This is a genomic window from Grimontia hollisae CIP 101886 (genome assembly GCF_000176515.1).
GTDB lineage: Bacteria > Pseudomonadota > Gammaproteobacteria > Enterobacterales > Vibrionaceae > Enterovibrio > Enterovibrio hollisae.
The window spans coordinates 1,037,616-1,078,387 of record NZ_ADAQ01000011.1 but is presented as its reverse complement, the minus strand read 5'-3'; the positions used below and the strand labels follow the sequence as shown (position 1 = coordinate 1,078,387).

Below are 40,772 nucleotides of genomic sequence, written 5' to 3'. Positions count from 1 at the left end.
ATGCGACACTAGCTCAGCTGGTAGAGCGCAACCTTGCCAAGGTTGAGGTCACGGGTTCGAACCCCGTGTGTCGCTCCAAGTTTCTTACAGAATATCCTCTGTAAGCACCAACACTCCGCAAAGCATGTATCAAGCAGTAATGGATGCAGCGGATCGTTGTCTTTAATGCTGTGAAGCATTATCTCCGGGCATACTCTAGCCCAAACACAATCAGAACATTGTTTGCACTTATTACGTAATTGCAGTAGCTTTATCGCTGTTTTTTGGTGTTTTTCAACAGAGTTATCCACAAAGTATTGCTTGTGGGTAAAGCCGTTGATGAATATCAGAAGATGTGATGTTACTCAGAGTTATTTGTGCGGATGTTGCTCAGTGGAAAACTCATGCTTGTGTATGAATTTGTTCTTAATTGATTGTTTTGAATTGTATTTTTCTTTGTAAAAGTCGTTTTTTCAAACGTTTATCCCCAGCTTTATCACCTTTCGTGATTTCTATCTGAGTTTATTCACAGAGTGTGTTTAACTTTGTGTGTGTGCACCGTTTTATGGCGTACTGAAAAGGTTTTCCACATTTCGCAGCAGAAGTGAATCTAGGTCTTGTTCTTGCATGGATTTAGCCCAGACTAAAAGGTGGTAGCGCACTGTACCTGTTGCTAAGCATCCCGGGGTAACCCTTTTTTCACGATTCTTACCAGCCGTTTTGTCGATGCAGGCAAGACATCTATTGCGTTTTCATTGCGGCGCTTGATTTGTTGTTCCAGTGCCCAGTCAAGATGCTGATCAAGCATAGCAGAGAATCCTTTGGCCGATTCCAGAAGTTCAACAATCTCGGGGTCATAAGGAGCATTTCCCATTGCCACAGATAGGTTCCTGCGCCATTTTTCATGGCCTATGCGGCGAATCGCTGACCCTTCAGTCTCTCGTAAAAAAGTGGCTTCATCCCAACCGAACAGTACTTTTAAAGGTCGCTGGACCAGACTGTTCCGGCTATAGAAATCAGGTTCAGTGGTGAGCTCTGCTTCCCTGTTGTAAGGGCAAACTAACTGGCAGTCATCGCATCCATAGATACGGTTGCCTATGGCTTTGCGAAATGCTTCTGGTATTTCCCCATCCAGCTCTATCGTCAGGTAAGAGATGCAACGTCTTGCGTCGACAACGGTTTCATCCACAATGGCACCTGTCGGGCAGGAGGTCATACAGGCAACACATTTACCGCAATTCCCCTGTGACGGTTCATCTACCGGCAGAGGAAGATCAATCAGTAACTCGCCGAGAAAAAACCAGGAGCCGACGTCTTGACTTAAAAGCAGTGAATGTTTGCCTGTCCAGCCGAGCCCGGCTTTCTCTGCCAATGGACGTTCCAGCACAGGAGCAGAGTCGACAAACGGGCGATAACCAAATTTCCCCACTTCCTCTTCAATGCGCTGCGCCAGCTTTTTCAGCCGGTTGCGGATGAGCTTATGGTAGTCACGCCCCAGGGCGTAACGACTGATATAGGCAAGGGAAGGGTTGTCCAGTGTTTTGGCAAATCCGGCATCTGGCGGCAGGTAATTCATCCGTGCGCTGATCACGCGCACAGTGCCTTCTACCAGTTCTTGAGGACGTGCGCGCATCATACCATGGCGCGCCATCCAATCCATTTCACCGTGATAGCCGTTATCCAGCCAGCGTTGTAATTGTTCTTCGTGCTGACGAAGATCGACATCGGTGATCCCAATATGCTGAAATCCTAGTTCACGTCCCCATTGCCTGATATTTTCAGCAAGTTGGGTTAAATTGATCGACGATAAAGATCGAGATTCAGACATAAGATCACAAGAGAAACCGAAGATGAGCGCAAGTCTACCACACTCGCTTTACCGATCGGATCAGGTCAGAAATGGAGAGCGCAAGATCGCAGCGGATCTTGGTGTTGAAATGTACAGCCTGATGGAGCGGGCGGGTCAGGCTGCGTTTAATGCGTTGCGAACCCGATATCCTGATGTCAAAAATATCCTGGTTTGTTGTGGCAGCGGCAACAACGGCGGTGATGGGTATGTGATCGCAAGGCTGGCAAAAGAAGCTGGGCTTTCCGTTACACTTTGGTCGTTGGCTGATCCGTTAAAACTTCAGGGGGATGCGCTCACTGCACAACAGAAGTTCACGGCTGCCGGTGGTGTAATCCACCAAGGGACAACGCCCTGTGGCGGGTTTGATGTCATCGTTGATGCTCTGTTTGGGACAGGACTCTGCCGCGAGGTATCTGGGAAATACCTGTCGGCCATAGAGTCCATTAACCGGACCCATTGTCCGGTGATCGCTGTCGATCTTCCCAGTGGCCTTAATGCTGATACCGGGCGCATTTGGGGTGATGCGGTTGTGGCAGATCTTACAGTCAGCTTTGTAGCTCTCAAACAGGGGCTTTTCACCGGCAAGGCACGCGATTGTTGTGGTGATATTCACTATGATGGGCTGGGTATTGGTGAAGAATTTGCCGTGCATATCCCATGTTCCGCTAAACTGCTGGATAACCAGCGTGCGGCGAGGCTTGAACCGGTAAGAGGGCGAAGCGCACATAAAGGCAATGCTGGCAGGGTGCTTTGTATTGGCGGCCAGCGTGGTATGGGCGGGGCCATCACCCTTTGTGGGCAGGCAACCCTGCGTGTTGGTGCCGGGTTAGTCGCGGTGTTAACTGACGAGAGCCATGTTCCGGCCTTACTTGTACGCCAGCCCGAATTAATGACCCGCTGGTGGCACGAAAGTGAGGGGCTGGCTCCTTTGAATGCCCACCTGGAATGGGCGGATGTGATTGCTGTCGGACCGGGGTTGGGGTCGTCGAGTTGGGCCAGACAACTCTTTGGGCAAGCGGTGATATCAGGGAAACCCCTGGTGGTTGATGCCGATGCGTTGCATGTATTGGCGGCAAGCCCTGCGTACTCTGACAATTGGATTTTGACGCCGCATCCGGGAGAGGCTGCAAATTTATTGCGTTGTTGTGTAACAGACATTGAACGTGATCGTTTTTCTGCCGTCAAAGAGATACAGAAACGTTATGGTGGCGTGGTGGTGCTTAAAGGTGCGGGTACAATCGTTTATGATGGCAGCGAAGTAAATATCGTGGCAGCAGGCAATCCTGGTATGGCGAGTGGAGGCATGGGGGATGTGTTGACCGGCGTGATTGCAGGGTGCGTGGCACAGACCCGGTCGCTGACACAAGCCGCTATTTTTGGCGCGTATTTACACAGTGCTGCGGCCGACGTTGCCGCACGGCAAGGAGAGCGTGGCCTGTTGGCCAGTGATTTGCTTCCTTGGCTTGGAAAAACAATAAAACAAATACAGCAGTGAAGACTGAGTGCTTCCGCAGATAAAGCAGTGAGAAACATGACACAGACTTTTATGACTGAGCTTGCTGACGAGCAGGCAACAGTCGCCTTTGGCGCGGCTATTGCAGCGGCATGTGCGCAGCAAACCACTATTTATCTTCATGGCGATCTGGGCGCCGGGAAGACCACGTTTTCACGCGGCTTTATTCAATCTTTGGGCCATCGGGGGAACGTAAAAAGCCCCACCTACACCTTGGTCGAACCCTATCAGTTAGAGAGCTGGCAGGTTTACCATTTTGATTTGTATCGACTGGCCGATCCGGAAGAGTTGGAATTTATGGGAATCCGGGATTACTTCACGCCTGACGCGCTTTGTCTGGTGGAATGGCCCGAGAAAGGGAAAGGCCTGTTGCCGCAGCCAGATCTCAATATCACACTGACATACAACGAGAAACAACGATCAGTGCAGGTCAATGCCAACACACCTGTTGGTGAAGCGCTGCTTGCAAAACTGGAGTGGAAATAACCTATGCTTTGGCGAGGCGTGTTATTAGGGGTGATGGGGTGGCTTGGGACGGCGTTTTCTGCATGGGCTAATGTACTGGAGAATATGCGTATCTGGCCAGCGCCGCATGAAACGCGGGTAGTGGTGGATCTGGCTGAAGCGCCTTCTTATACCTATTTCACGCTGACCAAGCCTGATCGTTTGGTGGTGGATTTGAAGAACACCACCATGGCGATAACACTGCCAAAAAATGTCAGTGACAGCAAAATACTGACGAAGATCCGCAACAGTAATCCACCCGACAACAAGACATCCCGTCTGGTATTTGAGCTGAAAGACAAAAGTGTTCCTCGCCTGTTTCCCCTTGCTCCCAGTGAAGAGTATGGCCACCGACTGGTGATTGATATCCCACACAGCGATACTGCTGCGACCATGACACCGGTTAAGCCTGCGGCAGCAGCAGAAGCGCAGGCTGCATTGCCGTTTGGAACCGATGACATCATCATTGCAATCGACCCTGGTCACGGTGGTAATGATCCCGGCGCAGTTGGCCCCCGGCGCAAGTATGAAAAGCATGTGACATTGGCGATTTCCCGTCAGGTTGCCGCCAAGATTAATGCAATACCGGGTATGAAAGCGGTACTGACACGTAACGGTGATTACTTTGTCGACCTTAACAAGCGTTCTGAGATTGCGAGAAAGCAAGGTGCGCATCTGCTGGTGTCTATCCATGCCGATGGTTTCCACAAACCGCAACCACACGGTGCATCAGTTTGGGTGTTGTCCCGCCGTCGTGCCAACAGTGAAATAGGTCGCTGGATTGAGAGACACGAAGAGCAATCCAACCTGCTGGGTGGCGGGGCGCTGCTTAACGATAACCGAGACGAATACCTGAGCCGTGCCGTGCTGGATCTCCAGTTCAGCAACTCCCAGAAAGAAGGTTATGATGTTGCTGTCCGCGTGTTAAAAGAAATCGGCAAAGTCACCAAACTTCATAAATCCAGCCCTGAACATGCCAGTTTGGCGGTGCTGAAATCACCGGATATTCCTTCTCTGTTGGTCGAAGCTGGCTTTATTACCAACCCTCAGGAAGAGAAATTGCTGCTGAGCACCAGCCACCAGAACAAGATTGCTAACGCGGTTTACAAAGGTGTGTTGAGCTATTTTGAAGCGTTTCCGCCGGATGGTACTTTGATGGCCGCCCGTAAAAACGGCATTAAGCACAAGGTGACATCCGGTCAGTCGTTGTCCGTCATCGCGAAAAAATACGGCAGCTCAATCTCCGCCATCAAAGCGGCAAATGGTCTGAAGTCCGACACGTTAAACGTGGGGCAGGTGCTGACTGTACCGAATGTCAATATTAGTGCCCTGGTGTCCACATCACCGGGTAGCAGTTCAATACCTGCCAGTGCAGGCGTGACAGTAACGCACACCGTGAAGCGCGGTGAGTTTCTTGGCAAGATTGCCCAGAAGTATGATGTGTCTGTGTCGAGTATCCGAAGCGCCAACAAACTGCGTTCGGATGAGCTTGCGATTGGCCAGAAACTGAAAATTGTGGGCGTGAAACCCAAGGACAAGCAACACAAAGTGAAACGCGGAGAATATCTGGGTAAAATCGCCAGCAATTATGGCGTCTCTGTCGACAGTATCCGTCGTGCCAATAAATTGCGTTCAGACGAACTGGCTATTGGCCAGACCTTGATCATTCCCGGGAGCTAAGCATGGCAATTCAAATCTTACCTGCCCGTCTGGCAAACCAGATTGCGGCGGGCGAAGTGGTTGAAAGGCCGGCATCTGTGGTCAAAGAGCTTGTTGAAAACAGCATTGATGCGGGGGCGACCCGCATTGATATTGATATCGAAAAAGGTGGCAGCAAGCTTATCCGTATCCGGGATAATGGCTCGGGCATTGCCAAAGAAGAGCTTGAGCTGGCACTCAGCCGGCATGCGACCTCCAAAATTACCTGTCTGGATGACCTGGAAGCGATCATCAGCCTTGGCTTTCGTGGTGAAGCGCTGGCGAGTATCAGCTCGGTCTCGCGCCTGACTCTGACATCCCGCACAGTAACCCAGTCTGAAGCCTGGTCGGCCTATGCTGAAGGGCGAGATATGGCGGTGAAGGTCAAGCCTGCGGCGCATCCGGTTGGTACCACCGTTGAGGTGGTGGACTTATTTTTTAATACACCTGCCCGACGCAAGTTCCTGCGCACGGATAAAACCGAATTTGGCCACATTGATGAGCTGCTCAAACGCATTGCACTCAGCCGTTTTGATGTCGCCATTACCCTTCGCCACAATGGTGCCATTGTCCGCCAGTACCGGGCGGCAACCAACGATGTACAGCGTGAAAAGCGTCTGGCAGCGGTGTGTGGCCCCCAGTTTGTCAAAACCGCGGTGGAAGTCAGCCTTGAGCACCAGGGTTTAACCCTGCAAGGCTGGATCTGTACTCCGGAAGGGGCGCGGGCGCAAAACGATATCCAGCACTGCTTTGTGAACAAGCGGATGATGAAGGATAAGCTCATTAACCATGCCATCCGTCAGGGGTATGAAGCGTCCCTTCGTCCTGATCAGTTTGCAGCTTATGTGCTGTATATTGATATTGACCCACACCAGGTCGATGTGAATGTGCATCCCGCCAAGCACGAAGTCCGTTTTCATCAGGCACGTCTGGTGCATGACTTTATCTATCAGGCGGTAGCTGACGCCCTGATGCAGGTGACAGCGGAACCGGAACCTATTTCCGCTTTGAATTTTGCCGACAACGAAACAGCAGGTCACCCAGCCCAGCAAGCTGTTGAAGGGGACGAAGGCGTCAAAGACACTGCCTATTCCAATTATCCCGGGCAGGCGGAATACTCAGAGTGGCGGCCGCAAGCGTCCGGGCAGCCAGCCCGGGCATCTGGCTTTAGTCAGTCGTCAGCGGGTAGATCAAGTGGTGGCAGTAGTGGTCAGCGTTGTGACTTCCTGAGTGGCAGCGCACCGTCCCGTCGCGAGCAAAACGTGTATCAATCGTTGATGACAACGCCAGTCGTGCCTGATCCTGTCAGAGAGATCGCGGAAGCGTCAGCTGTCTTCACACCTTCCACGCCCCAAGCGCCGGTGTCAACAGGTCATGCTGCACAGGGACTCGGCAAGGCGTTAACGGTCGTAAACGCGAAATACCTGTTGTTGCAACGTGAGGAAGGCATTGCCTTACTGGATCTTGATGCGGCCGCGTATCTGTCGGTTTTGGGGACGTTTCGCCAGGCAGGGCTGGAAGAAGGTTTGAAAGCCCAACCCCTGTTAATCCCTCAGGCATTGCCCGCATCAGCTGAAGAGCTGGAACTGGTTGCCTTGCATGAACCGTTGCTTCAGCAATTTGGGATTTTGCTTCGCAAGAAATCAGCGTCTCAGGTGATGGTGATGGCAGTCTGTCAACCTTTCCGTCATCACAACTTGCAGCAATTCATTCCGGCATTAATGGCTTTTTTAACCCGTTCAGGGAAGAAGCTTGATGTGTCCTCGCTTTCAACATGGCTGACAGGACAGGCAGTGCAAAAAACCGATGTCTACAGCTTGTCGCAATCCGTTACACTGCTCACTGAGTTAGAAAATTGCTGGCAGGGTGCGCTGGCAGAACATTATTCCGTCTTGCTGCGTCCGGTTGACGTGGCGGCGGCTATAGAAGCGTTTAATCATGATTAAGCCATTGCCCAAGGCAATATTTTTAATGGGGCCGACAGCCTCAGGGAAAACCGACTTGGCGATTGCGCTGAGAAAACAATTTCCCGTTGATATAATCAGTGTGGACAGCGCTTTGATCTATCGGGGCATGGATATCGGTACAGCCAAGCCGACAGCGGAAGAGCTGGCGCTGGCGCCACACCGGTTAATTGATATCCGTGATCCGTCAGAAGCCTATTCGGCGGCGGATTTTCGTGCTGATGCGTTACGCGAAATGGAACAGATCGTTGCAAAAGGGAGAATCCCCCTTTTGGTGGGTGGTACCATGCTTTATTTCAAAGCATTATTGGAAGGCCTGTCGCCATTGCCACCCGCAGACCCAGTGATCCGCGCTAAAATTGAGCAGGAAGCAAAGGAGCGTGGTTGGCAGGCGCTGCACGAAGCGTTGTGCAAAGTAGACCCTGTCGCAGGAGCGAGGATTCACCCGAATGATCCTCAACGATTGTCGAGAGCGCTGGAAGTTTTTCGTATTTCGGGTAAAACTCTCACTGAGTTGACCGAAACTAAAGGTGAACCCTTGCCATATGAGGTTCATCAGTTTGCTATAGCCCCTAAGGAAAGGGGAGATCTGCATCGCCGAATCGAGTTACGTTTCCACAAAATGATGGAAGCCGGCTTCGAGAAGGAGGTCCGTGCATTGTTTGATCGTGGCGATCTGAACCCGGATATGCCATCGATACGTTGCGTCGGGTACCGACAGATGTGGGATTATTTGGCGGGTAGCTGCTCGCTTGACGATGCAGTTTATCGCGGTGTGTGCGCAACCCGTCAGTTGGCCAAACGTCAGATCACCTGGCTTCGCAGCTGGGATAATCTGACGTGGCTTGATAGCGACGATGCCGGGCTATCGTTACAAACAGTCACAAAGTGTCTGATCTGATCCGGGAAGAGACAGGTATACTCTGTGCTGTTGTAAGCGGCGTTGTTGATCTTTTTGTTGCTACTACAACTACAAACCAATAAGGAAAATTAAAAATGGCTAAGGGGCAATCTCTACAAGACCCATTTCTGAATGCACTGCGTCGTGAACGAGTACCGGTTTCTATTTATTTGGTAAACGGTATTAAACTTCAGGGCCAGATTGAGTCTTTTGATCAGTTTGTGATCCTGTTGAAAAACACAGTCAACCAAATGGTTTACAAGCACGCGATTTCTACTGTGGTGCCCGCGCGTCCAGTGAACCACCATCACACCAGCTCTGAGCGTTCGCCTACCGAACGTCAGCAAGAAAAAACTGAGGAGTAACAATCCCTTGGTAAGGAGTTGATCGCTTGTTTGACCGTTACGAAGCCGGTGAACAGGCTGTTTTAGTTCATATCAACTTCACCCAGGAAGGCGAATGGGAAGATCTCAGCGAATTTGAAATGCTGGTATCGTCAGCGGGGGTTAGCAGGCTGCAAACTATTACAGGCAGCAGGCAAGCCCCGCATTCCAAATACTTCGTCGGTGAAGGTAAAGCCCTCGAGATTGCAGATGTCGTCCGGATGACTGGGGCAGATATTGTGATCTTCAACCATGCGCTTTCTCCTGCGCAGGAACGAAACCTCGAGCGTTTAGTCAAATGCCGGGTGCTCGATCGCACCGGTCTGATCCTAGATATCTTTGCCCAGCGGGCCCGTACCCATGAAGGTAAATTACAGGTCGAGTTGGCGCAGCTCCGCCACCTTTCAACCCGACTCGTTCGTGGTTGGACGCACTTAGAGCGTCAGAAGGGCGGGATTGGTCTGCGTGGTCCGGGTGAAACCCAGCTGGAAACAGACCGTCGTTTACTGCGTGATCGTGTTAAAGCTATTCTGCGTAGACTTGAGAAAGTCTCCAAACAACGGGAACAGGGCCGACGGGCACGAAGCCGTGCTGAAGTTCCTACTGTGTCATTGGTAGGATACACCAATGCCGGAAAGTCCACGCTCTTCAACCGCATTACCGAGGCAGGGGTGTACGCCGCAGACCAGTTGTTTGCAACACTGGATCCGACGCTGCGCAAGATTGAGGTCGAGGACGTAGGTGACACTATCCTGGCCGATACGGTCGGCTTTATCCGTCATCTGCCACATGACTTGGTTGCTGCATTTAAGGCAACGTTGCAGGAGACGCAGGAAGCAACGTTACTGTTGCATGTGGTGGATGCCAGTGATGACCGTTTCCGTGAGAACATTGACGCGGTCAATGTGGTGCTGGAAGAGATCGACGCGCACGAAGTACCGATGCTGCTGGTGATGAACAAAATCGACAATATGGAAGATACAACGCCACGTATCGAACGTGATGAAGACGGACTTCCTCGTATTGTCTGGGTGTCAGCACTGGCAGATCAGGGCATAGATCTTCTTTTTGAGGCACTGACCGAGAGGCTGGCAGGGACTATGGTAAGCTACCGCTTACGTATTCCGCCTGCGGCTATTGGCAGAATGCACAGTAAATTCTGTCAGTTGCGGTGTATCACGCACGAAGAATACGAGCAGGATGGACATTTGCTGGTCGATGTGCGGCTGCCTCAAACTGACTGGTTGAGGTTGAAAAAACGGGAAGGCAGTGAGTTAGGTGACTTTATCGTCAACTGACAGACTGTTACAGTATAAAAACTATCGTCATATCATACTGATGGAGTGCTCTAATGGCGTGGAATGAGCCAGGAAATAATGGCGGTCAGGACAAAGACCCGTGGGGGAACCGCGGGGGTCGTGACCAAGGGCCGCCAGACCTCGACGAGGTATTTGGCAAGCTGAGCCGCAAACTGAGCGGATTATTTGGCGGCAAAGGGCCGTCTTTTGGTGGCGGCAGTGTCGCTGGTTTGGGCGTCATTGCCGTGGTGGGTGCAGTTATCTGGGGTGTATCAGGCTTTTACACTATCGGTGAAGCGGAGCGTGGTGTTGTATTGCGTTTCGGTGAATACGACCGCATCGTACAACCAGGCCTGAACTGGAAACCGACGTTTATCGATGAGGTGACACCGGTAAACGTGCAGGCAATCCGTTCGTTGCGTGGCTCCGGTGATATGCTGACCAAAGATGAAAACGTCGTGCGCGTTGAAATGGACGTGCAGTATCGTGTGGCTGATCCGGAGAAATATCTGTTCTCGGTCACTAACGCGGATGACAGTCTGCGTCAGGCCACGGACTCCGCATTGCGTGCGGTGATCGGTGATGCAGTGATGGACCAAATCCTGACCTCGGGCCGTCAGGAAATTCGTGAACGCACGGAAGTGGAAATCAACCGCATTGTAGATCGTTATGACATGGGTCTGCTGGTGGTCGACGTAAACTTTGACACTGCCCGTCCGCCAGAGCAGGTGAAAGATGCATTCGATGACGCTATCGCAGCGCGAGAGGATGAAGAGCGTTTTATCCGTGAAGCGGAAGCCTATCGTAATGACATCTTGCCCAAAGCAACCGGTCGTGCTGAGCGTCTGAAAAAAGAAGCCTTGGGTTATAAAGAGAAAACAGTTAATGAGGCACAAGGTGACGTTGCACAGTTTGAGAAACTGTTACCGGAGTATTTAGCTGCGCCGGAAGTTACGCGTAACCGTTTGTATCTTGAGACGATGGAAAAGGTGTTCGGCAATACCAGTAAGGTGTTGATTGATTCTCAGGAAGGGAGCAACAACTTGCTTTACTTGCCTTTGGATAAACTGATGAGCCAGTCTCCAGCACAGCGCAATGTTTCATCGGACAGCAACAGTGCCGCAGGCTATGGCATTGAGTTGGAGCGTGCTACCCAGCCCGCCTTACCGAACGTCAATACCCGTCAGTCGACCACGCGTCAGGGGAGATATTAATTATGCGTAAATTATTAATTCCTCTCATCATCGTATCGATCGTTGTCGGCCTGATGTCAGTCTTCGTGGTGAAAGAAGGTGAGCGTGGTATTGTGATCCGCTTCGGCCGGGTTTTGAAAACCGATGACGATATGGCGCGTATCTACGGGCCGGGCCTGCAATTCAAAGTGCCACTGTTTGATCGTGTTAAGTTACTGGATGCACGTATCCAGACCATGGATGATCAGTCAGATCGCTTCGTCACGTCTGAGAAAAAAGACGTCATCATCGACTCTTACGTGAAATGGCGCATTAAAGACTTCGGACAGTACTACCTCACCACCGGCGGCGGTAACCGTCTAACTGCTGAAGCGCTGTTACAGCGTAAAGTGGCGGATGGCCTGCGTGCAGAAATCGGTTCAAAGACCATCAAAGAGATTGTGTCTGAGAAGCGTGAACAGGTGATGGCTGATGTACTGGCTGAACTTCAGGAAGGTGCGAACGATATTGGTATCGAAGTGATTGACCTTCGTATCAAGAAGATCAACCTGCCGGATGAGATCAGCGAATCGATTTATGCACGTATGCGTGCAGAACGTGAAACTGTCGCTCGTCGTCACCGTTCACAAGGGCGTGAGAAAGCGGAAGTTATTCGCGCCCAGGCTGAGCTGGAAGTGGCTACTGTGCTGGCGGAAGCGGAAAAAACCGCACGTGTGACGCGTGGTGAAGCGGACGCAGAAGTGGCAAAAATCTATGCAGACACCTTTAACAAAGCGCCAGAGTTTTATCACTTCCTGCGCTCGTTGCAAGCGTATGAGAAAAGCTTTAACAATAAGGGTGATATCATGGTGGTTGACCCGAACAGTGAGTTCTTCCAGTACATGAAAGAGCCAAAACTGAAGGTTAACTGATCCTGATTTGATGGCAGAATGGAAAAGACAAGGCATGCTGCCTTGTCTTTTTTTTATCCAAACAGAATGAGAGAAAAAAATGGGTAAGTCGATATGGCTCGCTATCGGGCTGGTATTGGTTGTTGAGGGACTGGGGCCGATGCTGGTGCCACAAAAATGGCGGGAAATGATAAGTGAAATGAGCCTATTACCTGATGCTACCCTACGCCGGATTGGTGGATGTTTAGTCGTTGCAGGCGCAGTGATCGCATATATGATGTGGCCGTCCAAGTAAATCGAAAGAGCAAAAAACTGTGACACCCCATTAGCCATAAACAGGACGGCGCTCAAAAAATGACTGCATCCTTCAAACGATGGTGCTAGAATCCCGTTTTAATCATCAACTGACTGGAAAAGATGAGTAATAACGTAGTCGTTCTTGGCACCCAGTGGGGTGACGAAGGTAAGGGTAAAATTGTCGATTTGTTGACTGAAGACGCTCAGTACGTCGTCCGTTACCAAGGTGGTCACAACGCAGGTCACACCCTTGTCATTGACGGTGAGAAAACCGTTCTGCACTTGATTCCTTCTGGTATTCTTCGCAACAACGTGAAATGTATCATCGGCAACGGTGTCGTGCTTTCCCCTGATGCCCTGATGAAAGAAATGGGTGAACTGGAAGCACGGGGTATTCCTGTTCGTGAGCGCCTGTTCCTGTCAGAAGCTTGTCCGCTAATTCTTCCTTATCATGTCGCACTGGACATGGCGCGTGAGAAAGCACGCGGTGCGAAAGCTATCGGTACTACCGGTCGCGGCATCGGTCCTGCGTATGAAGACAAAGTTGCCCGTCGCGGTCTGCGTGTTGGTGACCTGTTCGATAAAGAAGCGTTTGCCGAGAAGCTTAAAGAAGTGATGGAGCTGCACAACTTCCAGTTGGAGCATTTCTACAAAGCTGAGCCAGTAAGCTATGAAGAGACGCTGGCAAAAGTGATGGAGCAAGCGGACATCTTGACCAGCATGGTTATCGATGTCACCCAGGAGCTGGACGATGCACGTCAGCGTGGTGACAAGATCATGTTTGAAGGCGCGCAGGGCACGCTGCTGGATATCGACCACGGCACTTACCCATACGTGACTTCCTCGAACACCACTGCTGGTGGCGTTGCAGTAGGTTCTGGTTTTGGTCCACGTCATCTGGGTTACATCTTGGGCATTGCGAAAGCTTACTGCACCCGTGTTGGTTCCGGTCCTTTCCCGACTGAGCTGTACGACGGTAAGGACAAGCAGGATCCTGTGGGTAAACACCTTGGTGAGGTGGGCCATGAGTTTGGAGCGACCACTGGACGCTTGCGCCGTACTGGCTGGTTTGATGCCGTGGCGATGCGCCGTGCAATCCAGATCAACTCTATTTCTGGTTTCTGCCTGACCAAGCTGGATGTGCTGGATGGTCTGGAAGAAATCAAGATCTGTACTGGCTATCAGAAAGCAGACGGTACCATCCTGACTGTTTCGCCAATGGCTGCAGACGATTACGAAAACATCACGCCAATCTATGAAACTGTGCCGGGCTGGAGTGAAAACACCTTCGGTGCCAAGTCGATTGAAGAGTTGCCTCAGGCAGCGTTGGACTACATCAAGCGCATCGAAGAGTTGACTGGCGTGCCTGTAGACATCATTTCTACCGGCCCAGATCGTAACGAAACCATCATTAAGGTGCACCCTTTCGCATCTTAACCGGTTATCGTTGAGAAGAAACCAGCCTTCATCAGGGCTGGTTTTTTTTTGCCCGGTTGCACTTATACTGAGAATATCAGGTAAGGGAAATTTTTCGCCGGGAAAAGATAAAGTTCGGCAAATCCTTGCCGATATAAGTTAGGCAAACACACAGTCTCAGATAACCCTTGAATAGTAGGAAGGCATGAAGCTGCGTACTTTATTTATATCCATGATGCTAGCCAGCCCTTTTGCGAAAGCAGAAATTGGCCCGGCTCTTCCTGTGTATGAAGAGTCGCAACTGATCCGTCTGTTTGAGACCAATCGCCATCTTAACAAAGTCAAACAAGATGATTGCCAGCTCCTGCAGGATATCGAAGCCCGAGCTATCCGCGTCGAATCCCCGGCTTATCAGTTTCTTTATGGTGATATGTTGGCATGGGGTGTGTGTGTCGACAGAGATGTCGAGACAGGGGTGTATTATATGCAGGTCGCCGCACAGCAGGGATTACCAGCTGCACTGGAGCAGCTTGGGCGTTACTATGCGAAAGGCACTTTGGTGCAGCAGGATAAAGAACGCGCGATTCCGTATCTCCGAGAGGCTGCTTCATTGGGGAATACCCATGCACGGTTACAGTTGGCAGAGTTGCTGGTGGCAGATCACGGTAGCCCGCTTGACTACGAAGATGCCTACCGCTGGCTATATCACACCATCACCGCAGACCCATCGACCCATAACCGTATTGCTTTATTACGCCAGGCGCTTGAAAACAAAATGCCGCGCAATGTTATTGCACGTGCCAAGCGGCGTGATACTTACTGGTAGTATACTGTTTTCGATAACATCAAAAATGCCCGCATTTCGCGGGCATTTTGCATGAAAGGGAAGGCAATTAAATCACCTTATGTGGGCCAAAGCACTCGTAGAAAATACGGTCTTTGTCTACGCCTGCATCAATCAACTGTTTGGCGACAAACTGCATGAAGCCAACAGGGCCGCACAGGTAGAATTCGCGGGTTGCATCTTCGGTTAGCCCTTCCACTTTGCTCACGTCTAGCAGGCCAGTATGGTCAAACTGTTCACCTGGCAGGTCAGTGCTTGAAGGTTCGCGGTACCATACGTCACGGCGCGCATTGCCATGCGCTTTAAGCAGTGAATCAATGTGCTCACCAAATGCATGGTGGCTGGCGTTTTCTGCTGCATGTAACCAGTTGATCTGTGCACCGTGCTGACCCGACACAGATTCCAGTATTGACAGCATCGGTGTTAAACCGACACCGGCAGAAATCAAGGCTATCGGTGTGTGCTTCTCTGATTTGAAGAAGAAGTCACCGGTTGGTGGTGCCAGTTCGACGGTATCACCCACATTCAGGTGATCGTGCAGGTAGTTGGATACCGTGCCCTGAGGTTCACGTTTCACAGAGATACGGTAAGTGTTGCCATTTGGTGCCGCTGACAGGCTGTATTGGCGGATTTCCTGGTTTGCGAATTGCTCAGGCTTGAGGTAAATACCGATATACTGTCCAGGCTCGAAACCAGTCACTGGTTTACCGTCAACAGGCTCGAAAACAAAACTGGTAATCACCTCGCTTTCGGGGGTTTTGCTGATCAGCTTAAAAGTACGGGTGCCACGCCATCCACCTTCTGATGCTTCATTTTGCTGATAGATTTCTTCTTCACGGTTGATGAAAACCTGAGCCAGTACACCATAGGCTTCAGCCCATGCATCCAGCACTTCCTGGCCTGGTGAAAACAGCTCATCAATCGTCGCCAGTAAGTGGCCACCGACGATGGAGTACATGTCTGCTGTGATATTAAAGCTTGCGTGTTTCTGCGCGATTTTTTCCACAACAGGCAGCAACGCTGGCAAGTTATCAATGTTTGCCGCATAGCCATAAACCGCATTAAACAGTGCTTCACGTTGTGCCCCCGTGAACTGATTGCTCATATTAAAGATGTCTTTCAGTTCGGGGTTGTGGCTGAACATACGAGTATAAAAATGCTCGGTCAGCTTAGTGCCTGTCTCAGCAAGTAATGGTGCCGTCGATTTTACAATTTCAATGGTTTTTTCGTTGAGCATAGTGTGACCTAATTATGATTTTAAAGTGACATCTAAAATACATGTTATAAGTTGTATCTGAAATGAATGTTTAGATCAACCCCTATTTGCCTGATGGAGCGCCTAAAGGGGAATACGCAAAACAGAAATAAAAGAAAATCAGAGAGTACGCGCCTTTTGTCTCAGATAAAGGTACAATACATGCAAGGAGATTTGAAAACGTGCAATTAACCAGCTTTACGGATTATGGCCTTCGGGCGCTCATGTATCTGGCTATGCTGCCTCCCGGAGAATTGACCAGCATTACTGTGGTCACTGAGAAGTATGGGGTTTCCCGCAATCATATGGTCAAAATAATACACCGTATGAGTCAGGCCGGCTTTGTAGAAGCCGTACGGGGAAAGAACGGGGGGATCCGACTCGGCAAGCCAGCGGAATTGATAGTCATTGGCGATGTGATACGTTCACTGGAGCCACTGCAGCTCGTCAACTGCGCACCACAAAACTGCCATATCACGCCTGCCTGTCGACTGAAAACTGCGATTGCGAAAGCGTTGACGGCATTTCTTGCCGAGATGGATAAATACACACTTCATGACATGGTGTCAGGCAATGATGACCTGCAGCACCTTCTCATCCCTGTTCGCCCGCACTGATCCTCACCATGTGAGATAGCTTGCTAATTTTTACTGGCAATGCTTGCGGGCACCCAATTTCTTTATATTTAAGCGATATACTTGATAAGCCAATGTCGCTAACGGGAATCTTATATGTCTCAAGACAAACATCTACACAGCAACGACCCTTTTCTGGGGCGTGAAGCAGAAAAATATGACAATCCTGTGCCGAGCCGTGAACATCTTCTCACTGTGATCAAAGGGTTTACCACACCGGTTAGCCGTGACCAGCTCTTTGAAGTGCTGGGCCTGCGCAGCGATGAAGAATACGAAGGTTTGCGCCGCCGCCTGCGTGCGATGGAGCGCGATGGCCAGCTGATTTTCACCCGTCGTCAGTGCTATGCCCTGCCAGAACGTCTGGATTTGGTGAAAGGCACCGTGATTGGCCACCGTGACGGCTTTGGCTTCCTACGTCCGGAAGGTAAAGGGAACCGGGAAGACTGGCTGCTGCCACACCACCAGATGAAACAGGTCATGCACGGTGACTTCATTCTGGCCCAACCTGCCGGTACCGATAAACGTGGCCGCAAAGAAGCCCGCGTTGTGCGCGTACTGGAAGAGCGCAAAGGGCAGATTGTTGGCCGTTATTTTGTGGAAAATGGCATGGGTTTTGTCGTGCCGGATGACTCCCGCCTTGGCCAGGATATTGTTATCCCGCAGGACGAGCGCAAAGGCGCGCGTATGGGCAATGTGGTGGTGGTTGAGATCCTCCAGCGCCCGACCCGTCAATACAATCCGGTTGGCCGCGTGGTGGAGGTGCTGGGTGAGAACATGGCACCGGGCATGGAAATCGAAATTGCCCTGCGCACCCACAATATCCCACACGTGTGGCCGCAGGACGTAGAAAAGCAAGTCAAAAGCTTTACCGAACAGGTGCCGGAAGAAGCCAAAAAAGGCCGGGTCGATTTGCGTGACCTGCCATTGGTCACCATTGACGGCGAAGATGCCCGCGACTTTGATGATGCCGTCTTCTGTGAGAAGAAAAAGTCCGGGGGGTGGCGCCTGTATGTCGCGATTGCGGACGTCAGTTACTACGTCCGTCCGGATTCACCGCTCGATAAAGAAGCGGTAAACCGTGGTAACTCGGTCTACTTCCCCTCGCAGGTGATCCCTATGTTGCCGGAAGTGCTGTCTAACGGTTTGTGTTCACTGAACCCGCAGGTCGATCGCCTGTGCATGGTGTGTGAGATGACTATCTCTGAGTCTGGTAAGCTGTCTGGCTACAAGCATTATGAAGCGGTGATGAACTCCCACGCACGCCTCACATACACCAAAGTAGCGGCGATGCTGGAAGGTGATGAGGCGCTTCGCGAACGATATGCACCGCTGGTGCCACACCTTGAAGAGCTAAACCGCATGTATAAAGCGCTCAAAGCAGCGCGTGAGCAGCGTGGTGCGATTGAGTTCGAAACAGTGGAAACCAAGTTCATCTTCAATGCCATGCGCAAGATTGAACGCATTGTGCCGGTTGAGCGCAATGATGCTCACAAGATCATCGAAGAATGTATGATTCTGGCGAACATCGCCTCTGCCCGTTTTGTCGAAAAAGCCAAAGAGCCTGCGCTTTACCGGGTACACGAAGCGCCGGGTGAAGAGCGCCTGACCGGTTTTAAAGATTTTCTCGGTGAGCTTGGGCTGACGCTGGAAGGCGGCCTTGAGCCATCCCCGACCGATTACGCCAAGCTGGCGCATGCGATTGCTGGACGTCCGGATCAGGAGCTGATCCAGACCATGCTGCTGCGCTCCATGAAGCAGGCCGTGTATCAGGCAGATAATGCCGGCCACTTTGGTCTGGCGCTGAAACAGTATGCCCATTTTACCTCGCCAATCCGCCGTTATCCGGATTTGCTGCTGCACCGTGCCATCAAATACCTGATTGCCAAACAGGAAGGGCGCAATACTGATCGCTGGACACCGACCGGCGGCTATCACTACTCCTTCGATGATATGGACGTGATGGGTGAGCAATGTTCGATGACGGAGCGCCGTGCTGACGATGCAACCCGCGATGTGTCAGACTGGCTCAAATGTGAATACATGCAGGATCACGTCGGTGATGTTATGGAAGGCACCATTGCCAACGTGACCGGGTTTGGGTTCTTTGTCCGCCTCAATGATTTGCACATCGATGGGTTGGTACATATCTCAAACCTTGACAACGATTATTACAACTACGACATGGTGCAGCAAAAGCTGGTGGGTGAAAGCTCTGGCCGTGTATTCCGGCTTGGCGATCAGGTGACGGTCAAAGTATTATCCGTCAACCTTGATGAAAGGATGATCGATTTCGAGCTGGAAGGTACAACCCGTAAAGCCCGTGGTGCCGGTAAAACCGCTCGCAATAAAGCCAAGAAAGGCCGTGCGGAGTCAGGTAAGAGCCCAGAGGCAAGACAAGAGCGTATGTCTGTCCGCCAGCAACTGAAACGTGGCGCCATTCCAAAAGCGGAGGGCGACAAAGCGTCAGCGGGTAAGCGTGGCGGCAAAGGCGACAATCCGGCGAGAAAGAAAACCAAGGCGGAAAAGGTGCGCAAGAAAAAAGCGCAGAAAAGTAAACCGGCAAGAACAGGCAAGAAAAATAAGTAACCCATGAGCAATGAAATGATTTACGGCATTCATGCCGTCAAAGCCGTGCTGGATTCAGATCCATCGCGCTTTATTGAGGTCTTCGTACTGAAAGGCCGCCAGGACGAACGCGTGTTGCCTGTGCTGAATGAATTGAGCCGTCTGGGTGTCACCCTACAGGAAATGAGTCGTAAAGCGCTGGACGACAAAGCCAAAGGGGCGTCGCATCAGGGCTTGATTGCCCGGGTGAAACCTGGCCGTCAATACAATGAAAACGATCTTGATGCCATTCTGGATGGTAAAGAGAATCCGTTATTGCTGGTATTGGATGGTGTGACCGATCCGCACAACCTCGGCGCATGTTTGCGTAACGCGGATGCCGCGGGAGTGTGTGCGGTTATTGTACCGAAAGACAAATCAGCACAATTGAATGCCACGGCACGCAAAGTAGCGGTAGGTGCTGCGGAAGTGGTGCCTTTGGTTCGTGTGACCAATCTGGCGCGTACCATGCGCGCACTGCAAGAAAGGGGCATTTGGTTTGTTGGCACGGCGGGAGAAGCGACCCATGACGTGTATGACGCCAAACTGACCGGCCCGTTGGCGATTGTGATGGGCGCAGAAGGTGACGGTATGCGCCGCCTGACCCGTGAAACCTGTGATGACCTGATCAGCATCCCAATGGCAGGCAGCGTCTCCAGTCTGAATGTGTCGGTGGCCACCGGCATCTGCCTGTTTGAAGCGGTGCGCCAGCGGCGCGGGTAACAACGCGAAAACACAAGGTTTTCAACCTCAGCAATGCCCGGTGAATTATTTCTCCGGGCGTTGTGCTTTTTGTTGCTATTAGCGGCGCAATTCTGTACTATCCTGCCTCCAAATTCCCGGTCTTTTACTTTCGTTCCTTGCTTCCGCTGGACGACCGGGCCAAGCGTGGAAGCTGAATAATCCGTAAGGAGCAACCAATGCGTCATTACGAAATCGTATTCATGGTGCACCCTGATCAAAGCGAGCAAGTTGCTGGCATGATCGAGCGTTACACTGGTTCTATCAAAGAGTCAGGTGGTCAGATCCACCGTCTGGAAGACTGGGGCCGCCGTCAACTGGCTTACCCAATCAACAAGCTGCACAAAGCACACTATGTTCTGATGAACGTAGAAGCAGAGCAGTCAGTGATTGACGAGCTGGAAACTGCGTTCCGCTTCAACGATGCAGTGATCCGTAACATGATCATGCGTACCAAAGGCGCTATCACTGAGCCATCTGTAATGATGAAGGCTAAAGAAGAGCGCGCACCACGTCGTGAAGAGCGTGCAGAAGTATCTGTACAATCTGAAGAAGACGAAGCAGCAGCTGAGTAATTGGATTTGATGACCAATCGGATTGAGCTTGCAGGCGTGATTGCCCAAGGCCCAGTTCGGAAACAGAGTCCTGCCGGCATTCCTCATTGTCACTTTGTGATTGAGCACCGTTCGGAACAACAGGAAGCTGGATTGCCAAGGCAAGTCTACTGCCGGTTACCGGTAGTCGTGAGCGGGCAAGGGTCGCAAAGCCAAACACAGCGTTTAGCTTTAGGCAGTAACATTAAGGTGAGTGGATTTCTTGCTTACCAGACCAGCCGAAACGGCACCGGTAAATTAGTGTTGCATGCCGACAACATTATAGACATTTAGATCAGGAGATAAGCCCATGGCACGTTTCTTCCGTCGTCGTAAATTCTGCCGTTTCACTGCAGAAGGCGTACAAGAGATCGACTACAAAGATGTAGCGACTCTGAAAAACTACATCACCGAAGCTGGTAAAATCGTACCTAGCCGTATCACTGGTACCCGTGCTAAGTACCAGCGCCAGCTGGCACGCGCTATCAAGCGTTCACGTTACCTGGCTCTGCTGCCATACACTGACAAGCATCAGTAATCGGCCACTGTCCAAGTTAATAGAGGAATAGATAATGCAAGTTATTCTGCTTGATAAAATCGCTAACCTGGGTGGTCTGGGTGATCAGGTAACTGTTAAGTCTGGTTACGCGCGTAACTTCCTTATCCCACAAGGTAAGGCAGTAATGGCAACGAAAGCTAACATCGAGCACTTCGAAGCACGTCGTGCAGATCTGGAAGCAAAAGTTGCTGAAGCACTGGCTGCTGCACAAGCACGTGCAGAGAAAGTCGCTGCTCTGGAAGTGGTAGAAATCGTTTCTAAAGCGGGTGACGAAGGTAAACTGTTCGGTTCTATCGGTACCCGTGACATCGCTGACGCTGTAACTGCAGCGGGCGTTGAAGTAGCGAAGAGCGAAGTTCGCCTGCCTGCAGGTGCACTGCGTAACACTGGTGAATACGAAATCAGCCTGCAACTGCACTCTGAAGTATTCGCGACTGTTAAGCTGAACGTTGTTGCTGAGTAATTCAGACACACCGTCGCTTTGAAGAAACCGGCCTTTGGGCCGGTTTTTTGTGCGTGGACCGGCACCTAGAACTTATAGAGCATATTCACGGTAAAAATTGAATCAAGGTTCTTAAGGCCTGGCGGCACTTCACTGATGTACTTTTTTGTGGTGGAAAGCTTGATCGCAAGGTCATCTATCAAGCTGGTGGACACCGATACGCGTGCTTCAAAACTGGTATTACTGGGGCCACTGATGGCGGTAATACGCCCTTCAAACAATGCGGACTTCGTCATTTGCCAAGACAACTCGGCTTGACCACGAAGGATCGCTTCCTTCACGTCATAGGGCAGGATCAGATCCGTACTTTTTATTTTATCAAGGTTAGGTGTCTGGTAGCGGTAACCTGGGCCGATTTCGAGCAATAAAGATAAGTCTTCCTGCCAGATAGCTTGGTAACCCAACCCGGCTGCCATCGTCAAATCTTTGAAATAAGGGCCGTATTTGTCGTCCAGAAAGCTGACGTTACCCCATATATAGCGCGTGGGGTCAAATTTGTAGTTGGCCTGACTTTCGAACTCGCTCTTGCGCTTATCCTCTACACCGCCTTTTTCAACCAGCAAGAACTTGGCGTCGGACGAGTGCCGATAACGCCCTTCCGTATAGTTGACACCCAATCGGCTATTGATGGTCATTGAATCTGAGTTGCCTGAGAGCGCCTGAAAGCCGAGCTCAACTTCTGATTGCCAAGGGTCAGACGTGTTAGCGCTTGCACAAAGGGGGAGTGCCATCAGATAAAAAAGAGACGGTTTCAGTAGTGATGACGCCATTGATATTACCATTGCCACAGCAGAAGCCACATTTTATCTGAATCTCCTCGCCTTTCGTCAGCAAGACGTGAAATTATCAAACAAAAGGTTAACAAGACCCTACCGATAGTTATTCTCCAGATGTTCTGGGTATAATGTCGGTCGAATCGACAAGGTAATAGGTAATATGGCAGAGCAACGCAGCAAGCAATTCAACTCCAGCAAACCCAAAGATCGTCAAGTGGATGCCCTGAAAGTGCCACCGCATTCTCTGGAGGCTGAACAGTCTGTATTGGGCGGCCTGATGCTCGACAATGAGCGTTGGGACAGCGTAGCGGAAAAAGTGGTCGCTGCTGACTTTTACAGTCGTCCCCACCGCCTGATTTTTGAAAGCACCAAGCAGCTGTTGGATGCGGGTATGCCACTTGACCTGATTACCCTTTCGGAGCACCTTGAAAAGCACAGCCAGCTTGAGGATGTGGGTGGCTTTGCGTATCTGGCAGAGCTGGCGAAGAACACCCCCAGTGCAGCAAATATTGTCGCGTATGCCGATATCGTCCGTGAGCGTGCTATGGTGCGTAACCTTATCAGCGTGGCAAACGAAATTGCTGATGCAGGGTATGAACCGGATGGTCGCACCTCTGAAGACCTGCTCGACATGGCAGAAAGTAAAGTCTTCGCTATCGCCGAATCACGGACCTCTGAAAATGAAGGGCCACAAAGCATCGACAATGTATTGTCGAAAACCCTTGAGCGTATCGAGCTCCTGTTTAAGTCACCACAAGATGGTGTAACCGGTGTGTCGACTGGTTTTACTGACCTGAACAAGAAGACGGCTGGCCTGCAAGGCTCAGACCTCATCATCGTCGCTGCCCGTCCTTCCATGGGTAAAACCACGTTTGCGATGAACCTGTGTGAAAACGCGGCCATGGATCAGGAAAAGCCCGTACTGATCTTCTCGTTGGAGATGCCTGCTGAACAATTGATGATGCGTATGCTGGCGTCGCTTTCCCGCGTTGACCAGACTAAGATCCGTACCGGTCAGCTGGATGACGAAGACTGGGCACGCATTTCGTCGACCATGGGGATTCTGATGCAGAAGAAGAACATGTACATCGACGACAGCTCAGGCCTTACACCAACCGAAGTGCGCTCCCGGGCCCGTCGTGTGGCGCGTGAGCACGGTGGACTTTCCATGATCATGGTTGACTATCTCCAGCTGATGCGTGTGCCTGGCCTGCAGGATAACCGTACTCTTGAGATCGCCGAGATCAGCCGCTCGCTCAAGGCGCTGGCAAAAGAATTGAATGTGCCTGTTGTGGCACTGTCGCAGCTTAACCGTTCGTTGGAGCAACGTGCTGACAAACGTCCGGTTAACTCTGACTTACGTGAATCAGGCGCCATCGAGCAGGACGCTGACCTTATCATGTTTATTTACCGTGATGAGGTGTACAACCCAGAAAGCCCGTTGAAAGGAATCGCGGAAATCATCATTGGTAAGCAGCGTAACGGCCCGATCGGCAGTGTACGCCTGACCTTCCAGGGACAATATTCTCGCTTCGACAACTACGCGGGCCCCGCATTTGATGAAGAATAACCGCGAGGTGTTATGAAAGCGGCAACTGCAGTCATCCATATGGCTGCCTTAAACCACAATATTGAGATTATCCGCGCGATGGCGCCTAACAGCCGGACCTGGGCGGCGATCAAAGCCAATGGGTATGGACATGGGCTTCTGCCGGTGGCAAAAGCGCTTTCTACCCAGACGGATGGCTTTGGCGTTGCCCGTCTGGAAGAAGCGGTCAGCCTCCGTAAAGGTGGGATTGAGAATCCTATCCTATTGCTGGAAGGGTTTTTCTCGTGGGCAGATTTGCCAGCTCTGGAAGCGCATAACCTGCAAACCGCAGTGCATTGTATTGAGCAACTGGAAGCTCTGGAAAAAGCGACTCTCAGGCAGCCGTTACATGTGTGGCTGAAAATTGACACCGGTATGCACCGGTTGGGTGTGCGTCCGGAACATGTCTCAGAGTTTATAGAACGCCTGAATGCCAGCCCTAATGTTGCCAAGCCGCTGAATTTCATGAGTCATTTTGGCTGTGCCGATGAATTGGACAAACCAGTGACCCCGCAGCAAATTGCATTGTTTAATGAACTCACCGTTAGTCAGCCGGGGTATAAATCCCTAGCCGCCTCTTCCGGTAGTCTGATGTGGCCGGATAGCCATTTTGATTTCGTTCGCCCAGGTATCAGCTTGTATGGGATTTCCCCTGTGGCGGCGCGGTGCGGTCAAGACTTTGGCTTGAAACCTGCAATGACGATGACGTCCAGCCTGATTGCGGTGCGGGAGGTCAAAAAAGGCGAAGCCGTGGGTTATAGTGGTCGTTGGGTGGCAGAGCGAGATACCCAACTGGGTGTGGTGGCAATCGGCTATGGTGATGGCTATCCACGTGTTGCGCCGGATGGCACGCCTGTACTGGTGAATGGCCGGCGGGTGCCGTTGGCAGGGCGTGTTTCAATGGACATGATCACGGTCGACCTGGGGCCCGATTCAACAGATAGCGTTGGTGATGAAGTGATCATGTGGGGTGAAGGGCTTCCGGTTGAAGAAATCGCCCGTCATGTCGGTACCATTGGTTATGAGCTTGTCACTAACCTCACATCCCGTGTCCACATTGTTTATCAATAATGAAACTGAAAGCCGCAATCCAGGTTGCGGCTTTAGTGATTTTATTCCCCTTGAATGGTCACAACGACCCGACGTGATCCTCCACAATCGCGGTGTTCACCGAGATAAATACCTTGCCAGGTGCCGAGCGCCAACCGGCCCTTGCTGATAGGGATTGTCAAACTGGCACCCAACAATGATGCCTTGATGTGTGCAGGCATATCGTCGTCACCTTCATAGGTATGGCGGTAATACGGGGCGCACTCAGGCACAAACTGGTTGAAATGGGCTTCCATATCACTGCGCACGGTCGGATCGGCGTTTTCATTCAATGTCAGGCTTGCCGATGTATGTTGGATAAACAGGCTCATCAGTCCCACATCCAAGCGTTGAATCTCAGGTAATTGCTGAACCACTTCATCCGTAATGAGATGAAAACCTCGAGCACGGGAGCGAAGGCTAATGGTTTTTTGTATCCACATTTAAAACAACCTGCATTGTCATTATTGAGTAGAGTGCGTATTGCTGTGATTCCTGTCGGTTAAAGGAGGGGCACTGACCTGGCGCAACATTGCAGCCCTCTTTACGTGGCAAACTGCCACGTCATTCAAGTCCTTTCTCTGTCAGCAAACACTGTTCACAGTGAAGAGTATACAGGACTTGGATGGGATGTCGGTGACGTGTTGAACGCTGACATACCATGGCCTACACCTTCAAGGTTTTTGGGTATACCATAGTGCCATTCTGTAGGCTGCCATTCGTCGGCAGCCTACTTCTGTCTCGTGGGAAGGCAGTACCCGCGAAAACAGGCTCAGTCAACAAAGGAACAAGAATTATGTTGAAGTCCATCAATCCGACGCAAACCGCCGCGTGGAAAGCGCTGACGGCCCACTTTGAAGATGCACAGGATTTGACCCTTACCTCGCTTTTTGCCAACGATCCAAATCGTTTCGATAAGTTCTCTGTGCAATTTGGCAATGATATCCTGCTGGATTACTCCAAGAACTTGATCAGTGAACAAACGCTTGACAAGCTGTTTGCACTGGCAGACGAAACCGATGTGAAGAGCGCGATTGACGCGATGTTCCGCGGTGACAAAATTAACCACACCGAAGGGCGTTCAGTGCTGCACGTTGCCCTGCGTAACCGCAGCAACACCCCTATCATGGTGGATGGCGAAGACGTGATGCCAGCGGTTAATGCCGTGCTGGAGAAGATGAAAAGCTTCTCAGAGCGTGTGATCAGCGGTGAGTGGAAAGGCTACACCGGTAAAGAAATTACCGACATCGTGAACATCGGTATCGGCGGTTCGGACCTCGGCCCTTACATGGTAAGTGAAGCGCTGGCGGCGTACAAAACCCATCTGAACCTGCACTTCGTCTCCAACGTGGATGGCACCCACATTGCAGAAACCCTGAAAGGCCTGAATCCGGAAACCACCCTGTTCCTGATTGCCTCCAAGACGTTCACCACCCAGGAAACCATGACTAACGCCCTGTCTGCGCGTGACTGGTTCCTGGCGGCAGCAGGCAATGAAGCACATGTCGCGAAGCACTTCGCTGCGCTGTCTACCAATGCGAAGGCGGTGTCAGAGTTCGGCATCGATACCGACAATATGTTTGAGTTTTGGGACTGGGTAGGCGGTCGCTACTCACTGTGGTCAGCCATTGGCCTGTCTATCTGTTTGGCCATCGGTTATGACAACTTTGTCGAGCTGCTGGCAGGTGCACACGACATGGATAAGCACTTCCAGAACACGCCATTTACTGAAAACCTACCAGTACTACTGGCACTGATTGGCATCTGGTACAACAACTTCCATGGTGCAGAATCAGAAGCGATCCTGCCTTACGACCAATATCTGCACCGCTTTGCGGCTTACTTCCAGCAAGGTAACATGGAGTCTAACGGCAAATACGTGGATCGTGATGGTAAGCCTGTAGACTACCAGACTGGCCCCATTATCTGGGGTGAGCCGGGCACCAACGGCCAGCATGCGTTCTATCAGCTTATCCACCAGGGCACCAAACTGATCCCTTGCGACTTCATTGCACCGGCAATCAGCCACAATCCGCTGAGTGACCACCATCCGAAATTAATGGCAAACTTCTTTGCCCAAACCGAAGCGTTGGCGTTTGGTAAGACTCGCGAGCAGGTAGAGGCGGAATTTGCTGCGGCCGGTAAATCGGCAGAAGAGGTGGCGGAGCTGGTACCGTTCAAAGTGTTTGAGGGTAACCGTCCAACCAACTCAATCCTGGTGAAACAAATCACGCCGCGCACACTGGGTGCATTGATTGCGATGTACGAACACAAGATCTTCGTTCAGGGCGTCGTTTGGAATATCTACAGTTTCGATCAGTGGGGTGTAGAGCTGGGTAAACAACTGGCAAACCAAATCCTGCCTGAACTGGCCGATCAAAATGAAGTGACCAGCCATGACAGCTCAACCAATGGCCTGATCAACACCTTCAAACAGTGGCGTGCCTAAGCGCCGGTTGCTAAGAGCAAAAACGCCGCAATTGCGGCGTTTTTTTACGGACACTTGCTTAATCGAAGCAAATTTCGATGTAGGCGCGGCCGAATTCTGATTCGAAAGGCATGATAATGATTTGCCCCTCGCTTTTGTGGGCGATGGTATGATCACGTCCAGAAACCACGATCGGGGTCGCCATATCAAAATCGAAGCCTTTTTCTGCTAGAAGGCGCTTGGCACCGCCGGTCACCATGTTGGTGATCTCACCAACCATGTCGGTCACATCCGCATCGATCGTTGTTGGGCGTTCACCCAGCATCCGACTCATGATCTCCAGTGCCAGTGGCTCTTCAAAGGTGACAGAAAACGAGCCTTTGGTTTTCGGGCCAACCATACCAATCAGGCCTGACACATCGCCTTTTGCCACTTCTGATTTCTTCAGCTGAGGTTTTTTGGGCGTCACTTCCAGTTGCGCCATGGTGGTCAGCACGTTCACTAATGAAGACAAAAAAGGGTTTACAAATTCAGCGCGCATAATTGTTATTTACCGTCCTACTGCATTTTTCGTGTCGCCACCTGGCAGGTGTGACAGATTCCATGTGTTTCAACTACGTGATGATTCACCGCAAAGCCGACCTGATGGGCTTTGGCCTGAAGAGCTACCGACAACGCATCGGCATGACACTCTTCCACGGCGCCACAAGAATCACAGATCAATAGCTGTGAACAATGTTGTTCGTGGCCCGGTAAGCAGCAAGCAATAAAGCTGTTAGTTGATTCCACTTTGTGCACAAAACCTTGTGAAAGCAAAAAATCAAGTGCCCGATAAACCGTGGGCGGCTTCGCTTGCGGCTCGGTCTCGCGCAATATATCCAGCAAATCATATGCACTGATCGACCGTTTGCTCTGGACAATAATCTCGTACACCCGCTTTCGCTGTGCGGTCAGTCGGACACCGCGCTGTTCACAAAGTGATTGGGCCCGGGCAATTAATTGTGAAAGATTGGCCATACGACCTCAAAAATCAGGCTGAGGCCTTCATTCTAACACAGCCAACGGTTCACGCATCCATGATGCCGTGACCGTGGTTTGCCTTTCAGTAATTGTAGCCGCTTTTCGCCATTGTCGCTGATATTTGGCAACCAACTGCATGTGAATTTTCTGCTGCTCTGGCGTTAATGCTTTAGATGCAGGCGTACAACCGCCACGCTCTTGCTTAAGCTGTTTGACCCAACGCCTGAGTACCGTCTCCCCGATATTTAAAGAGTGGCTCGCCTCGGGGATGGAATACCCCTGGTCAAGCACCAAGCATGCTGCTTCAAGTTTGAATTCAGCGGAAAATAAACGACGCTGTCTTGTCATGGAACACCGCTATCTTTGGTGGTGACTTTACCACCTTTAATGGTGTCCGGGTTTATTAAACCACTACATGTTGTCTCCTGATTCAGAAGGTAAGGTTGTTTTTTCATGATTATTCAGTTTGTTTTTTTTGGTTTTTTAGTTTTTATGGTGCCTGCCGTTCTGGTAAAGCTATTAATAAACACATAGGATAGGTTTTTTTATGAAATACAGACATCTTGCAAAAAAATCATTTTTATTTATATTCATGTTGGCCGCATTCAAAACATTTGCTTTTGAGCTTCCATCTATCCCTTTTCCTTCCCCTGGTTCTGATGAGATATTGTTTGTTGTTCGAGATACAACTTTTAATACCAAAGAGCCGGTCAATGTAAAGGTCTCTGACTTTTGGACAAACCGTAATGTAAAAAGAAAACCGTACAAAGATGTTTATGGTCAATCAGTATTCACAACGTCAGGTTCTAAATGGTTGACATCCTACATGACTGTGAGCATTAATAATAAAGACTATACAATGGCAGCTGTGTCTGGCTATAAGGACGGTTTTTCTTCTGTGTTCGTAAAATCAGGTCAAATACAGCTTCAACATTACTATAATTCTGTAGCTGACTTTGTTGGTGGGGATGAAAATTCTATTCCAAGTAAAACGTATTTGGATGAAACTCCAGAATATTTTGTTAATGTAGAAGCATATGAAAGTGGTAGTGGTAATATATTGGTAATGTGTATATCCAACAAAGAATCGTATTTTGAATGTGAATCTCAACAATAAATCGAGTAGGAGGAGGCCTCATGGCCTCCGTCCTCTCACACCACCGTACAAGCGTGGGTCGCATACGGCGGTTCCGAATATATTTTCAGTGACTCATATCCCTCTCGCAACGAGTACAGACCCAACTCCTCGAACCATTTTTTTGGCATTGCGCTCCGTTACTCCTTGCTGCTGTAACCATATCGCTATGCCGTATCTGCGTTTGCGTTGTTTTCGCCGGTAGCATCTCAACCGTCGTCGTATCCATTCGTCCAAGCCCTGCATGCTGCTTTTACATATGGCGAGTTTGAAATAGTGTTGCCAACCTCTTAGGTATTGAGTTAACTCGGCTATCATAACCTTTAGCTCTCTCCCTCGATTTCGCTTCGTTATCTCCCGCACTCGCTTCTTCATTTGAGCTTTGTAGTGGTCAACTCATTCCGGACAGTAAATTAGGCCGATATTCAGCTTTCGCAGGCGAAAGACCATCATTGTAGCTGTGCGGTCTTTCCCAGTTGTAGTAGCTCATCAAGTAATAACTGATATCTTTCGTTGCCTCAGCGAACGATGCGTAACCTGTTGCGGGGACCCATTCCGATTTTAGGCTTCTGAATAACCTTTCCATCGGTGCATTGTCCCAGCAATTTCCGCGGCGACTCATACTCTGTATCATCCGATAACGCCAAAGGTGTTGTCTAAAGTGGCGACTGCCATACTGTGACCCCTGATCCGAGTGAAACATCACATCACTTGGTTTACCTCGTTGCTCATACGCCATTGACAACGCTTTTGTCACCAATGCCGAATCAGGTCTTTCAGACATCGCCCAGCCGACAACCCGTCTGCAGTATAGGTCAATAACGACGGCAAGATAGCACCAACGCTGACCTGCCCATATATAGGTAATATCACCGCACCATACTTGATTGGGGGCGTCGACAGTGAACTCACGAGCGAGCAGATTGGGAATGTCGGGCCGTTCAACCATGACGTGTTTGTAGTTGTGTGAGCCAGGTTGCTTGCTGATGAGGTGCGCCTCTTTCATCAAGCGGCGAACCTTGAATCGTCCAATCTGATATCCAAGCTCTCTAGCGTAGGTCTTCAATACCCAGGCTATTTCGCACCCGCTGGAAACCCGCTGTCACAGAACGGGCGTTGTAAGGAAAAATCCTTTCGTCATTTTTTGGTTGTCTCTGAATGATGTTCCACGAATCACCCAGTAATGGAACCCATTGATGGTTACCACTCTTTTTACGGGGGTCTTTCCGGTTTCTGACCATGACGGCCCGTTGGATTTCATTGAGATCAGTCCAGCGGATATCACATACCTCACCGATCCGCATACAGGTAAGTACTGAGAACACGAAGATGTCAGTGAAGGGAATGAACGAGACATATGATGCCTCGCGCTCTTTTAGTCCTGCCACCAATTGCTGAATCTCATCCTCATCAGGACGACGGCTACGACGAGCGCTTTTTCCGATTAACCCCATAAAGATCAGCGTCTGGTGAGCAGACTCAAACACTCTTGAATCCACGGCTATTTTCCAAAGGGGTTTGGCTTTTTTAAAAATTGCTCGGAGATTAGATACCTCAACAGCAATGGTTTGTGGCTGCACGCCATCTTGCTCTTTTCGGAGTAAGCAGTGCTTAACGAGGTCATTGTCATTGAACTCATTGAGAGACAGTGCGGATATCGGGTAACGTAGCAATAGCTTGAGGTTATAGGCCATCGTCCTTTTCGTCGCAAAGTAGGGACTCTCTAAAGCAAGTTGGATGAGATCGCCAATCGTTTCTTTTGATGGAATGACACCGCCATGAAGAAGACTTTCGATGCGTTCAACTTCTTGGTTTCCCCAAGCAACGGCAGAGGCTCTATTAGCGAATGTTTTGGCCTTATCGACCGTATTGCTCCCTGAACGCCGCTCCCTTACCCGACATTTGTACTTGGTTATGCCGCGTTGCGTTTTAACTTTCTGAATGTGGTATGTCGCCATCGTGCACCTCAATAATTTGGGCACAGATCAAACTTGATGTAGAATCTGCGCTCTTTTATGAAACCACGACTCGAAAAGGGCTTTTGCAAATAAGCGGGCTTTTTGGGCTCGTTAATTTTTTAAGCTGAACGTGCCAATTTTTGGGGCCAATACGTGCCCACGAAGGGTCAGAAATGCTCCAAATTGGGCACGAATGGGGTTAGCAATGCAAAATAGTACCAATCCAGTATCAAAGGAACTTATTGAAAAAGAAGGAACTCTCGGCAAATTTCCAAGTTCTCGTTTTTCTGTCGCTCCTATGTTGGATTGGACTGACCGCCATTGTCGCTATTTCCACCGTATTCTGTCCAAGAATGCATTGCTTTATACCGAGATGGTGACCACGGGGGCGATTATTCACGGAAAAGGGGATTTTCTGGCGTTTAACGAGGAAGAACACCCTGTCGCGTTGCAACTTGGTGGCTCAAACCCGGCAGATTTGGCAACCTGTGCCAAGCTGGCTGCCGAGCGTGGCTATGATGAAATTAACCTCAATGTCGGCTGCCCGTCTGACCGTGTGCAAAACGGCCGGTTTGGTGCGTGTCTGATGGGTGAGGCGGAGTTGGTGGCGCAGTGTGTTGCTGCGATGAAAGAGGTGGTCGATATCCCCGTGACGGTGAAAACCCGCATTGGTATCGACGATCAGGACAGCTACGAATTTCTGGTCGATTTCGTGCGCACTGTCAGCGAAAAAGGTGGCTGTGACAACTTCACTATCCATGCACGCAAAGCCTGGCTGTCGGGCCTGAGCCCGAAAGAAAACCGCGAAATCCCGCCACTGGATTATCCGCGTGTATACCAGCTGAAAAAAGACTTCCCACACCTGACTATGGCTATCAACGGCGGCATCAAATCGCTGGAAGAAGCCGAAGCGCATCTGAAATTTATGGATGGTGTGATGATTGGCCGAGAGGCATATCAAAGCCCTTACTTACTGGCAGAAGTGGATAGTCGCCTGTTTGGCAGTGATGCGCCAATCATTAAACGCAGCGAGGCGGTAAGGGCTATATTCCCATATATTGAAGCGGAGCTGAGTAAAGGCACGTATCTCAATCACATCAGCCGTCATATGTTGGGCTTGTTTCAAAACATGCCCGGTGCGCGTCAGTGGCGTCGATACATCAGTGAAAACGCCCATAAGCCGGGGGCAGGCACAGAGGTGTTGGAAGCGGCACTGGCAAACATCCCCGCCCACTTGGATGTGTGATTCACCTGGCTAAGTTTCCCGCAACAATCGGTAAAATTTACCAAGTATTGAAAAGGCGCCACGGCAATATCGAAGTGATCTTTCTTTATCTTATTGTTTTTAAAAGAAATGATAATATTGGCCTGTTTTGTGCTGTGTTCATGCAATAGATCGATACATAAAACGAACATCACTGACCGGGGAGGGTATGATGGTTGAGTTTCTGTTTATTGTGGGATTTACCATCGCATTGTTAGCAACGGGTATCAGCTTTCTTGGCATTCTTGCTGCGATGGCGGTGGGCTTTATCGTGATGGCGTTGGCTGGCATGATAGGACTGGTGTTTAAAATGTTGCCATGGATCATCTTGGCTGCTGTGATTGTCTGGTTACTCAAAGGTCGCGACAGGACAGCAATTCAGGCGCGTGATTACTGCTACAAACGTTCGCGTCGTTACCACCGTGCACGCCGTTATTAAGCGGCGCTTCGATTGAATTGGCTTCAGCTTGGGATAAGGATTTCGCATAAAAAGTCGGCGGTTTGTGCGGAATCTTTGTCTTGGTTTTGCTATAGTGCTCGCAAACCATAAACTGAAAAATGTAAGGCGGAGCCCTTCCAATGAAAAAACTAAACCTTTCTCTTGCTGCGCTGGCAGTGGCTGGTGCGATTTCAATGCCTGCGCAAGCAGCAGTACTGTTAGGGGCTAAAGTAGGTGCAGATGCATGGTATGCCGATGCGAAGATCAATAACGTACGTGCCAACGATGCCAGTGTTCAACCGTCTTACTACGCCGCTTTTGAACACTTTATCCCTTTGGTGCCTAACGCGAAAATCCGTTACACCGACATCGATTCAGTAAAGTTCAATACCGATTTTACCCAGTATGATCTGATTGCATACTACGAAATTTTGGATAATGACCTGATCTCCTTCGATATCGGTCTGAACCTGCAAAAGTTTGATGGGCGTTTTAATGGACGTGTCTTCGATGAGTGGCAGCCAAACGTGTACTCAGATGTACGTTTGGGCATTCCAGCAACGCCTGTTTCCCTGTTTGGTACCTTCAGCTTTGGTAGCTACAACGACACCAGCACGGTAGATGCAGAAGCGGGTGTGCTGTTTACGCTGGGTCTGGTTGCCGCTGATCTGAACGTCAAAGCGGGTTACCGTGTTCAGGACTATGACTTTAACTACTTTGGCCTGAACCAGGGTAAGTTTTATAATGATGGTGTCTTCGGTGGTATAGAATTAAACTTCTAACCCATTGAGATTAATATAGAAAACCGCGCGATGGCGCGGTTTTTTTGTGCCCGGTGTTTAGGGGGGCGGCGGTCTCCTTTGATCTTTGACTGGTTGGAAACCGGCAACGGCGAGAATCACAAACGCCAGCGTGCTGCCTGAAACCACCAACAGGGCCGTGACATTCAGCTGTTGATAAAGCGCGAAGCGGATCAACTCGACACCAAAAGTGAACGGGTTAAAGCGGCAGATTTCATACAGCCAGACACTGGCTTCCTGCATTTTCCACAGCGGATACAGTGCGGAAGAGAGGAAAAACATCGGGAAAATGACAAAGTTCATTACCCCAGCAAAATTCTCCAGTTGCTTAATCCGGGAGGCAATCACAATGCCAAGGGCACTTAACATTAAGGCGACCAGAAAAAGTGCGGGAATAACTAACACATAGCCCATCGGAGCCAGTGGCCTGTCATACAGCGCGGCAATCACTAAAAATGCACCGACCTGAAGCACGCTGACCAAGGCACTGGCAATTTGTTTGGAAAGCAGCAAAAACGGGCGAGATAAAGGGCTGGTCAGCAGCACTTTGATACTGCCCATTTCCCGATCATAGACAATCGACAACGAGCTTTGCATGCCGTTAAACAACAAAATCATGGCGCAAAGGCCTGGCAGGATATATTCCTCGTAATTGATGTAGGTGGCGTAAGGCGCCATGATCGCAATACCCAGTGCTGCCCTGAAACCTGCGGCAAATACCACCAGCCAGAGCAATGGCCTGACCAAGCTTGCGGCAAACCGTGCCCGCTGCGAGAAAAAGCGCAGCCACTCGCGATAACAAATCCCGATAAACGCATACCAATACCCCATCAATCATCCCCCGCGTTGTCTGATGTCAGGGTGGCAAAGACCCCGGCGAGTGTCGAATGCCGGTACTCAGCCCGCAGTTCACTCGCGGTGTTGTGTGCCCGTAACCTGCCGCGGTGGAGGATCAGCACATTATCCTGATCATCCACTTCCTCGATCAGGTGAGTCGCCCAGAGCACACAAAGGGGCTGCTGGGCACAAAGGCTTCTCACCGCTTCAGACAGGGAAGCCCGTGCTTTGGGGTCGAGCCCACTGGTGGGTTCATCCAGCAGTAAAATCGAGGGTGCGTGCATCAGGGCTCGCACCAGTTCAGTGCGGCGCCGGTGCCCACCGTTCAGGGTGCGGACGGTGTCATTCAGCCTGTCTGTCAGCGAAAAGTGGGTCAGCAGTGGGGCCGCTTTTTTAAGGCTTTGTGTTTTGCTGTAACCATGTAGGGCGCCGTAATAACTGAGGTTTTGCCCCACGGTGAGGTCCAGATCGAGGGTACTTTGCTGGAACACCATGCCGAGTCTGGCCATGGTTTGCCGTGAAGGTGGCTCACCAAGCAACCTGATATTGCCCTGTTGAACCGGAGTGAGCCGTGCCAGCAAGGAAAACAGGGTGCTTTTTCCGGCCCCGTTTGGTCCTAGCAACATGTGGAGGCCTCGCCCCAGTGTCAGGGTGAGATCGCTCAGGGCACAGCGCGGACCATAGTGGTGAGACAGTCCATCAATATTAATCATGTCAGTGGGTTATGGCCTCGCTATTCCACTTGCTGTACTGCCACTCCCCAAGGGTAGCGACCGACTTTCACCGTTTTCACCACCTTGCGGTTCGGCACATCGATAATAGAAACATCACCACTCACGCCATTGGTCGCCAGCAACCTGTCCTGCTGGGTGTTAAATGCCATTTGCCACACGCGGCGACCGACCAGCAGGTAATCTTCCACTTCCAGGGTGTCTGTGTTGACCACGGCAACGTGGTTGGCAGGCCCCAGAGCGACAAAGGCGGTTTTGCCATCGGCAGCAATTTTTACACCCACTGGCTGTACCTTGTCTTTATGAACGCCTTTGGGCGCAAAGCCGATTTTTTTGATGATTTCTTTGCTGTCGGTATCGATTACAGCCACCGTGCCGCCAATTTCAGCACTGACCCAAAGCTGTTTGCCATCAGGGGTAAACTCCGCGTAGCGTGGGCGGGCATCAACCAGGGTGTTATGCACCATCTGGTTGGACTCGGTATCAATCCAGTGCGCCATGTTGGAGGTTTCTGAGGTGATGATGGCGATTTTTCCATCCGGGCTGACCGCTACCCCTTCCGGCTCTACGCCCACTTCCACTTGGGCGACTACGCTGGCGCTCGGAATATCTACCACTGTCATCAGTGCATCGTCTTCGTTGGCGATATAAAGGCGTTTGCCGTCAGGGTGCAGCGCGAACAGTTCCGGGTCTTCGCCAGAAGGCAGGTTGCCGATAATGCTGTTGGTGGCCAAATCGAGGATCTGCACCGTGTTAGACTCACTGGCACAGATATAGAGCTTGGTACCGTCTTTGCTGAGCTCGACACCCCGGGGGCGGTCACCGACGCTAATGGTGTCAATGACAGTCATAGTGTCCATGTCAATTACACTGACGGTGTCGTCTTTTTCATTTGCCACATAGGCCAGCTCTTTTGCCGCCACACTGTATGAGATAAGCGGTGCAACCAACAGTGCTGCGAGGGTCGTGGCGAGAAACGGTTTGGAAAAATTCATGGTGATGTCCTTTTGGTTTACTCTCTTTTGCTGAAACAGGGTTAAAACTGGCGACATTGGCTTTGCGCTTCATCAATGCCGAGCGAATCAAGCTCGTTACGGGGATGAAGAAAGCCCTCAAACGGGGCGCTGGCCACCAGTGCTTGTGAATCAAATAACGGCACGGTTTGGCGGAGTTGACCGTTCCATGGCCGATAGGTCAGTTTGCGGCCTTTGTAGGCTGCCAACTGGAATTTATCGCTCATGATGAAAGGCAAAACTGTCTCTACATCGCCTTTGTTGAGCACAGTGACTGCTTCGTTGATGGAACGTACCGCCACCCAGGCGGCGTAATCACGGGCTGTCATAGGGCGATCGAACAGCGCGGTAAAGCGGTTTTGAAGCTGAAGCGCCGCCCACTGTTCAATCACGTAATGCCAGCCGTCGGCACGCAGGCCGTGTGTGCCGATCACCGGACGGGGCAGCCAGGTGTTATAGGGAAGGTGTTGACCAAACAGGTTGCTTTCATCGACAACCAGTACCACATCGTAGTCACTGGCCTGGGTAAACAGGGGAAGTTCGGCGGATGCGGTGCGACGAAGATCGGTGTCGAAATTCCAGACTTTCTCTTTCACTGTCTTCAGGTTGTATTTCTTCAGTGTGCGCTTTATTGCGTCCAGATAGGCGTTGTCAGCCCCGGATTCCCCGTAAACCAAAAAGGCGTTATCGAGCCGGCGTACCCGCATCCACTGGGCGAGGGCGTCAGCACGCATGCTGTAACTGAGGGCGGTATGTAGGGTGTTTGGCAGACAAAGGGTACGCCTCAGATCATCATCCTGATTGCCGACGTTAAACAGCAGCGCATCATCTGGCAGTGCCTTTCGCAGCGCCTGAAGTGAAGGGGTATCAAGGTCGGCCAGAAAATAGCGTAACCCGTCGTCATACCAGCTTTTTGCCGTAGCGTTGAGTGCGGAGCTGGTATCATTGGTTTCTACCCTGAGCGTGTATTTTTGGCCGAGAAACTTCCCGGTTCCGTTAGCGTCATTGACTGCCAGTTCCGCCCCGGCCTCTCCGTTATTTTCTGGTTGTGCAAGGTACGCCGGTACTGCGGTGGTTGTTTCAACCGGGAAGCGCAGCAGCCCCATTTCTACCTCGACGTCAGCACGCAGGGAGAAAGAGAAAACCAGTAACCCCATACAGAGTCTGGCGATGTAATGGTTTATTTTGTGGTGGGTTGACGCTTTTTCCATAGCGAATGCCGCTCCGTATTGGCTTACGTTTCACTGTATGCGGGGGCAGCCAATTTGCCAAAACCAAGGATTGGATTTCCTGAAAAATCATCCCAAAGAATGAGGAATATCCCCGCTTTTGTACCATGTCTTCAACCAGCCGACGCTCCTACACTTTTTCCAACGCTGACCAATTAAGGAGTCGAGAGACATGGAAAAGGTTGAACGTAATATCTGTATTCTGGCTGCTGCATGGGTGGCGGTACTGGGCTCCCAACTGGCATTTGCACACGGTGATGTGACGCCGCAATCCATCGATACCTCTTCCATTCCCACTCTCGGTGAGGAGTGGGCTGAAACCAATCCTTACCGAGAACTGGACGGTGAAGTGAAGACGGAAATCGTTCGCCTCGGTGCGTCTGCCTACAACCAGAACTGTGCCCGCTGTCATGGCCTCGAAGGCATTTCAGGCGGCATTGCCCCGGATTTGCGCATGCTGGAAGCGGATTACGACGGTGATGAATGGTACGTCTACCGTGTTCAGAATGGTGCCGTACGCAATGGGGCGGTTTACATGCCCAAAATGACCGAGCACCTCAATCAGGAAGCGCTTTGGGCTATAAGAACCTGGCTTGAATCTGTGGCACCGGAAAATGGTTAATAGGGGGCGCAAGGATGAGGTTTGCTATTGTGGTTCGGACGCTTTCCTTGCTGCTGTGTGTGGTGCTGTCGGCACCATCCCAGGCGCTTTCCTATGACGATATTCAGGCGCGCGGCGTCATTGCCATCGCGGTCTACAAGGATTTCCCGCCGTACTCGTTTACAGATGGTGAGGGAAACCCGGCAGGCATTGATGTAGAGCTTGCCAGCGCACTTGCCAACGGGCTGGGTGTGAAACTCGATCTTCGCTGGATGACCCCGGATGAAACGGTCGAGGATGACATGCGTAATTACCTGTGGAAAGGGATAAACCTGACCAGTGAAGATGGCCAGCGCGTGAAAGCCGATGTGATGCTGCGTGTGCCGTATGACCGCGAATTTGCGATGAAACGTGACGATGTCGGTCATCCAGCCCACGAACTGGTACACATGTTTGCGCCGTATCAACAGGAGCGTTGGCTGATGGCTTATGACACCGCCAAGCTCGACAGACCGCAAACCGCCGCCCGGTTTATGTATCACCCGGTGGGGGTAGAAGTGGACACCGTCCCCCAGTTTTATGTTACCACCGCCTTTGGTGGCCGTTTCCGAGATAAAAGCCGCACCTATTCTTCGACACCGGATGCTTTTCAGGCGCTCAATGACGGTGAGGTTGCTATCGTAATGGGCACCGCGTCGCAGCTGGAATGGCTGCACTACAACAAAAAGCCGCAAGCGAATGAACAACTGGCAGAACTTGCGTTTCCGCTTCTCGGACGCAGTGAATGGGAGCTCGGTATGGCTGTGCATTCAAACTACCGCCAATTGGCTTACGCACTGGAAGACATCGTGATGACCCATATCAATAACGGCGACTTCATTCGCTGGGGTGAAAAATACGGGGTCGACTACCAACTCCCTGAACGTTTCCGGCCTGCGCCGGACGCTGCCGAAGAGAAGACTGTCGTACAGACACAATCATTCAGCCAACAATGAGGTACCCCTATGACAATGACGTCATTTAAATGTTGCGGCTTTTACACCGCACTCTCGCTCGCTGTGACGGTATCGCCCGTCTACGCGGGTGTCACGGACAAAGACATCCTCGCTGATCAGGAGACCATCGAGGACGTGGTGACTTATGGTCTTGGGCTGCGCGGCCAGCGTTACAGCCCGATGGATACCATCAACCGCGAGACAGTGAAAGACATCCGTCCTGTGTGGGCCTTCTCGTTGGGGGGGGAAAAACAACGTGGCCAGGAAAGCCAGCCGATGGTGAAAGATGGGGTCATGTATGTCACCGGTTCTTATTCCCGCGTGTTCGCGATTGACGCGAAAACCGGTGAAGAGCTATGGCAATACGACGCTCGCTTGCCCGATGGCATTATGCCCTGTTGTGATGTGATAAACCGTGGCGTGGCACTGTATGATGACTTGGTGATCTTTGGCACCCTGGACGCGAAACTGGTCGCGTTGGATGCAAAAACAGGGAAAACACGCTGGAAGAAAACGGTCGATAACTATCAAGATGGTTACTCTATCACGGCGGCACCGATTGTGGTGAAAGGGAAGGTGATCACCGGTGTCTCCGGGGGAGAGTTTGGTATCGTCGGTAAAGTGCGTGCCTATGATGCGAAAACCGGCAAGCTGGTGTGGGAGCGCCCGACAGTCGAAGGTCACATGGGATACGTGTGGAAAGATGGCAAAAAAATAGAGAATGGCATTTCCGGTGGTGCACCGGGCAAAACCTGGCCAGCTGACCTGTGGAAAAGCGGGGGGGCTGCGCCCTGGTTGGGGGGGACTTATGATGCCGACACCGATCTGCTGTTTTTTGGCACCGGTAACCCGGCGCCCTGGAATTCACACATGCGGCCCGGCGATAACCTCTTCTCCTCTTCCCGTCTTGCAATTGATCCGGATGACGGCAAAATTGTCTGGCATTTCCAGACTACCCCACATGATGGCTGGGACTTTGATGGTGTGAACGAACTGATTTCGTTTGATTACACCGAAAACGGCAAGACAGTAAAAGCGGCAGCGACGGCTGACCGTAACGGCTTCTTCTACGTGCTTAACCGCACCAATGGTGAGTTCATTCGTGGCTTCCCGTTTGTGAATGAAATCAGCTGGGCGACCGGGCTTGATGACAATGGCCGTCCGCTTTATGTCAATGACAATCGCCCGGGCGACCCTTCCGGTGACAAACAAGGTAAAACCGTGGTTTCTGCGCCTTCATTCCTGGGCGGT

The 40,772-nt window shown here is 51.0% G+C and carries 40 protein-coding genes, 1 tRNA gene and 3 pseudogenes (1 of these 44 only partly in view); 30 read left to right on the top strand and 14 right to left on the bottom strand.

Annotated features, from left to right (window positions below):
* Positions 1-2: 2 nt before the first annotated feature.
* Positions 3-78, top strand: a tRNA-Gly gene (locus VHA_RS11090).
* A gap of 574 nt (positions 79-652) precedes the next feature.
* On the opposite strand, the gene queG is transcribed toward VHA_RS11090, so the two are convergent.
* Positions 653-1,780 carry a tRNA epoxyqueuosine(34) reductase QueG gene (gene queG, locus VHA_RS11085; protein WP_147280903.1) on the bottom strand — a complete coding sequence of 376 codons (1,128 nt, stop codon included), beginning with the start codon at positions 1,778-1,780 and terminating at the stop codon, positions 653-655.
* A 49-nt stretch (positions 1,781-1,829) separates the two neighbouring features.
* Between queG and VHA_RS11080 the strand changes: the two genes are divergently transcribed.
* The 12 genes from VHA_RS11080 to motX all read left to right on the top strand — a co-directional run bounded on the left by VHA_RS11080 (position 1,830) and on the right by motX (position 14,711).
* A complete protein-coding gene (locus VHA_RS11080) occupies positions 1,830-3,323 on the top strand; it encodes a bifunctional ADP-dependent NAD(P)H-hydrate dehydratase/NAD(P)H-hydrate epimerase (protein ID WP_040528662.1) in 1,494 nt (497 codons plus the stop codon).
* 36 nt (positions 3,324-3,359) lie between these two features.
* Positions 3,360-3,827, top strand: a complete 468-nt coding sequence (gene tsaE, locus VHA_RS11075) for a tRNA (adenosine(37)-N6)-threonylcarbamoyltransferase complex ATPase subunit type 1 TsaE (RefSeq protein ID WP_005504261.1) — start codon at positions 3,360-3,362, stop codon at positions 3,825-3,827.
* A gap of 3 nt (positions 3,828-3,830) precedes the next feature.
* Positions 3,831-5,525: an N-acetylmuramoyl-L-alanine amidase gene (locus VHA_RS11070; RefSeq protein ID WP_005504260.1), complete on the top strand. Its 1,695-nt coding sequence runs from the start codon at positions 3,831-3,833 to the stop codon at positions 5,523-5,525.
* 2 nt (positions 5,526-5,527) lie between these two features.
* A complete protein-coding gene (mutL, locus tag VHA_RS11065) occupies positions 5,528-7,489 on the top strand; it encodes a DNA mismatch repair endonuclease MutL (protein WP_005504259.1) in 1,962 nt (653 codons plus the stop codon).
* Positions 7,482-8,408, top strand: coding sequence for a tRNA (adenosine(37)-N6)-dimethylallyltransferase MiaA (gene miaA, locus VHA_RS11060; protein WP_040528661.1), 927 nt, complete (start codon positions 7,482-7,484; stop codon positions 8,406-8,408). The genes mutL and miaA overlap by 8 nt, the downstream gene beginning before the upstream one ends.
* Positions 8,409-8,503: 95 nt before the next feature.
* Positions 8,504-8,773 (top strand): RNA chaperone Hfq, encoded by a 270-nt coding sequence (gene hfq, locus VHA_RS11055; RefSeq protein WP_005504257.1) that lies wholly within the window; start codon positions 8,504-8,506, stop codon positions 8,771-8,773.
* 26 nt (positions 8,774-8,799) lie between these two features.
* On the top strand, positions 8,800-10,089 hold the full coding sequence (hflX, locus tag VHA_RS11050) for a ribosome rescue GTPase HflX (RefSeq protein ID WP_005504252.1): 1,290 nt from the start codon (positions 8,800-8,802) through the stop codon (positions 10,087-10,089).
* Positions 10,090-10,142: 53 nt separating this feature from the next.
* Positions 10,143-11,303, top strand: coding sequence for an FtsH protease activity modulator HflK (hflK, locus tag VHA_RS11045; protein ID WP_005504249.1), 1,161 nt, complete (start codon positions 10,143-10,145; stop codon positions 11,301-11,303).
* 2 nt (positions 11,304-11,305) lie between these two features.
* Positions 11,306-12,193 (top strand): protease modulator HflC, encoded by an 888-nt coding sequence (hflC, locus tag VHA_RS11040; protein ID WP_005504246.1) that lies wholly within the window; start codon positions 11,306-11,308, stop codon positions 12,191-12,193.
* A gap of 79 nt (positions 12,194-12,272) precedes the next feature.
* Positions 12,273-12,467 carry a DUF2065 domain-containing protein gene (locus VHA_RS11035; protein WP_005504244.1) on the top strand — a complete coding sequence of 65 codons (195 nt, stop codon included), beginning with the start codon at positions 12,273-12,275 and terminating at the stop codon, positions 12,465-12,467.
* Between the two features lie 122 nt (positions 12,468-12,589).
* The gene (locus tag VHA_RS11030) at positions 12,590-13,906 is read left to right on the top strand and encodes an adenylosuccinate synthase (RefSeq protein ID WP_005504243.1); all 1,317 of its coding nucleotides are present in this window, start codon (positions 12,590-12,592) and stop codon (positions 13,904-13,906) included.
* Between the two features lie 184 nt (positions 13,907-14,090).
* Entirely contained in the window at positions 14,091-14,711 is a 621-nt protein-coding gene (gene motX / locus VHA_RS11025) for a flagellar protein MotX (RefSeq protein WP_005504241.1), read from the top strand.
* Positions 14,712-14,778: 67 nt separating this feature from the next.
* On the opposite strand, the gene hmpA is transcribed toward motX, so the two are convergent.
* Positions 14,779-15,966: an NO-inducible flavohemoprotein gene (gene hmpA, locus VHA_RS11020; protein ID WP_005504239.1), complete on the bottom strand. Its 1,188-nt coding sequence runs from the start codon at positions 15,964-15,966 to the stop codon at positions 14,779-14,781.
* A 200-nt stretch (positions 15,967-16,166) separates the two neighbouring features.
* On the opposite strand from hmpA, the gene nsrR reads away from it, so the two are divergent.
* The 7 genes from nsrR (at position 16,167) to rplI (ending at position 21,579) form a co-directional block, all read left to right on the top strand.
* On the top strand, positions 16,167-16,601 hold the full coding sequence (nsrR, locus tag VHA_RS11015) for a nitric oxide-sensing transcriptional repressor NsrR (protein WP_005504237.1): 435 nt from the start codon (positions 16,167-16,169) through the stop codon (positions 16,599-16,601).
* A 114-nt stretch (positions 16,602-16,715) separates the two neighbouring features.
* Complete coding sequence (gene rnr, locus VHA_RS11010; RefSeq protein WP_005504235.1) at positions 16,716-19,205, top strand: ribonuclease R; 2,490 nt, start codon at positions 16,716-16,718, stop codon at positions 19,203-19,205.
* A gap of 3 nt (positions 19,206-19,208) precedes the next feature.
* Positions 19,209-19,946, top strand: a complete 738-nt coding sequence (rlmB, locus tag VHA_RS11005; RefSeq protein WP_005504233.1) for a 23S rRNA (guanosine(2251)-2'-O)-methyltransferase RlmB — start codon at positions 19,209-19,211, stop codon at positions 19,944-19,946.
* A 197-nt stretch (positions 19,947-20,143) separates the two neighbouring features.
* Positions 20,144-20,539 carry a 30S ribosomal protein S6 gene (rpsF, locus tag VHA_RS11000; protein ID WP_005504231.1) on the top strand — a complete coding sequence of 132 codons (396 nt, stop codon included), beginning with the start codon at positions 20,144-20,146 and terminating at the stop codon, positions 20,537-20,539.
* Between the two features lie 9 nt (positions 20,540-20,548).
* Complete coding sequence (priB, locus tag VHA_RS10995; protein ID WP_005504229.1) at positions 20,549-20,851, top strand: primosomal replication protein N; 303 nt, start codon at positions 20,549-20,551, stop codon at positions 20,849-20,851.
* 16 nt (positions 20,852-20,867) lie between these two features.
* Positions 20,868-21,095: a 30S ribosomal protein S18 gene (rpsR, locus tag VHA_RS10990; RefSeq protein ID WP_002539422.1), complete on the top strand. Its 228-nt coding sequence runs from the start codon at positions 20,868-20,870 to the stop codon at positions 21,093-21,095.
* Between the two features lie 34 nt (positions 21,096-21,129).
* A complete protein-coding gene (gene rplI / locus VHA_RS10985) occupies positions 21,130-21,579 on the top strand; it encodes a 50S ribosomal protein L9 (protein WP_005504228.1) in 450 nt (149 codons plus the stop codon).
* 65 nt (positions 21,580-21,644) lie between these two features.
* Here rplI and VHA_RS10980 read toward each other — a convergent pair whose 3' ends face one another.
* Complete coding sequence (locus tag VHA_RS10980; RefSeq protein ID WP_005504227.1) at positions 21,645-22,388, bottom strand: DUF481 domain-containing protein; 744 nt, start codon at positions 22,386-22,388, stop codon at positions 21,645-21,647.
* Positions 22,389-22,554: 166 nt separating this feature from the next.
* Between VHA_RS10980 and VHA_RS10975 the strand changes: the two genes are divergently transcribed.
* Both VHA_RS10975 and alr read left to right on the top strand, forming a co-directional pair.
* Positions 22,555-23,964: a replicative DNA helicase gene (locus VHA_RS10975; protein WP_005504226.1), complete on the top strand. Its 1,410-nt coding sequence runs from the start codon at positions 22,555-22,557 to the stop codon at positions 23,962-23,964.
* A gap of 12 nt (positions 23,965-23,976) precedes the next feature.
* Entirely contained in the window at positions 23,977-25,053 is a 1,077-nt protein-coding gene (gene alr, locus VHA_RS10970) for an alanine racemase (protein ID WP_005504221.1), read from the top strand.
* A gap of 41 nt (positions 25,054-25,094) precedes the next feature.
* Here the strand turns inward: alr and VHA_RS10965 are convergent, their stop codons facing one another.
* On the bottom strand, positions 25,095-25,514 hold the full coding sequence (locus tag VHA_RS10965; RefSeq protein WP_040528657.1) for a secondary thiamine-phosphate synthase enzyme YjbQ: 420 nt from the start codon (positions 25,512-25,514) through the stop codon (positions 25,095-25,097).
* Positions 25,515-25,867: 353 nt separating this feature from the next.
* On the opposite strand from VHA_RS10965, the gene pgi reads away from it, so the two are divergent.
* Positions 25,868-27,520 (top strand): glucose-6-phosphate isomerase, encoded by a 1,653-nt coding sequence (pgi, locus tag VHA_RS10960; RefSeq protein ID WP_005504218.1) that lies wholly within the window; start codon positions 25,868-25,870, stop codon positions 27,518-27,520.
* Between the two features lie 58 nt (positions 27,521-27,578).
* Here pgi and VHA_RS10955 read toward each other — a convergent pair whose 3' ends face one another.
* From VHA_RS10955 to VHA_RS10945, 3 genes and pseudogenes are all read right to left on the bottom strand, one after another.
* On the bottom strand, positions 27,579-28,040 hold the full coding sequence (locus tag VHA_RS10955; RefSeq protein ID WP_005504216.1) for a chemotaxis protein CheX: 462 nt from the start codon (positions 28,038-28,040) through the stop codon (positions 27,579-27,581).
* 17 nt (positions 28,041-28,057) lie between these two features.
* Entirely contained in the window at positions 28,058-28,516 is a 459-nt protein-coding gene (gene zur, locus VHA_RS10950) for a zinc uptake transcriptional repressor Zur (RefSeq protein WP_040528655.1), read from the bottom strand.
* 102 nt (positions 28,517-28,618) lie between these two features.
* Positions 28,619-28,867, bottom strand: a pseudogene (locus VHA_RS10945) (transposase); the annotation flags it as partial.
* Positions 28,868-29,066: 199 nt separating this feature from the next.
* On the opposite strand from VHA_RS10945, the gene VHA_RS10940 reads away from it, so the two are divergent.
* Positions 29,067-29,636, top strand: coding sequence for a thermostable direct hemolysin-family toxin (locus VHA_RS10940; RefSeq protein WP_040528653.1), 570 nt, complete (start codon positions 29,067-29,069; stop codon positions 29,634-29,636).
* A gap of 35 nt (positions 29,637-29,671) precedes the next feature.
* Here VHA_RS10940 and VHA_RS10935 read toward each other — a convergent pair.
* The 3 genes and pseudogenes from VHA_RS10935 to VHA_RS10925 all read right to left on the bottom strand — a co-directional run.
* Positions 29,672-30,038: pseudogene (locus tag VHA_RS10935) on the bottom strand (group II intron maturase-specific domain-containing protein); the annotation flags it as partial.
* 7 nt (positions 30,039-30,045) lie between these two features.
* Positions 30,046-30,720: pseudogene (locus tag VHA_RS10930) on the bottom strand (IS3 family transposase); the annotation flags it as partial.
* Positions 30,704-31,612: a site-specific integrase gene (locus tag VHA_RS10925; RefSeq protein WP_005504211.1), complete on the bottom strand. Its 909-nt coding sequence runs from the start codon at positions 31,610-31,612 to the stop codon at positions 30,704-30,706. The gene VHA_RS10925 and the pseudogene VHA_RS10930, both read right to left, overlap by 17 nt.
* Before the next feature lie 205 nt (positions 31,613-31,817).
* On the opposite strand from VHA_RS10925, the gene dusA reads away from it, so the two are divergent.
* The 3 genes from dusA (at position 31,818) to VHA_RS10910 (ending at position 34,097) form a co-directional block, all read left to right on the top strand.
* Positions 31,818-32,858, top strand: a complete 1,041-nt coding sequence (gene dusA, locus VHA_RS10920) for a tRNA dihydrouridine(20/20a) synthase DusA (protein ID WP_040528651.1) — start codon at positions 31,818-31,820, stop codon at positions 32,856-32,858.
* A gap of 190 nt (positions 32,859-33,048) precedes the next feature.
* Positions 33,049-33,315: an envelope stress response protein PspG gene (pspG, locus tag VHA_RS10915; protein ID WP_005504209.1), complete on the top strand. Its 267-nt coding sequence runs from the start codon at positions 33,049-33,051 to the stop codon at positions 33,313-33,315.
* Positions 33,316-33,455: 140 nt separating this feature from the next.
* Complete coding sequence (locus VHA_RS10910) at positions 33,456-34,097, top strand: TIGR04219 family outer membrane beta-barrel protein (protein ID WP_005504197.1); 642 nt, start codon at positions 33,456-33,458, stop codon at positions 34,095-34,097.
* A gap of 57 nt (positions 34,098-34,154) precedes the next feature.
* Here the strand turns inward: VHA_RS10910 and VHA_RS10905 are convergent, their stop codons facing one another.
* The 4 genes from VHA_RS10905 to VHA_RS10890 are packed head-to-tail and all read right to left on the bottom strand — an operon-like array spanning position 34,155 to position 37,907.
* Positions 34,155-34,946, bottom strand: a complete 792-nt coding sequence (locus tag VHA_RS10905; protein WP_005504195.1) for an ABC transporter permease — start codon at positions 34,944-34,946, stop codon at positions 34,155-34,157.
* Entirely contained in the window at positions 34,946-35,665 is a 720-nt protein-coding gene (locus VHA_RS10900; RefSeq protein WP_005504193.1) for an ATP-binding cassette domain-containing protein, read from the bottom strand. The genes VHA_RS10905 and VHA_RS10900 overlap by 1 nt, the downstream gene beginning before the upstream one ends.
* A 20-nt stretch (positions 35,666-35,685) precedes the next feature.
* Positions 35,686-36,678 (bottom strand): PQQ-dependent catabolism-associated beta-propeller protein, encoded by a 993-nt coding sequence (locus tag VHA_RS10895; protein ID WP_005504191.1) that lies wholly within the window; start codon positions 36,676-36,678, stop codon positions 35,686-35,688.
* A gap of 41 nt (positions 36,679-36,719) precedes the next feature.
* A complete protein-coding gene (locus tag VHA_RS10890; protein ID WP_005504188.1) occupies positions 36,720-37,907 on the bottom strand; it encodes an ABC transporter substrate-binding protein in 1,188 nt (395 codons plus the stop codon).
* Positions 37,908-38,097: 190 nt separating this feature from the next.
* Here VHA_RS10890 and pedF point away from each other — a divergent pair, with 190 nt between their 5' ends.
* The 3 genes in view from pedF to VHA_RS10875 are tightly spaced (at most 14 nt apart) and all read left to right on the top strand, a layout consistent with a single transcriptional unit that may run on beyond the window.
* Entirely contained in the window at positions 38,098-38,547 is a 450-nt protein-coding gene (gene pedF, locus VHA_RS10885; RefSeq protein ID WP_005504186.1) for a cytochrome c-550 PedF, read from the top strand.
* A 14-nt stretch (positions 38,548-38,561) separates the two neighbouring features.
* A complete protein-coding gene (locus VHA_RS10880; RefSeq protein WP_005504184.1) occupies positions 38,562-39,521 on the top strand; it encodes a substrate-binding periplasmic protein in 960 nt (319 codons plus the stop codon).
* 9 nt (positions 39,522-39,530) lie between these two features.
* On the top strand, positions 39,531-40,772 hold the 5' portion of the coding sequence (locus tag VHA_RS10875) for a PQQ-dependent methanol/ethanol family dehydrogenase (protein ID WP_005504182.1). The gene runs 516 nt beyond the window's last position; the window shows 1,242 of its 1,758 coding nt (coding positions 1-1,242); it begins with the start codon at positions 39,531-39,533; its stop codon lies beyond the right edge, outside the window.

Bases quoted from the DNA above. Each gene is read 5' to 3' on its own strand.
- VHA_RS11080 (WP_040528662.1), top strand. From the start codon at position 1,830: ATGAGCGCAAGTCTACCACACTCGCTTTACCGATCGGATCAGGTCAGA.
- tsaE (WP_005504261.1), top strand. From the start codon at position 3,360: ATGACACAGACTTTTATGACTGAGCTTGCTGACGAGCAGGCAACAGTC.
- VHA_RS11070 (WP_005504260.1), top strand. From the start codon at position 3,831: ATGCTTTGGCGAGGCGTGTTATTAGGGGTGATGGGGTGGCTTGGGACG.
- mutL (WP_005504259.1), top strand. From the start codon at position 5,528: ATGGCAATTCAAATCTTACCTGCCCGTCTGGCAAACCAGATTGCGGCG.
- miaA (WP_040528661.1), top strand. From the start codon at position 7,482: ATGATTAAGCCATTGCCCAAGGCAATATTTTTAATGGGGCCGACAGCC.
- hfq (WP_005504257.1), top strand. From the start codon at position 8,504: ATGGCTAAGGGGCAATCTCTACAAGACCCATTTCTGAATGCACTGCGT.
- hflK (WP_005504249.1), top strand. From the start codon at position 10,143: ATGGCGTGGAATGAGCCAGGAAATAATGGCGGTCAGGACAAAGACCCG.
- hflC (WP_005504246.1), top strand. From the start codon at position 11,306: ATGCGTAAATTATTAATTCCTCTCATCATCGTATCGATCGTTGTCGGC.
- VHA_RS11035 (WP_005504244.1), top strand. From the start codon at position 12,273: ATGGGTAAGTCGATATGGCTCGCTATCGGGCTGGTATTGGTTGTTGAG.
- VHA_RS11030 (WP_005504243.1), top strand. From the start codon at position 12,590: ATGAGTAATAACGTAGTCGTTCTTGGCACCCAGTGGGGTGACGAAGGT.
- motX (WP_005504241.1), top strand. From the start codon at position 14,091: ATGAAGCTGCGTACTTTATTTATATCCATGATGCTAGCCAGCCCTTTT.
- hmpA (WP_005504239.1), bottom strand. From the start codon at position 15,966: ATGCTCAACGAAAAAACCATTGAAATTGTAAAATCGACGGCACCATTA.
- rnr (WP_005504235.1), top strand. From the start codon at position 16,716: ATGTCTCAAGACAAACATCTACACAGCAACGACCCTTTTCTGGGGCGT.
- rlmB (WP_005504233.1), top strand. From the start codon at position 19,209: ATGAGCAATGAAATGATTTACGGCATTCATGCCGTCAAAGCCGTGCTG.
- rpsF (WP_005504231.1), top strand. From the start codon at position 20,144: ATGCGTCATTACGAAATCGTATTCATGGTGCACCCTGATCAAAGCGAG.
- priB (WP_005504229.1), top strand. From the start codon at position 20,549: ATGACCAATCGGATTGAGCTTGCAGGCGTGATTGCCCAAGGCCCAGTT.
- rpsR (WP_002539422.1), top strand. From the start codon at position 20,868: ATGGCACGTTTCTTCCGTCGTCGTAAATTCTGCCGTTTCACTGCAGAA.
- rplI (WP_005504228.1), top strand. From the start codon at position 21,130: ATGCAAGTTATTCTGCTTGATAAAATCGCTAACCTGGGTGGTCTGGGT.
- VHA_RS10980 (WP_005504227.1), bottom strand. From the start codon at position 22,388: ATGGCGTCATCACTACTGAAACCGTCTCTTTTTTATCTGATGGCACTC.
- VHA_RS10975 (WP_005504226.1), top strand. From the start codon at position 22,555: ATGGCAGAGCAACGCAGCAAGCAATTCAACTCCAGCAAACCCAAAGAT.
- alr (WP_005504221.1), top strand. From the start codon at position 23,977: ATGAAAGCGGCAACTGCAGTCATCCATATGGCTGCCTTAAACCACAAT.
- VHA_RS10965 (WP_040528657.1), bottom strand. From the start codon at position 25,514: ATGTGGATACAAAAAACCATTAGCCTTCGCTCCCGTGCTCGAGGTTTT.
- pgi (WP_005504218.1), top strand. From the start codon at position 25,868: ATGTTGAAGTCCATCAATCCGACGCAAACCGCCGCGTGGAAAGCGCTG.
- VHA_RS10955 (WP_005504216.1), bottom strand. From the start codon at position 28,040: ATGCGCGCTGAATTTGTAAACCCTTTTTTGTCTTCATTAGTGAACGTG.
- zur (WP_040528655.1), bottom strand. From the start codon at position 28,516: ATGGCCAATCTTTCACAATTAATTGCCCGGGCCCAATCACTTTGTGAA.
- VHA_RS10940 (WP_040528653.1), top strand. From the start codon at position 29,067: ATGAAATACAGACATCTTGCAAAAAAATCATTTTTATTTATATTCATG.
- VHA_RS10925 (WP_005504211.1), bottom strand. From the start codon at position 31,612: ATGGCGACATACCACATTCAGAAAGTTAAAACGCAACGCGGCATAACC.
- dusA (WP_040528651.1), top strand. From the start codon at position 31,818: ATGCAAAATAGTACCAATCCAGTATCAAAGGAACTTATTGAAAAAGAA.
- pspG (WP_005504209.1), top strand. From the start codon at position 33,049: ATGGTTGAGTTTCTGTTTATTGTGGGATTTACCATCGCATTGTTAGCA.
- VHA_RS10910 (WP_005504197.1), top strand. From the start codon at position 33,456: ATGAAAAAACTAAACCTTTCTCTTGCTGCGCTGGCAGTGGCTGGTGCG.
- VHA_RS10905 (WP_005504195.1), bottom strand. From the start codon at position 34,946: ATGGGGTATTGGTATGCGTTTATCGGGATTTGTTATCGCGAGTGGCTG.
- VHA_RS10900 (WP_005504193.1), bottom strand. From the start codon at position 35,665: ATGATTAATATTGATGGACTGTCTCACCACTATGGTCCGCGCTGTGCC.
- VHA_RS10895 (WP_005504191.1), bottom strand. From the start codon at position 36,678: ATGAATTTTTCCAAACCGTTTCTCGCCACGACCCTCGCAGCACTGTTG.
- VHA_RS10890 (WP_005504188.1), bottom strand. From the start codon at position 37,907: ATGGAAAAAGCGTCAACCCACCACAAAATAAACCATTACATCGCCAGA.
- pedF (WP_005504186.1), top strand. From the start codon at position 38,098: ATGGAAAAGGTTGAACGTAATATCTGTATTCTGGCTGCTGCATGGGTG.
- VHA_RS10880 (WP_005504184.1), top strand. From the start codon at position 38,562: ATGAGGTTTGCTATTGTGGTTCGGACGCTTTCCTTGCTGCTGTGTGTG.